Origin of the sequence: Streptomyces sp. NPDC032940 (genome assembly GCF_040636935.1) — a bacterium.
Lineage (GTDB): Bacteria > Actinomycetota > Actinomycetes > Streptomycetales > Streptomycetaceae > Streptomyces.
In genome coordinates this window covers 55,448-111,883 of record NZ_JBEZVJ010000027.1, presented here as the reverse complement: position 1 = coordinate 111,883, position 56,436 = coordinate 55,448, and the positions used below count along the sequence as shown (strand labels likewise).

Genomic DNA, 56,436 nt, shown 5'->3' with positions numbered 1-56,436 from the left:
GGGGGGGGGGGGGGGGGGGGGGGGGGGGGGGGGGGGGGGGGGGGGGGGGGGGGGGTTGGGGGGGGGGGGGGGGGGGGGGGGGGGGGGGGGGGGGCGGGGGGGGGGGGGGCCGCGTGCGGGGGGGGGGGGGGGGCCGGCGCGGGCCCCCCCCCCCCCGCCGTGGGGTCGTGTTCCGGTCAGTACGGCCAGATCGGGGGGTCGGTCACGAAGTGACCGCCGAGGCACGCGTGCGCAGGGTCGTCCGGGTCGAGCTCGCCCTGCTCGGCGACGAGCTTCTCGGCGTACGGCTCGGAGTCGTCCTGCGGCTCGTAGCCGAGCGCCCGCGCGGAGGTGAGGTCCCACCACAGCCGGGTGTTGGCGGAGGAGCCGTGGACGACGGTGTGGCCGACGTTCTCCGCGGTGAGGGCCGCGTGCAGGAGACGGGCGCCGTCGGCGGGGCTCATCCACACCGAGAGCATGCGCACGCTGGTCGGCTCGGGGAAGCAGGACCCGATGCGGACCGAGACGGTCTCCAGGCCGTGCTTGTCCCAGTAGAGCTGGGCGAGGTCCTCGCCGAAGCACTTGGACAGGCCGTAGAAGGTGTCCGGGCGGCGCGGGGTGTCGACCGGGATGAGGGGGTCGTCGCCCTGCGGGCGCGGGGTGTAGCCGACGGCGTGGTTGGAAGAGGCGAAGACGATGCGCCCGACACCCTCCTCGCGGGCGGCCTCGTACAGGTGGTACGTGCCCTCGATGTTCGCCTTGAGGATCTTCTCGAAGGGGGCTTCCAGGGAGATGCCGGCGAGGTGGATGATCGCGTCGACGCCCCGGACCGCCTCGCGCACGGCGTCCCGGTCGGCGAGGTCGGCGACGATCGCGTCCGGCTCGCCCTCGACCGGGCGCAGGTCGAGCAGGCGCAGCTCGTAGCCGTAGCCGGGGAGCAGGTCCCGCATCAGGGTGCCGAGGCCGCCGGCGGCGCCGGTGAGCAGAACGGTGCGGGGAGCGGGCATCCTCGGGGTCTCCTGGGGTCTCCTCGAAGCGGGCGCCATGCGTATGCGCGTATGGCGTTCATATGCGTGGACACGCTAAGGAGAGGAAGGGTGACCCGTCAAGTGTCCCGGCGGAGCGCCACGACGGCGACGCGGAAGCGGCAGGGCAGCGGCAGGGAAGCGGCGCGGAAGTCGCGCGGAAGCGAAGGATCCGCTGGTGCGCCGGGAGGGGGTGCGCTTGACCGGCCTCCGGTGGCGGCTTAGCGTGGAGGCGTTCAGAAATATAGACGCAGATCATACATATGGAACGGGGAGTGCTCGTGACCTCAGCCCCTCTCGCCGCCCGGCTCACCGTCCCCAGCGGGCCGCTGTTCTTCCCCGTCACGGCGTACGGCCCCGGCGGCGACATCGACCTCGACGTCTACCGCGCGCACGTGCGCCGCGGCATCGACGCCGGGGCCGCCGCCGTGTTCGCCTGCTGCGGCACCGGGGAGTTCCACGCGCTCACGCCCGAGGAGTTCCAGGACTGCGTGCGGGCGGCCGTGGAGGAGGCGGCCGGACGCGTGCCCGTCGTCGCCGGCGCGGGCTACGGCACCGCGCTCGCCGTGCGCTACGCCCGGCTCGCCGAGGAAGCGGGGGCCGACGGCCTGCTCGCCATGCCGCCGTACCTGGTCGTCGCCGGGCAGGAGGGGCTGCTGCGGCACTACCGGGAGGTGGCGGCCGCGACCTCCCTGCCGGTGATCGTCTACCAGCGGGACAACGCCGTGTTCACCCCGGAGACGGTGGTCGAACTGGCCCGCACGGACGGGGTGATCGGCCTCAAGGACGGACTCGGCGACCTCGACCTGATGCAGCGCATCGTCAGCGCCATGCGCACGGAGCTGCCCGGCGAGGACTTCCTCTACTGCAACGGACTGCCGACCGCCGAGCAGACCCAGCTCGCCTACCGCGCCCTCGGCATCACCCTCTACTCGTCCGCCGTCTTCTGCTTCGCCCCCGAGGTCGCCCTCGCCTTCCACCGGGCGCTCCACACCGGCGACGAGGCCACCGCGCACCGACTGCTGGACGGCTTCTACCGGCCCTTCGTCGAACTGCGCGACCAGGGCCGCGGATACGCCGTCGCCCTGGTCAAGGCGGGCGTACGGCTGCGCGGCCTGGACGTGGGGGAGGTCCGGGCGCCGCTGCACGAGCCGAGCGAGGACCACGTCAAACAGCTCGCGCAGCTCACCGACCGCGGATACGCGCTGCTCGCAGAGGGGACCGACCAGTGAGGGCATCGGCGTTCGTCTACCCGTGGGACGTCAACGGCGACCCCGGGGCGGCCGGGTTCGTCGCCGGCCTGGGCGTGGACCAGGTGACACTGGCCTCCGCCTACCACTCCACCCGCGCCCTCACCCCCCGCCACCCGCGCCACCGCGTCGTCACCGCCGAGCACGCCGCCGTCCTCTACCCGCCGGACGCCACCCGCTGGGAGGGCCGCGAACTGCGCCCCTACGAGGCCGGCGACTGGGCGCCGGGCGACGCCTGGGGCGAGGCCGCGGAAACCCTCGCGGCGGCGGGCCTGGAGGTGCACACCTGGGTCGTCCTCGCCCACAACTCCCGCCTGGGCGCCGAGCATCCGCACACCTCGGTCGTCAACGCCTACGGCGACCGCTACCCCTGGGCACCCTGCATCGCACAGCCCGCCACGCGCGCGTACCTCACCGACCTGGCCGCGGAGGCGGCGGTACGTCCCGGGGCGCGCGGCACGGAGCTGGAGTCCCTCGGCTGGTACGGGCTGGCCCACCTCCACGCCCACGACAAGACCGCCGGGGTGCCGCTCGGCGACGCCGGCCACTACCTGATGTCGCTCTGCTTCTGCCCGACCTGCCGCTCGGGCTACGACGCCCAGGGCCTCGACCCCGACGCCCTGGCCGCGGCGGTGCGCGCCGCGCTGGAGCCGGTGTGGCAGGGGGCCGCGCCGTCGGACGGGGGCTGGGCGGGCGTGGAGAAACTCCTCGGCGAGACGCGGGCGAACGCGACGCGCACATGGCGGGACATGACCGCGCGCACCCTCCAGGAAGCGGCGGTCACCGCGGTCCGTGCGGCGGCACCCACCGGCTTCCAGGTCCTGCTGCACGCGGACCCGGTGTCGTACCACTGCGGCGCCAACGCGGGCGTGGACCCCGCGCACATCCTCTCCGTCGCGGACGGCGTGGTCGTCCCCTGCACCGGCGGGGCGGGTCTGCTGACGCCGTTCGCGGAGGCGGCCGGTGCCGGCTCCGTCCTCGCCGCCAACCTGACGGTGGTCTCCGGCATGGGCGGCAGCCCCGGCACCCTGGCGACGGACGCGGCCCGGGCACGCGCGCTGGGGGCGACAGAGCTGCGGCTGTATCACGCGGGATTGGCTTCGGACGGGGATCTGGAGGGGGTGCGGGTGGGGTTGGGATGAGAGGCGCGGATCAGTGCCGCAGCCGTCGCCAGCAGTGCCGCGCCCGTGGTGGGGAGCAGCAGGAGCAGGTCCGTGTGTTCCACCAGGGCCGCTCCCGCCGCCAGGCCGAGGACGTTCGGTGCGAAGAGCAGGGAGTTGGCGGTGGCGCTCGTCCGGCCCAGCAGTCGCCCCGGCGTCTCGTGCTGGACCGCGGTCAGTGCCGCGATCAGGGCCGCCGGCATCCCCGCGCCCGCCGTCGCGAAGGACAGCAGGGCCACCGCGTCGTGCGGTACCGCGCGTGCCGTCACCGAGATCGCCAGCAGCGTGATCCCGGCCGCCGCGAACCGTCGCTCGCCCAGGCGTCGCAGCGCCGGCCCCGCCAGCAGGCCGACCGCCACCGACCCGGCGCCCTGGACGGCGTACAGCGCGCCGGCGTACGCGGGGGAGTGGCCGAGGGCGTCGACGACGGCGTACACCGTCGCCCCGCAGACGCCCGCGCACAGCATCATGACGCCGCCCGCGAGGACGAGCGGGCGCAGGCGCGGGTGCCGCCACAGGTACCGGGCACCCTCGGCGGTCTGCCGGCGCCGGCGAGCCGGGGGGTGCTCGGGCGGTGCCTCCCGTACCCGCAGGGCCGCGTACAGGGCCGTGGCCAGGACGAACGTCGCCGCGTCCAGCACCGCCACGCTCGCGCCGCCGTACGCTGCGTAGATGCCCGCGCCCGCCGGCGGCGCCACCAGCTTCATGCCCTCCGTCGCCGTCGTGCGCAGGCCGTTGAAGTCGCCGAGCAGGCCGGGGGCGACCGCCGTAGCGACGAGCGCCGACTCGGCCGCGTCGTGGACGACGCCCACCGCGCCGTACACGAACAGCACCGCGAACAGCAGCCACACCGTGTCCGGAGAGTCCACAGCGAAGAGGGTGGGCAGGAGGCCGGCCAGGAGCAGGCTGCCGGTGATCAGCAGCGGCTTGCGGCGGACGCGGTCGGCCAGTGTGCCCAGCGCCGGGCCCAGGAGGGTCGGTGTCCACAGGGCCAGCACACACAGTGCCGCCAGTCCGTCCGAGCCGGTGAGGTCCTTCACCCACACGCCGGACACCAGCCACAGCGCCGAGGTGCCGAAGCCGGACACCACCACCCCGGAGAGGTACAGACCCGCGTTCCGGTCGCGCAGGGCGCGGAGCGCCGGCCAGGCTCCCCGCGTCGTCTCCCTCGTCCTGCTCGTGTGAGGTGTTCTCGGTGCCGTCATGCCTGGGATGGTGGGCCTAAGGCACGGGGGCGGGCATCGGGCAGGTGCCCTAGGGGCGGGGGTCTCGACCGATGAGTTCCGCGGTCGTCGCCGGTCTACCGACCGAGAGAGCCCGCCGCGCCGCACCGAGGAGCAGCCCATGAGTCCCCAGGACACCCCCGACCGCACCCCCACCCTCGACCTCGGGCCGCAGGCGCGGATCGTGGCGCGTCTCGCCGAGGGGGTCGGCGATGCGGCGCTCGAGGACCCCACGCCGTGTCCCGACATGGCCGTCCGTAATCTGCTCGGGCATCTGACCGGCCTGGCCGCCGCCTTTCGCGACGCCGCGCGCAAGGACCTGGGCGCCACCACCGACACGAGCCCCGACGCGAGCGTGCCGGACATCGGGCCCGGCTGGCGCGAGCAGCTGCCCAAGGTGCTCGACGAGCTAGCCGACGCCTGGCGGGCCCCGGAGGCCTGGACCGGCATGACCCGGGCCGGCGGCCTCGACCTGCCCGGCGCGGTCGCCGGTGCTGTGGCCGCCGACGAGCTGGTGATCCACGGCTGGGACCTCGCCCGTGCCACCGGCCAGGAGTACACGCCCGACCCGGCCGCGCTCCAGGCATCGCACGGCTTCCTCGCCGCCGCCGCGGAGGAGTCCGACGGAGGGGGCGGCATCTTCGGCCCCGTCGTCCCCGTCCCGGACGACGCCCCGCTGCTGGACCGTGCGGTGGGCCTCAGTGGTCGTGACCCGGGCTGGACCCGGCCGGTGCTCTAGGGGAGCACAGGGCCTTCGCCCCGGCGGCGCCGCATAGCCTCCCCGCATGACCCTCACCCTCACCGTCCTCGGCACCGCCTCCCCGCACCCGGCTCCGGACCGGCCCTGCTCCGGTCATCTGCTGCGCGGTGAGGGTGCCGAGGTGTGGGTGGACGCCGGGACCGGGACGTTCGCGGAGTTGCAGCGGCACACCGATCCGGCGCGGTTGAGCGCCATCTGGATATCCCACCTCCACGCGGATCACACCGCTGACCTGCCGGCCGCCTGCTACGCCTTCGCCTACGGGGGAATGACCCCGGCCTCCCCCATCCCCCTCTACGCCCCGCAGGGCTGCGCCGAGCGCCTCGCCGGGTTCTTCGGACGGCCGGACACCCACTTCCTCGGTGACGTCTTCGACGTCAGGACGCTGTACGACGGCCACACCGCCCGGCACGGCGGGGTAACCCTCACCGCCCGCGCGGTCCGGCACGACTGCGAGGCGTACGGGCTGCGGGCCGAGGGCGCAGGCCGGGTCCTCGCCTACTCGGGGGACAGCGGACCGTGCGCCGCGCTCACCGGCCTCGCCCGCGACGCCGACCTCTTCCTGTGCGAGGCGGACATCGACACGCATCGCGAAGGCGAACAAGTGCACCTCACGCCCGAGGACGCGGGTGACACCGCCCGCGAGGCCGGTGCCCGGCGCCTGCTCGTCACGCACGTCGGGCCCACCCTCACCCCCGCGACGGCCACCGCTCGGGCCGCCGCGGCGTTCGGCGGTCCCACCGCCACCGCCCGCGTAGGGCACACCGTCGACGTATGAGCAGGGCCCGACGAGCCCCCGAACTTTCTTTTGTCAGAAGCATTGACGCCGCCCCTCGCCCCTCCTACCTTCAACGCGTCGTACTCCGTACGTCATATATGAGACGCGATATGTGAGATCCGAGAGGCGCGCATGACCTCTGTGCCCACGCCGATCCCCTCCCGCACGCAGTACGTGCTGGAGGAGATCAAACGCCGCATCCTGACCGGACGCCTGACGCCCGGTCAGGCCCTGGTCGAGACCGACCTCGCCGCCCAGTTCGGGGTGTCCAAGACACCCGTGCGCGAAGCGCTCAAGACCCTGGCCGGCACCGGACTGGTCGTGATGAGCCAGTACAAGGGCGTCACCGTGCGCATGGTGGACGCGGACATGGCGCGCGAGGTCTACGACGTGCGGCTGCTCCTGGAGCCGGAGGCGCTCAAGCGCGCGGTGCGCCGCGGTGCCTCCCTGGACGCCGCCCGCGACGCGCTGTCCCGGGCCGACCAGGCCACGGACACGGCCGAACGGTCGCTCGCCAACCGCGAGTTCCACCGCGCCCTGTACCTGCCGTGCGGCAACCCGCTGCTCGGCCGGATGCTCGACGAGGTGCGCGATCAGGCGGCCCTCGTCTCCGCCGTCGCCTGGGCCGCCGACCCCTCCTGGGAGAGGGAGGCCGGCGAGCACCAGGAGATCCTGCGCCTCGCCCTCGCCGGTGACGCGGACGGCGCGGCCCGCGCCCTGCACGCGCACATCGCGTCGTTCGTCGAGCGGGCCTTCCCCGGAGCGGGGACCGAGGCCCAGGAAGAGGTCGGTCAGGCATGACAACGACGTTCGAGACCCAGCGGGCGGCCCTGGCCGACGTGGTGGCGATCCCGGTGACCCCGTTCGCCGAGGACGGCTCCGTCGACCCCGCCGCCTACCGGGCCCTGCTGCGTCGTCTCCTCGACGCCGGCATCACGACCCTCACCCCCAACGGAAACACCGGCGAGTTCTACGCCCTCGATCCGGCCGAGCGCCGCCTCGTCACCGAGCTGACCCTCGAGGAGGCCGGCGAGGGTGCCGCAATCCTGGTCGGCGTCGGCCACGACGTGCCGACCGCGGTGGCCTCCGCGCGGCACGCCCGCGAGCTGGGCGCCCAGATGGTGATGGTCCACCAGCCCGTCCACCCCTACGTCTCCCAGGGCGGCTGGGTCGACTACCACCGCGCGATCGCCGAGGCCGTGCCCGACCTGGGCGTCGTGCCCTACCTGCGCAACCCCCAGCTCCCCGGCGCCCGCCTCGCCGAACTCGCCGACCACTGCCCCAACGTCCTCGGCGTCAAGTACGCCGTCCCGGACGCGGCCCGCTTCGCCGCCTTCGCCCGCGACGCCGGCCTCGAGCGCTTCGTCTGGGTCGCGGGGCTCGCCGAGCCGTACGCCCCCTCGTACTTCTCGGCGGGCGCCACCGGCTTCACCTCGGGGCTCGTGAACGTCGCCCCGGCCGTTTCGCTGAACATGATCGAAGCGCTTCGATCCGGCGACTACGCGGCCGCCATGAAGGTCTGGGAGCAGATCCGCCGCTTCGAGGAACTGCGCGCCGCCAACGGATCCGCCAACAACGTCACCGTGGTCAAGGAGGCCCTTGCCTCGCTGGGCCTGTGCCGTCGCGAGGTCCGTCCGCCGAGCAAGCCGCTGCCCGAGAGCGAGCGCGCCGAGGTCGCCGCCATCGCCGCGGGGTGGTCCATATGACCGGCCGGAAGCCGCCCGAGGAGCTCCGCAGCCACCAGTGGTACGGCACCGACGGCCTGCGCTCCTTCAGCCACCGCGCCCGCACCCGCCAGCTCGGCTACCTGCCCGAGGAGCACCTCGGCAAGCCGGTCATCGCGATCCTCAACACCTGGTCCGACATCAACCCCTGCCACGTCCACCTCCGCGACCGGGCCCAGGCCGTGAAGCGGGGCGTGTGGCAGGCGGGCGGCTTCCCGCTGGAGTTCCCGGTCTCCACGCTCAGCGAGACCTTCCAGAAGCCGACCCCGATGCTCTACCGCAACCTCCTCGCCATGGAGACCGAGGAGCTGCTGCGCTCCTACCCGGTCGACGGCGCCGTGCTGATGGGCGGCTGCGACAAGTCCACGCCCGCCCTGCTCATGGGCGCCGCCAGCGTCGACCTGCCCGCCGTGTTCGTGCCCGCCGGGCCCATGCTCCCCGGGCACTGGCGCGGCCATACCCTCGGCTCCGGCACCGACATGTGGAAGTACTGGGACGACAAGCGGGCCGGTCTCATCGGCGACTGCGAGATGCTGGAGCTGGAGAGCGGCCTGGCCCGCTCGCCCGGCCACTGCATGACGATGGGCACCGCCTCCACGCTGACCGCCGCCGCCGAGGCCCTCGGCGTCACGGTCCCGGGCGCCTCCAGCATCCCCGCCGTCGACTCCGGGCACGACCGGATGGCCGCCGCGGCCGGCATGCGCATCGTCGAACTCGTCCACCGGGACCGCAGGCTGAGCGACATCCTCACCGCGGACGCCTTCGAGGACGCCGTCACCACCGTGCTCGGCCTCGGCGGCTCCACCAACGCCGTGATCCACCTGATCGCCATGGCGGGCCGCGCGGGCGTCACCCTCACCCTCGACGACTTCGACCGCATCGCCCGCACCGTCCCCGTACTGGCCAACGTCCGCCCCGGCGGACAGACGTACCTGATGGAGGACTTCCACTTCGCCGGCGGCCTGCCCGGCTTCCTCTCCCGCATCACCGATCTGCTCCACCTGGACCGGCCCACCGTCTCGCACGACACGATGCGCGAGCAGCTCGACGGTGCCCTCGTCCACGACGACGACGTCATCCGGCCCCGGCACAACCCCGTCGCGGACGAGGGCGGGGTCGCCGTGCTGCGCGGCAACCTCTGCCCCGACGGCGCCGTCATCAAGCACATCGCCGCCGAGCCGCACCTGCTCAAGCACACCGGTCCCGCCGTCGTCTTCGACGACTACCGGACCATGCAGCGCACCATCAACGACCCGGAGCTGGGCATCACCGCCGACAGCGTGCTCGTGCTCCGCAACGCCGGACCCAAGGGCGGTCCCGGCATGCCCGAGTACGGCATGCTGCCCATCCCCGACCACCTGCTCAAGCAGGGTGTGCGGGACATGGTGCGGATCTCCGACGCCCGGATGAGCGGCACGAGCTACGGCGCGTGCGTGCTGCACGTGGCACCCGAGTCGTACGTCGGCGGGCCGCTCGCGCTGGTACGCACCGGCGACCCGATCACCCTCGACGTCGAGGCGCGCTCCCTCCAGCTCCACGTGGACGACGAGGAACTGGAGCGCCGCAGGGCCGCCTGGACGCCGCCGCCCGCCCGCTACGAACGCGGCTACGGCGCCCTCTACGACGAACAGATCACCCAGGCCGACACCGGCTGCGACTTCGAGTTCCTCGCCCGCCCGGGCTCGGTGCAGGACCCGTACGCCGGCTGATCCCCCACCCCCCCCCCGCGGCAGCGGGGCACCGCACACCCACGCACCTCGAGAAAGCGCTTCCCGGCGAGCACCACGCCGCCGCGCCCCCCGCCCCGCGCCGCAGGCGCACCGCACAGGCACCACCCACGCACGACGTACCAGAACGGAGAACTGTCATGGCCCAAGCCGCAGCCGTGGCGAAACCGCCCGCGCCACCCCGGCGGCGCCGTGCCTCCGCCACGCCGCGCAGGCTCCCGTACCTGCTGATCGGTCCCGCCGCCCTGCTGATGCTGGGCTTCATCGCCTACCCGGTCATCAGCGTCTTCTACTACAGCCTGCAGGACTACAACCCCACCAAGCCGTGGCGGAACGGCTTCGCGGGCCTCGACAACTTCGTCAGGATCTTCACCGACGACCCGCAGTTCTGGGACACCCTCGTCTTCAGCGCCAAGTGGGTCTTCGTCGAGGTCGGACTCCAGCTGCTGTTCGGCCTGGCGCTGGCGCTCATCGTCAACCAGACCTTCGTGGGCCGGGGGATCGGGCGTGCCCTCGTCTTCTCCCCCTGGGCCGTCTCCGGCGTGCTGACCTCCGCGATCTGGGTGCTGCTCTACAACTCCCAGACCGGCATCACCCGTTACCTCGCCGACATGGGCATCGGCTCCTACGGCACCAGCTGGCTCTCGGACACCTCGACGGTGTTCTCCGCCGCGGTCGTCGCCGACCTGTGGCGCGGCGTGCCCTTCTTCGCGATCCTCATCCTCGCCGACCTCCAGTCCGTCTCGAAGGACCTCTACGAGGCCGCCGAGGTCGACGGGGCCAGCCGGATCAAGCAGTTCTGGCACATCACCCTGCCCCACCTGAAGGACGCGATCATCCTGTCCACGCTGCTGCGCGCGGTGTGGGAGTTCAACAACGTGGACCTGCTCTACACCCTGACCGGCGGCGGACCCGCGGGCGAGACCACGACCCTGCCCCTCTACATCGCCAACACCAGCGTCGACGCGCACAACTTCGGCTACGCGTCGGCCCTCACCACGGTCGCGTTCGTGATCCTGCTCTTCTGCTCGATCGTCTACCTGCGGCTGAGCAAGTTCGGAGGCGAGAACAAGTGATCACCAAGGAGGCCCCCGCGCCCGCGCCCGCACCCGTGCGGGCCGGCCAGGAACCGCCGCGCCCCACGAAGAAGCGCCCCGCCTGGGACGAGGTCCCCCGCTGGCAGATCTACCTGCCGCTCGGCATCTACCTGGTCTTCACCCTGATCCCGTTCTACTGGATCCTGCTCTTCGCGGTGCGCCCGGCCGGCTCGACCTCGCTCGTGCCCTGGCCCCTCACCTTCGAGCACTTCGAGAAGGTGTGGACCGACCGCGCCTTCGGCACCTTCTTCCAGAACAGCGTGCTGGTCGGCCTCGCCACCCTGGTCATGACGACGCTCGTCGCCCTGGCCGGCGGCTACGCCCTCGCCCGGTTCGACTTCAAGGTCAAGCGGGGCTTCATGCTCGCCCTGCTCTGCTCCCAGTTCGTGCCCGGCGCGCTGCTGCTGGTCCCGCTGTTCGAGATCTTCGCCGAGCTGAAGATGATCAACTCGCTGGGCAGCGTCATCATCGCCGAGACGGTCTTCCAGCTGCCGCTGTCGATGATCCTGATCAGCAACTTCATCAAGAACGTGCCGTACTCCCTGGAGGAGGCCGCCTGGGTCGACGGCTGCGGGCGGTTCCGGGCCTTCCGGATCGTCGTGCTGCCGCTGCTGCGCCCCGGCCTGATCGCCGTCGGCTCCTTCGCCTTCGTGCACTCCTGGAACCACTTCCTGTTCGCCCTGATGTTCCTCAACGACCAGGGCAAGCAGACCATCCCGGTCGGCCTCAACACCCTGATGAGCGCGGACAGCGTCGACCTCGGCGCGCTCGCCGCCGGCGGCATCATCGCCGCCGTGCCCGTCGTGATCGTCTTCGCCTTCATCCAGAAGTGGCTGATCACCGGCTTCAGCGCGGGGGCGGTGAAGGGATGAGCCGGGTTCCCGTCGTCCTCGCCGGCGCCCGCGGCCACGGCCGCTGGCACGTCGCCAACATCCGCCGCCTGGAGCGGGCGGGCCTGGTCCGCCTGGCCGGCATCTGCGAGCTCACCCCGCTGAACGAGGAGGAGGCCGGCGGTGAACTCCCCGAGCAGTCGCCCGACTTCGGTGCCCTGCTCGACTCCACCGGCGCCCGGATCGCCGTGATCTGCACGCCGATCCCCACCCACACCGACCTCGCGCTGACCGCCGCCCGCCGGGGCGTGCACCTGCTGCTCGAGAAGCCCCCGGCACCGTCGTACGCCGAGTTCCGGCGCATGGCCGACGGGGTCGCCGAGGCCGGCGTCGCCTGCCAGGTCGGGTTCCAGTCGCTGGGCTCGCACGCCGTGCCCGCCATCCGGGCGCTGATCGCCGAGGGCGCGGTCGGCGAGGTCGTGGGCGTCGGCGGGGCCGGGGCCTGGGTGCGCGACGAGGCCTACTTCCGCCGTGCGCCCTGGGCCGGCCGGCGGCGGCTGGACGGCGCCGACGTGATCGACGGCGCGCTGACCAACCCCCTCGCGCACGCCGTCGCCACCGCCCTCGCCCTCGGCGGCACCGCCCGCGCCGAGGACGTCGCCGGCATCGAGACCGAGCTGAGCCACGCCAACGACATCGAGGCCGACGACACCTCCTGCGTACGGGTCACCACCACGCGGGGCCACCGGGTCACCGTCGCCGCGACCTTGTGCGCGGAGCGGGCCGGCGAACCGTACGTCCTGGTGCACGGCAGCAGCGGACGGATCACCTTCTGGTACAAGCAGGACCGCGTCCTGCTCCAGCGCGCGGGCCACGGACCCGAGGAGTTCGAGCACGGCCGCACCGACCTGTTGGAGAACCTGGTCGACCACCTCACCACCGGTGCCGCGCTGCTGGTCCCGCCCGCCGGGACCGGCGCCTTCATGCGGGTCGTGGAGGCGATCCGCCGGGCCCCCGACCCGGAGCCGCTGCCCGACGGCGCCTGGCGCCCCGTCCCCGGCGAGCGGCGCCGCGTGGTCCCCGGCATCGACGGCCTCGTGGCCGCCGCCGCCGACACCCTCTCCCTGTACTCCGAACTCGGCGCCCCCTGGGCCGCGCGCACGGAGCACCCGCTGAAAGAGGTGAGCACCCGATGACCGGCCCCGACTCCCCGGTACTGCGCGTGGCCGGCCGCCCCGTCGGCCGGTACGTCACCCGGCCCGAGCTGCCCGTCCGGCTCTCCCCGCGCCCCTATCTGCACCCCGTCACCACCCTGGCCGGCACCGTCGTCACCGAGTTCAACCCCGCCGACCACCTCCATCACCTCGGCGTCGGTGTCGCCGTTCCCGACGTCGAGGGCCACAACTTCTGGGGCGGGCGCACCTACGTCCGCGACCAGGGACCGACCGAGCTGGACAACCACGGCGCCCAGCGGCACACCGCCTTCCAGCTCCGCGACCCCGACGGCTTCGTCGAGGAACTGCGCTGGGTCGCCGCCGGCACCGAGCTGCTGCGCGAACGCCGCACCGTCGCGGCCACCGGACTCACGGACGTCGCCTGGGCGCTGGACTTCACCTTCTCCCTCACCAACGTCACCCCGGACCCCGTCACCATCGGCAGCCCCGCGACCAACGGGCGCCCCGGCGCGGCCTACGGCGGCTTCTTCTGGCGGGCCCGTAAGGAGAGCACGGCCCCGCACGTCTTCACCGCCGACCGCGCGGGCGAGCAGGCCGTGCACGGCCGCACCGCCGACTGGCTCGCCCTCACCGGCGCCACCTGGTCCCTGGTCTTCGCCGGCGCCACCGAACGCACCCGGCGCGACCCGTGGTTCGTGCGCACCGAGGAGTACCCGGGCGTCGGCTCCTCCCTGGCCCACGGCGAGCGGCTGCCGCTCGCCCCCGGCGACACCCTCGTCCGCCGCGTCGTCACCGTCGTCGCCGACGGCCGTCTCGACGCGGAGGGCGCGGCGGCCCTCGTACGGAAGGCGGTGGCGCCGTGACCGCTGAGCGCATGGAAGGCGGTGGCGCCGTGACCGCTGAGCGCGCGGAAGGCGGTGGCGCCGTGACCGCCGGAATCCCCGAGACCGCGGACACCTACACCAACCCGATCCTGAACGCCGACTGGTCCGACCCGGACGTCCTCCGCGTCGGCGACGACTTCTACCTGACCGCCTCCAGCTTCGGCCGCGCCCCCGGCCTGCCGCTGCTGCACTCGCGGGACCTGGTCAACTGGACTCTGGCCGGCCACGCGCTGGAGCGCCTCGAACCTGCGGACGCCTTCGCCGCGCCCCGGCACGACTGCGGCGTCTGGGCCCCGTCCCTGCGCCACCACGCCGGCCGCTTCTGGATCTTCTGGGGCGACCCCGACCAGGGCGTCTTCCAGGTCAACGCCCCCGAGATCCGGGGCCCGTGGACCGCGCCGCACCTGGTGAAGGCCGGCAAGGGCCTGATCGACGCCTGCCCCCTGTGGGACGAGGAGACCGGCGAGGCCTACCTGGTGCACGCCTGGGCCCGCTCCCGCTCCGGCGTCAAGAACCGCCTCACCGGGCACCGCATGCACCCCGACGGCACCGGGCTCCTCGACGAGGGCAAGGTGATCGTGGACGCCGACCGCATCCCGGGCTGGTTCACCCTGGAGGGCCCCAAGCTCTACCGGCACGACGGCTGGTTCTGGATCCTGGCGCCCGCCGGGGGAGTGGAGACCGGCTGGCAGGGAGCCTTCCGCTCCCGTGACTTCTTCGGCCCGTACGAGGAGAAGGTCGTCCTGGAGCAGAAGGACACCGACGTCAACGGCCCCCACCAGGGCGGCTGGGTGCGGACCGCGGCCGGCGAGGACTGGTTCCTGCACTTCCAGCAGCGCGGCGCGTACGGCAGGGTGGTCCACCTCCAGCCGATGACCTGGGGCGCGGACGGCTGGCCGGTCCTCGGCGACGACGGCGCGCCGGTGACCGCCCACCGGCGCCCCGCGCTGCCGCCGCAGCCGCCCGCCGCGCCCGCGACCGACGACGCCTTCCCCGGCGGACGGTACGGACGCCAGTGGTCCTGGACGGCCAACCCCGGCGACGGCTGGGCCATCGCGCACTCCGGGGACGCGCTCCGGCTCGCCTGCCTGCGCACGGCCGACGCGCACGACCTGCGCAGACTGCCGAACGTCCTCACCCAGCGCCTGCCCGGCCTGCCGTCGACGGTGGAGGTGGAGCTGCGGCTGGACAGCACGGAGCCGGGCGCCCGGGCCGGGCTCGCGGTGCTCGGCGACGCCTACCGGTGGATCGGGCTCCAGCGGGGAGCGGACGGGGCGGTGCACCTGGTGCACCGGTTCGCCGAGACCGTGGCCGAGGCCGAACGCGACGCCGACCACCCCCGCCTCGCGCCCGGGGGACGGGTGCGGCTGCGGATCGAGACGGCGCCCGGGGCGCGCTGCCGCTTCTCCTACGACCTCGGCGGCGGCCCCCGGCCCACCGGCCAGGTCTTCGCCGCCACCCCGTGGCGCTGGGTCGGCGCCCTGCTCGGCCTGTTCGCGCTCGCGCCCGAGGGGGCGGGGCCCGCCGGGGCCGCCGAGTTCACCCGGTTCCGGATCCGCCCCCAGTGACCAACCCACCCGTACGCCTGTCGGGAGCCGCCATGACACACCTCCGCAGCAAGCGCTTGCCGCAGAAGCGGTCCGGCACCCACTGAGTCACCCGCAGCACCCATCCACAGACCCCCCACGTTGTTCAGCACCGCACCGTTGGATCCAGAAGAAGAAGAGAGCCGACCAATGAAGATCAGCATGCGCAGCAGCAGAAGCACCGGCAGGCGCCGGACGACCGCCGCCGTCGCCCTGGGGGCCGTGCTCGCGCTGACCGCCACCGCCTGCGGTGACGACGGCAGCGGGGCGGGCGGCGACAAGGGCGCCGAGGGCAGCGGCAAGGGGAAGATCGTCTTCTGGGACAACAACGGCGGCATCCGCACGGCCGTGTGGAAGGAGATCATCGCCGACTTCGAGAAGGCCAACCCGGACATCGACGTCGAGTACGTGGGCATCGCCGCCACCGAGTACCAGTCCAAGGTCGACACCGCCATCCAGGGCGGCGGCCTGCCCGACGTCGGCGGCGTCGGCGCGGCGATGCTCGCCGGGTTCTCCGCCCAGAACGCGCTGGAGCCGCTGGACAACCGGCTCACCGGCTCGTCCCTCAACGGCAGGGTCAACAAGGACATGATCGAGTCGCTGCGGGCCGCCGGCGGCGGCGACGGCCGGCTCTACTCGGTGCCGACCTCGGCCAACAACGGCGTCCTCTACTACCGCACCGACCTGTTCGACAAGGCGGGCCTCGAGGCGCCGACGACCTGGGACGCCTTCTACACGGCCGCCGAGAAGCTGACCGCCGCGGGCAAGAACGAGTTCGGCTACACCATCCGCGGCGGCTCCGGCTCCATCGCCCAGGCCCTCGACGCGATGTACGGGCAGTCCGGCATCACCTCCTTCTGGGACGCGGACAAGAAGAAGACCACGGTCAACGACCCGAAGAACGTGGAGGCGCTGGAGAAGTACGCGGCGCTCTACAAGAAGGTCACGCCGGCCGCGGACGTCAACAACGACTTCGCCAAGATGGTCGCCCAGTGGGACTCCGGCACGATCGGCATGCTCAACCACAACCTGGGCTCCTACCAGGACCATGTGAAGGCGCTCGGCGTCGACAAGTTCCGCGGCATCCCGCAGCCGGTGGGCGCCTCCGGCAAGCGGGTCCAGGTCTCCAACCCGGTCGACGGGCTCGGGCTGTTCAAGAGCTCCAAGAACAAGGAGGCCGCCTGGAAGTTCATCGAGTTCGCCACCTCGAAGGAGCAGAACTCGAAGTTCAACGAGTCGGCCGGGCAGGTGCCGTCGAACACGGACGCGGCGAAGGACGCGTGGATCTCCGAGGCCGAGCCGACGAAGCTGGCCGCCGAGGCGCTGAACGACGGCTCCACGACCATCGTCCAGCTGCCGTACTACCTGCCGGACTGGAACACCATCTCCAAGGCCGACAACGAGCCGAACTTCCAGAAGGTGCTGCTCGGCAAGATGAGCGCCAAGGACTTCCTCGACACGATGGCGGAGCAGCTGAACGAGGCGCAGGCCGAGTGGAACGAGCAGATGGGCTGACCGCCCCGAGCCGGACATCGCCGTGGGGCGGTCTGCGGACGGCGCAGGCTGCGGGCCGCCCCTGTCCCCTTCCCCCGTCTCCCTTTCCCTCGTCATGAAAGGCCCCCCACGTGTCACTCAGCCGAAGGCAGGTCACCGCGGCCGCGGTCGCCGCCGTCCCCCTCGCGTTCGCCGCGGGCACCGCACAGGCCGGCGCGCGCCGCCCCCGCACCCTCTACCTCGCCGGCGACTCCACCGCCGCCCAGAAGTACGCCGACGCCGCGCCCGAGACCGGGTGGGGCATGGCGCTGCCGTTCTTCCTCCACCGGCAACTGCTCGTCGCCGACCACGCCGTGAACGGGCGGAGTTCCAAGAGCTTCGTCGACGAGGGGCGGCTCGACGCGATCCTCGCGCTGATCCGGCCCGGCGATCTGCTCCTCGTCCAGTTCGCGCACAACGACGAGAAGGCCGAGGACCCCACCCGCCACACCGATCCCTGGACCACGTACCAGGAGCACCTGCGTCTGTACGTCGACGGCGCCCGGGCCCGCGGGGCGCGGCCCGTGCTGGCCACGCCCGTCGAGCGACGCCGCTTCGACGCGGCCGGCGACGCGGTCCCCACCCACGGTGAGTACCCGGCCGCGATGCGGGCGCTGGCCGCCGAGGAGGGCGTGGCGCTGCTCGACACGCAGGCGCTGTCGCTGGCCCTGTGGCAGCGGCTCGGCGCCGAGGAGACCAAGACGTACTTCAACTGGACCGCCACCGAGCAGGACAACACCCACTTCAACCCGCCGGGCGCGATCGAGGTGGCCCGGCTGGTCGCGCGGGAGCTGCTGCGCACGCGGGTGCTCGCGCACCGGGACGTGCGCCGACTGGACGAGGACGTTCCCGCGTCCTGGATCACCTGGCCGCAGCCCGCGTAGGAACCATCGACCCGAAACGGAGAGCCGCACCATGAGCACACAGAGATGGCATGGGCATGCCACAGCAAGAGTGGCCGCGCTGGCCGGCTGCACGGCCCTCGCGCTGAGCCTGACCGCCGCCGGAGCCGAGGCCCGCCCCGGCCACCACCACTCCACCGACCTCGCCCGCCAGACGCTGCCGGCGAAGGACGGCTGGGCCTCCCAGGGCACGGGCACCACCGGCGGTGCCGCCGCCGACGCAGCGCACGTGTACACGGTCACCACCTGGGCCGAGTTCAAGGCCGCCCTCGCCGCCGGCGGCGACGCGCCGCGGATCATCAAGGTGAAGGGCACCATCGACGCCGTCTCCGAGGGCTGCGACGCCTTCGCCGCCCCCGGCTACGACTTCGACGCCTACCTGAAGACGTACGCGCCCGAGACATGGGGCCTGGACACCGACCTGAGCGCCGAGCCCGACGACAGCCCCGAGGGACTGCGCCGCGCCTCCGCCGCCCGGCAGGACCAGTCGATCAAGGCGAACGTCCCGGCCGACACCACCATCATCGGCATCGGCAAGAACGCCGGCCTCAAGGGCGCCAGCCTGCAGATCAAGGGCGTGGACAACGTCATCGTCCGCAACCTCACCTTCGAGAGCCCCGTCGACTGCTTCCCGCAGTGGGACCCCACGGACGGCGACCGGGGCAACTGGAACTCCGAGTACGACAGCGCGGTCGTGTACGGCTCCACCCACGTCTGGCTGGACCACAACACCTTCACCGACGGCGAGCACCCCGACAGCGCGGCGCCCACCTACTTCGGCATGCTCTACCAGCAGCACGACGGACAGCTGGACGTCGTCAAGGGCGCCGACTACGTCACGGCCTCCTGGAACGTCTTCACCGAGCACGACAAGACGATCCTGATCGGCAACAGCGACAGCGAGTCCACCGCCGTCGGCGACCGCGGCCACCTCAAGGTCACCTTCCACCACAACCTGTTCGAGAACCTCGTCGAGCGCGCGCCCCGCGTCCGCTTCGGCCAGGTCGACGTCTACAACAACCACTTCGTGGCCTCGGACGACTACGCCTACAGCTTCGGCGTCGGCAAGGAGTCCGCACTCGTCGCCGAGCACAACGCCTTCACTCTCCCGGCCGGGGTCAGCGCCGCGAAGGTCCTCAAGAAGTGGAGCGAGGCACCGGTCACCGCCGCCCACAACCAGGTCAACGGCCGCACCGTCGACCTGATCGCCGTGCACAACGCGGAGATCCCGGGCGAGACCCTCCAGCGGGGCTCGGGCTGGACGCCCACCCTGCGCACCACGGTCCTCCCGGCGAAGGCCGTCCCCGCGGTCGTCGACCACGGCGCGGGCGCCGGCCGCCTGCGCTGACGCATCCCCGAACAGGGCCGGGGCGACCGCACCGCCCCGGCCCACCCCGGCACCGTCCCGCCCGAAGGAGTACACGCATGCACCGCACCGCCCCCTCCCGCAGAGGCTTCCTGTTCGCGACCGCCGGCGCCGGCGCCGCCCTCGGCCTCGCCGCCGGCCCGGCCCGGGCCGGCGGACGCCACCGCCCGTTCGGACGCCACGGCTCGCCGTCCGCCCGCCGCACCCCGAAGACCCTGTACGTCGACCCGCACGGCCGCGGCGACTTCACCTCCGTCCAGGCCGCCGTGACCGCCGCCGCCGGCAGCGGCTGGACGCTCGTCCTCGCGCCCGGCACCTACCGTGAGACCGTGACCGTCGACGCCACCCGCACCGACGCCACCTGGATCGGTGCCTCCGAGGACCCGCGCGACACCGTCATCGTCTTCGACAACGCGGCCGGCACCCCCAGGCCCGACGGTTCCGGCACCTACGGCACCAGCGGCTCGGCCACCACCACCGTGCAGGCCGACGGTTTCACCGCCCACCGGATCACCTTCGCCAACGACTGGCTGCGCGCCGACCACCCCGACTGGACCGGCACCCAGGCCGTCGCCCTCAAGGCCCAGGGCGACCGCACGGCGTTCCACCACTGCCGCTTCCTCGGCCACCAGGACACCCTCTACGCCGACACCCGCGCCCTCGGCCACTTCGCCCGCCAGTACTACGCCCACTGCCATGTCGAGGGCGACGTCGACTTCGTCTTCGGCCGGGCGACCGCCGTGTACGAGGACTGCCACTTCCGCACCCTCGACCGCACCGACCTCGCCGCCGCCCCCTACGGTTTCGTGTTCGCGCCGTCCACCGCGGGCGCCAACCCGCGCGGCTACCTCGTCACCCGAAGCCGTGTCAGCAGCGAGGCCCCCGACGGCCACTACAAGCTGGCCCGCCCCTGGGTGCCCAGCTCCGACACCACCGCCCGCCCCATGCTCACCGTGCGCGAGACCCACCTCGGCACGGGCATCGACGCGGCCGCGCCCTACGCCGACATGCGCGCCGACCACCCATGGCAGGAGCAGCGGTTCCGCGAGTACCGCAACACCGGCCCCGGCGCGGCAGTCACCGTCCCGGAGAACCGGCCCCAGCTGAGCCGCGCCGAGGCCGCGGCGCACACCAGGGCGGCGTACCTCGGCGACTGGCGTCCGTAGTCCCCGGCGCACTTGACGCGATTTTTGCCAGGTAAAGGGGTACCGATCCGGCCACAGCTCTCGCGCAGCAGGGGGTGACGCGCGTAGGACCGTGTCTCATGCAAAAGTCATCGCGCATCGCCGCCGTCACCGCCGCCTGCGCCGTCGCCGGTGCCGCCCTCTACGGCACGGGTGCGGCCACCGCCGGCCAGTCCACGGCCAACTCCACGCACGAGCCCTACAACATCGGGCAGTTGACCAAGGACATCGACGCCTACTACGGCACCACGGCCGACGCCGACGGTGTCTACCAGGCGTCCCCGGACAGCCAGTACGCCAAGGACCTGGCGAGCATCGACGCCGCGGCCAGGAAGCAGATCGACAAGGCGGCCCGCACGGCGGCGCACCACCGGGGCGAGCGGCCGGCGGTCGTCTTCGACATCGACGACACGCTGCTGCTCAGCCTCGACTACGAGAAGAAGAACAACTACGGCTACGACAGCGCCACCTGGGCCGCCTACGTCAACAAGGCAGACCGCCCCGCCGTGTTCGGCAGCCCGGGCCTGGTGCGCTACGCGGAGGAGAAGGGCGTCGAGGTCTTCTACAACTCCGGCCTGAGCGAGGCCCAGCGCGCCGCCGCCGTCGAGAACCTGAAGAAGGTGGGCGCGGACGTCAATCTCGACGCCGGCCACATGTTCCTCAAGGACAAGGCGAACCCGCCGTCCTACCTCGCCCACTGCGCCACCCCGGGCACCTGGACCTGCACCACCGTGCAGTTCAAGGCGGGCACCCGCCGCCACATCGAGCGGGACCTCGGGTACGACATCGTCGCCAACTTCGGCGACCAGTACTCCGACCTCCAGGGCGGATACGCCGACCGGACCTACAAGCTGCCCAACCCGACGTACTTCGTCGAGTGACCTGACGCGGTCGGGGAGCGCCCCCGCCGGCGACCGGCCGGCGGAGGCGCTCGCGCGGAGGGTCACTCGTAACTGATGTCCGCCGCGGTGAAGTTGCACGTCGTGCCGTAGGGGCCGGCCGGGGAGAGCTCCTTGGGCTCCTTGCCGGTGTTGTTGCCCTCGAAGCGGACGCAGGTCTCGATCTTCTTCTTGCTGTCGCCGTGGATGCGGATGTTGCGCAGCGCCGCGGTGTCGCCGTAGTTCTGGTTGACGCCGACGACGGACTTGCCGGGCGCGGTGACGTCCACGTCGTTGATGATGATCGTGCGCTGGTACTGCGTCTTGCAGTTGCCGCAGGAGCGCACCAGCTTGCCGAAGTTCTCGACCTGGAACTTGGTGACGACGAGCTTGCCCGCACCGTTGAACTGGAACACCTTGTCCTCGGCGTTCTTCGCGCCGCCCCCGTACACGGTGTACACGGCCGACGGGGAGGCGCCCTTGAAGCTGGCGGCGTCCTCGCCGACGTCCAGCCACCAGACGTTCTGCAGCGTGCAGGAGCCCTTGCAGTGCACGCCGTCCGCGGCCGGGGTGCCGATGATCACGTTCTTCAGCACGGCGCCGTCCGCCAGCTCGAAGATCGGGCCCTGGTCCTCGTCCTGGCCGGAGGTGCCGAGGTCGCCGGTGCCGTAGAACCTCTGCAGCTTGCCGTCGTAGGTGCCGGAGACCGGGATCGTGGACGAGACGGCCTTGCTGCCGGTCTCCGTCGGCCAGGACGTCGCGGCGCCGGCGGTGGACAGCATCGTCGTCGTGACGATCGCCGCGCCGGTGAGGCCCAGCGCGGCCGCCGAGGCGATCACCGCCCGTCGCCTGGAGACCCGGCGGCGGTGGCGGACGCGCTGTTCGGTAGGTGCAGTCATGCCCATGTCCTTGTGTGGAGGGGGAGTTGTCGCTCCCTGGTCGCCACGGACGGGCAAAGGGTTGCCGGTGGCGCGGAGTTTCCTCACGCGCCGTCGTCGTGCGGCGCGAAGTCGCCCCGCACCGACAGCCGTCCGGTCTGCGCGGTGGCCGTCGCCGAGTAGCGGTCGCCGTTAGCGTCCCGGCCGCCCAGCGCGTGGTCGTACTGGCCCGCGAACATCCACTCGCCCGCCGGGACCGTACGGCCCTGCTTGAGCGTCCACCGGTGGACGAGGAAACCGTCCCGCTCCTCCACCGTGAACGTGAAGTCGTCCTCGGGCAGCGACCGCCACGCGCCGGTGGAGGCGACCCCGCCGGTCTGCGCCACCCTCAGCTCGACGGTGAGCGCGGTCAGCGGGGTGCTCGTCCTCAGGGTGATGTTGCTCTGCGCCCAGTAGTCGTTGCTGTGCGGGTCGACCGAGCCGTCCGACCACAGCGGGCCGTCCTCGGTCCCGGCGGCCGGTGGGCGGGCGGCGCCGGTGGCCGTGCCGGACGGAGACCCGGCAGGTGTCCCGTCCGGCGTTCCGGAGGACGACGGCCGGTCCGGCCCCCGCGTCCCGGCCGAGGTCCCCGGCGTCGGTGCGACGGACGACGACGGCCGGGGCGCGGGGCTCGTGGGGGCGGCCGGCGACGGGGAAGCCGTCGGGGAGGCGGCGACCGAGCGCCGGGCGGGCGCCTCGTCCTTCACCGCGGACGCGACCGCGTACCCGCCGACCACGAGGACACCCGCCACCGCGGCCGTCGCACCGGCCACCCGGGCCCAGCCCAGCGCCGGCGGGCGGGCCGCCCGGCGCCCGGCAAGGTCCCGGCCCGCCATGCCGCGCTCGATCCGGGCCAGCATGCGCGCGCGGTCGGGCTCGTGCGCCCCGGCCGCCTCGTGCAGCCGGGCGCGCAGCTCCTCGTCCACGTCCCGCCGCCCGGTCATCGTTTCCTTCCCGCGGCCTCACCGGTGCGTGCGATCGCCGCGTGCACCTGCTGCGCCGCCCCCCGGGTGCCGAGCACCCGCTGCAGTTCGGCCACCGCCTTCGACGTCTGGCTCTTCACCGTACCCACCGAGACGCCCAGGGCGAGGGCGGTGTCCTTCTCGGAGAGGTCGAACGCGTGCCGCAGCACCACGCACGCCCGCTTGCGGAACGGCAGGGCGCGCAACGCCTCCTGTACGTCCACCACACCCGCGACGTCCGGGTTCTCCGTCCCCTCCTCGCGCTGCGGCCAGAACAGGGCGACGCGCCGGCGCTCGCGCACAGCGCTGCGGATCCGGCTGCGGGCGAGATTGGCGACCACGCCGCGCGCGTACGCCACCGGATGGTCGGCCGCGCGCACCCGGTCCCAGCGGTGCCACAGCGCGAGCAGGGCGTCCGCCGCCAGGTCGTCGGCGGCGTCCGGCTCGCCCGTCAGCAGATGGGCGAGCCGGGACAGTTCGGCGTAGTGGCGCTCGAAGAAGGCGTGGAACTCCACGGAGGCGGCGTCGTCGACGACTGTGCCCACGGGCGGACTCTCCTCGCAGCGGCTTCCCCGGCGTCGAACAGCCGTGCGCCGGGCCGGGATCCGGCACTGTAGCAGCGTCGGCCGGTCCGGCCGTACGGTGCGCCGAACACCGTATGGCACCCCGAACCGATGTGAGGAGGTCCCTTCCGGCCTTCGGAAGGCCTAGTCCTTCAGCGCCGCCTGCATCATCGCCCTGGCCACCGGGGCCGCCAGTCCGTTGCCGCTGACCTCGGAGCGCGCCGCGTCGGACTGCTCGACCAGGACGGCCACGGCGACCTGCCGGTCCGACGAGTCGGACTTGGCGTAGGACGTGAACCAGGCGTACGGCGTCTTGCTGTTGTTCTCGCCGTGCTGGGCCGTGCCCGTCTTGCCGCCCACGGTCGCGCCGGCGATCTGCGCGTTCGACCCCGTGCCCTCGTCGACCACCGTCCGCATGGCCGACTGGAGCTGCCGGGCGGTGTCGGAGCTGACGATCCGCTCGGTCCCGGCCGAGTCGTCGTAGTCCTCCAGCACGTCGCCGTCGCCGCCGGTGATCTGCGACACCATGTGCGGCGAGACCAGCTTGCCGTCGTTGGCGAGGGCCGCGGACACCATGGCCATCTGGAGCGGGGTCGCCGTCACGTCGAACTGGCCGATGCCCGTCAGGGCGGTCGACGGCCGGTTCATGTCCTTCGGGTACACGCTCGTGTACGCCCGCACCGGCACGTCCTGCGTCGCGTCGTTGAACCCGAACTTCTCGGCCATGGCCCGCAGCTTGTCCTGACCCAGGTCCACGGCCATCTTCGCGAACACGTTGTTGCACGAGTACTGCAGCGCCGTGCGGATCGTGGCGTTCTCGCAGGGGGCGTTCGGGTTCTCGTTCGACAGATCGGTGTTCGTGTCCGGCAGCTGGTACGGGTCCGGGCTGTCGGTCCTCTCGTCGACCGATCCGTACAGCCCGTCCTCCAGCGCTGCCGCCGCCACCACGAGCTTGAACGTCGAGCCCGGTGGCAGCGGCTGGCGCAGCGCACGGTTGGTCAGCGGCTTGTCCGGGTCGCTCGTGAGCGTCTGCCACGCCTCACCGGCGGTGTTGGCGTCGGTCAGCGACGACGGGTCGTACGACGGGGTGGAGACGACCGAGAGGATCCTGCCCGTCTTCGGGTCGATCGCGACGGCGGCGCCCTTCTTGTCGCCCAGCGCCTCGAGCCCGGCCTTCTGCACGTCCGGGTCGATCGTCGTGATCACGTTGCCCGGGTCGGACCGCCGGCCGGTGACCGTGTCCATGAGGGTGTGCAGCCGCGGGTCGGTGCCGTTGAGCAGGTCCTGGTAGATGCCCTCCAGCTGGGTCGGCGCGTACGCCTGCGAGGCGTAGCCCGTCACCGCCGCGTACAGCTCGCCGTCCGTGTACGTGCGCTTGTACGTGAGGTCGCCGCCCTTCGTCGGCGTGGATCCGGTGACCGAGCGTCCGGCCACGATGATGTTCCCGAGCGGCTCCGCGTACGTCTCGATCGCGTTGCGCCGGTTGCCCTTGTCGTCCGCGAGCGCCTGGCCGTCGTAGAACTGCACCCAGGTCGCCCGCACCAGCAGAGCGAACACCAGGAGCAGCGTGAAGACCGAGGCGCGCCTGATCGTCTTGTTCATCCCGCCCACAGGACGAACGGGCGGGAGCGGATCGTTCCCATGCGCCCCGTTTTCTCATCATCCGTTCATGAAACCCCGGGCAGGCGGCGCTCAGTGGGCGAGGTGGAGGACGACCTCGTCGATGACCTCGCCGCGCGCCGGCGCGAAGCCCCGTGCCCGGGCGCTCGTCTCGAAGCCGCACTTCTCCAGCACCCGCCGCGACCCGGCGTTGTCCGCGGCGGCCCGGGCGTACAGCGGGCGGTCCTCGACCTCGGCGAGCAGGGCCCGCAGGGCGGCCGTGGCCACGCCCCGACCCCAGTAGGCCCGGTCCACCCAGTACGTCACCTCGCGCTCGCCGGGCTCCCCGTACACCGCGGTGCTGCCGATGACGTCGCCGTCGCCCAGGATGGTCCGCACGACGTCCCGCGAGGCCCGAATCTTCCGCCAGTGCGCCGTGAACGCGTCCCAGTCGGCGGGGTCCGGCGGGGTGAAGGCCGCCATGCGCAGGGCCTCCGGATCGTTCATCTGCCGGAAGAAGACGGGCAGATCGCTGTCGTGGACCTCGCGCAGTGCGATGAGCATGGCTCAGAGCCTACGCGTCGCCAGCGTCAGCCGGTCACGCGCGTCGAACAGCGCGTCCTTCACCGTCTGCTCGTGCGCCGGCGTCAGCCGCGCCACCGGAACCGAGCAGCTGATCGCGTCCCGCGCGGGGGTGCGGTAGGGGATCGCCACGCCGAAGCAGCGCAGCCCCAGGGTGTTCTCCTCGCGGTCCACCGCGAAACCCTGCTCCCGCACCTGGTGCAGCTCCTCGATGAGCCTCTCCCGGTCGGTGATGGTGTGTTCGGTCAACGCCGGCAGGGTCTCCGGGAGCATCTTGCGGACCTGCTCGTCGCTGTACGTGCTCAGCAGCGCCTTGCCCAGCGACGTGGAGTGCGCGGGCAGCCGGCGGCCGACCCGGGTGAAGGGGCGCAGGTAGTGCTGGGACTGGCGGGTGGCCAGATAGACGACGTTCGTGCCGTCCAGCCGGGCGAGGTGGATCGTCTCCGTGGTGTCGTCCGAGAGCCGGTCCAGCGTCGGCCGCGCCGCCGCGACCACCTCGTCGCCGTCGATGTACGACGTGCCGACCAGCAGCGCCCGTACGCCGATGCCGTACCGCGTGCCCGTCGCGTCCGTCTCCACCCAGCCCAGCTCGACCAGCGTGCGCAGCAGCATGTACAGGCTCGACTTGGGGTAGCCCACGGCCTCCTGGACCGACGCGAGGGAGTGCATGCCGGGGCGTCCGGCGAAGTACTCGAGCAGTTCCACCGTCCGCACGGCGGACTTGACCTGCGCTCCGCCCCCCGTCTCGCCAGCCGACATCGCCCTTGACCCCTTCGTTCGACGGGAAATAGTGTCCACCGTATTCATCATCGGAGACAACGTTCAGTATATCGAACGACTTCGTTGCAGAGAACGCAGAGCACGTGGAGGGACCCGCGGTGGCAGCAGCACCAGTCTGGAGTGTCGACCCCCGTACCGGGAAGCAGCGTGAACAGGTCGCGGTGGAGGCCACGGCCCAGGAGGTGGACGCCGCCGTCCGTGCCGCCCACGCGGCACGCGAGGCCCTCGCCGACCGCGCCGTCCGCGCGGCGTTCCTGCGCACCGCCGCCGACGAGCTGAAGGCGGCCGAGAACACCCTCGTGGAGGTGGCCGACGCCGAGACCGCGCTCGGCCCGGTCCGGCTCACCGGCGAGCTCGCCCGCACCTGCTACCAGCTGCGGGCCTTCGCCGACATCGTCGACGAGGGGGAGTTCCTCGGCGTCGTCATCAACCACCCCGACGACACCGCCACCCCGCCCATCCCCGACCTGCGCCGCTACAAGGTGCCGCTCGGCGTCGTGGCCGTCTACTCCGCCTCCAACTTCCCCTTCGCCTTCTCCGTCCCCGGCGGCGACACCGCGAGCGCCCTCGCGGCCGGCTGCCCGGTCGTCGTCAAGGCCCACCCCGACCACCCGGCCCTGTCCGAGCTGGTCGCGAGCGTGCTGCGCCGGGCCGCCGCCCGGCACGACCTCCCCGAGGGCGTCCTCGGCCTCGTGCACGGCTTCGACGCCGGTCTCGAGCTGATCAGGCACCCGCTGGTGACCGCGGCCGGCTTCACCGGCTCCGTACGCGGTGGCCGCGCCCTCTTCGACGCGGCGGCGGCCCGCCCCGTGCCCATCCCCTTCCACGGCGAGCTGGGCTCCCTGAACCCGGTCGTCGTCACCGAGGCCGCGGCGGCCGAACGGGCGGAGGCCATCGGCGCCGGCCTCGCCGGTTCGATGACGCTGGGCGTCGGCCAGTTCTGCGTCAAGCCCGGCCTGGTCCTCGTGCCGTCCGGCGCCGCCGGTGACGGCCTGGTCAAGACCCTCACGGACGCCGTCAGCGCCACCGACGCCGGGGTGCTGCTCGACCACCGCATGCGGGACAACTTCGTCGCCGGCGTCACCGAGCGCGCGGCGCTGCCCGACGTGGAGTCCCCGGTGACGCCGGGCTCGGGCGGCGAGCACAGCGTCAGCCCCGGCTTCCTGACCGTGCCGGCCGCGCGGCTGGCCGCCGAGGGCGAGCACGACCTGCTCCTCGAGGAGTGCTTCGGGCCGGTCACCGTGGTGGCCCGCTACGAGGACGAGGCCGAGGTCCGGGGGGTGCTGTCGCGGCTGCCGGGGAATCTGACGGCGACGGTGCAGCTCTCCGCCGGAGAGGCCGCGGGGGAGGGAGGCGGCGCCGAGCTTCTCGGTGCGGTGACGCCCCTCGCGGGGCGGGTGCTGGTGAACGGGTGGCCCACGGGGGTCGCGGTGGCCGCGGCCCAGCATCACGGGGGGCCGTATCCGGCGACGACGTCGACGTCCACGTCGGTGGGCGGTACCGCTATTGAGCGGTGGCTGCGGCCGGTGGCCTACCAGGGAGTGCCGGAGGCGCTGCTGCCGGTGGAGTTGCGGGACGGGAATCCGCTGGGGCTGCCTCGGAGGTTCGACGGGGTGCTTGAGCGGTAGCGCCGTGGGGGTGCGGGTTGTTCTGCGGGTGCGGCGGCGTCGTGGCCGGTCGCGCCCACGCGGCGGAGCCGCATGTCGATACCGCCCCGCGCCCCTGAGGCCCGTATCCCCGACCGGATGGAATCAGTACATGGACATCGCACTTCCCGAACTGCCCTTTTCCCTCTGCCCCTATGGGCCCGACGGCAGTTGGGCATACGAGGACGGTGTGCTCACCGGTGTTGCCGGGGCTCGGCAGGATCGGTTCGTGCCGCCCACCGGCGAGGCGCTGGAGTCCGTTTCCGACGCGCCCCGGCTGCTGGGGGCTCCCGTCGGAGATTTCCAGCTGATCGCCCGGGTCACCGTCGGCTTCCGGGCCGCCTTCGATGCCGGGGTGCTGTACATCCACGTCGGGGAGCGGGCCTGGGCCAAGTTGTGCCTGGAGTACTCGCCGGACGTGGCCACCGTCTGCACGGTGGTCACCCGGGGGCACTCCGACGACTGCAACTCCTTCCCGGTGGAGGGCGATTCCGTGTGGCTGCGGGTCAGCCGCAGCGGGCGGGCCTTCGCCTTCCACGCCTCCCCCGACGGCGAGCGCTGGACCTTCGTCCGGCTCTTCACCCTGGGCGACGAGCGGGAGACGGGCTCGGCGCTGGTCGGCTTCCTCGCCCAGGCGCCCACGGGGGAGGGGTGCACCGTGACCTACGACCACCTGGAGTTCCGGCCGCACTGGCCGGCCGGGCTGCGCGACGGAAGCTGACGCAACCGGAAGGGGCGGCTCACGCGTCCTGCGGTGCATGATCCACGAACGCGTGACCGGAAACCGGGTGATCCGCACCGTCCTGCCCGCCGAGACGGAGACGGTGGCCGCCCTGCACGTCCGCGCCCGGGCGACGTACTACCCGGACGGGCTCCCCGACGACGGCTACGACTGGGCCACCGCCTGGCGCACCGCCGTCGAGCGGCCCGACGGCCACGTGCTGTGCGTCGTGGAGCACGGGCGCATGGTCGCCGTCGCTTCGTTCCGCGCCCCGGAGGACGCCCCGTCCGGACTGGTCAAGCTGTACCAGTTCCACGTCGACCCCGACCACTGGCGCTCCGGCATCGGCACCGCCCTGCACGCCGCCTGCGTCGAGCAGTGGCGGGCCGACGGCCTGCGGACCGCCGTCCTCGACGTCCACACCGGCAACCGGCGCGCCCAGGCCTTCTACGCCCGCCGGGGCTGGTTCCCCGACCCGGAGCACCCGCACGCCGAGGACGACCACCACCTCTTCCTGCGCTTCGACGTGCCCGGGGAATGAGACCCGGCGCTTGAACGTTCACGTACGTGGCGGAGGGGAGGCCTCCGCACCGTACGACCTGGAGAAGAGCCGAGACATGCGCGTCGAGATCTGGAGCGACATCGCCTGCCCCTGGTGCTACGTGGGCAAGGCCCGCTTCGAGAAGGCGCTGGCGGCCTTCGAGCACCGGGACGGCGTCGAGGTGGTGCACCGGTCCTTCGAGCTGGACCCCGGGCGGGCCAAGGACGACGTGCAGCCCGTGCTGACGATGCTCACCGCGAAGTACGGCATGAGCGAGGCGCAGGCACAGGCCGGTGAGGACAACCTCGGCGCGCAGGCCGCCGCCGAGGGCCTGGACTACCGCACCCGGGGCCGCGACCACGGCAGCACCTTCGACATGCACCGGCTGCTCCACCTGGCCAAGGAGCACGGCCGTCAGGAGGTGCTGCTGGACGCGCTCTACCGGGGCAACTTCGCCGAGGAGCGCTCCGTCTTCGACGACGACGAACGGCTCGTGGAGCTGGCCGTCGCCGCCGGGCTGGCGGAGGACGCCGTCCGTACGGTGCTCTCCGACCCCACCGCCTACGCCGACGAGGTGCGCGCCGACGAACGCGAGGCCGCGCAGCTCGGGGCGACCGGGGTGCCGTTCTTCGTGCTCGACCGCACGTACGGCGTCTCCGGCGCCCAGCCCGCCGAGGTCTTCGCCCAGGCACTGACGCAGGCCTGGGGCGAGCGCCCGCCGCTGAAGCTCGTCGACGCCGGGGACGGGACGGCCGAGGCCTGTGGTCCGGACGGCTGTGCGGTGCCGCAGAACTGAAACGCGCAGGTCAACGGGTTCGCATAAGCGTTCCTTGGGGATATCGCGCAGAAATACGCAATGGACGGGGAGGTCCCGGGGCCGCACAGTGGTGACATGGAGAGCTTCGAGACCCTCGTCCGTGCCGAGTTCGATCCGAAGACGACGTACCTGAACACCGCCAGCACCGGCCTGCTGCCCGCCCGGACCCTCGCCGCGATGCGGGACGCGGCACAGTCCGCGGCGGACGGGCAGCCCCTCGACATGTTCGCCGACGTCGAGGCGAGCCGGGCCGCCTTCGCCCGTCTCCTCGGGGTGCCCGCCTCCCGGGTGGCGACCGGGGCGTCGGTCGCCACCTTCAGCGGGCTCGTCGCGTCCTCGCTGCCCGCGGGCGCCGAAGTCCTCACCGCGGAGGCCGACTTCAGCTCCCTGGTGAACCCCCTCCACCTGCGCCGCGACCTCAAGGTCCGCAGCGTGCCGCTGGAACGGATCGCCGAGTCGGTGGGCCCGGACACCGCGCTGGTCGCGGTCAGCTCCGTGCAGTCGGCCGACGGACGGATCGCCGACCTCGCGGGACTGCGGGACGCCGCCCGGGCGCACGGCGCGCGGACGCTGATCGACGCCTCCCAGTCGAACGGGTGGCTGCCGCTGGCCGCCGACGACTTCGACTACGTGGCCGCCGTCGGCTACAAGTGGGTGTTCTGCCCGCGCGGCGTCGCCTTCCTCGTCGTCCCGGAGGACCTCGGCGAATCCGCCGGACTGACGCCGCTGTTCGCCGGGTGGGCGTCGGGCGAGCACCCCTGGGACAGCTGCTACGGCCCCGTCGAGGAACTCGCGCACTCCGCGCGGCGCTTCGACGAGAGCCCCGCCCTCTTCTCCTACACCGGCGCCCGGCACTCCCTCGCGCTCGTCGAGGAACTCGGCGTGAAGGCCGTGCACGCACACGACACCGCCCTCGCCGACCGGTTCCGCGCGGGCCTGGGCTCCCTGGGGCACGAGCCGGTCCCCGCACCCGGGTCGGCGATCGTCTCCGTGCCCGGACTCGGCCACCGTCAGGGCGACCTGGGGCGGGCGGGCGTGCAGGTCTCGGACCGGGCGGGCAATCTGCGGGCCGCGTTCCACCTCTACAACACGGAGGCGGACGTCGACCGGCTCCTCGACGTCCTGGCGGGCTGAGCCGCCCGGCCGTGCGACGGCGCGTACCGGGCAGGGGCCTCCCGTCCCACACGAGGAGGCCCCTGCCCGAGTCTTGTGCGCGGTTCACCGCACGGGCGTCACCGCACCGGCGTGAAGTCCCGCGCCCCGATGAACTCCGGACGCCGGATCGGTGCCGCGAAGGGCTCGACCGCCGTGTTCTCCACGCTGTTGAACACGATGAACACGTTGCTGCGCGGGAACGGCGTGATGTTGTCGCCCGACCCGTGCATGCAGTTGCAGTCGAACCAGGTCGCCGAGCCGGCCTTGCCGGTGAACAGCTTGATGCCGTACTCCGAGGCCATCTTCGTCAGCGCCTCGTCGGACGGCGTTCCCGCGTCCTGCATCTGCAGGGACTTCTTGTAGTTGTCCTTCGGCGTGGCCCCCGCGCACCCGAGGAACGTCTTGTGCGACCCCGGCATGATCATGAGACCGCCGTTGGTGTCGTAGTTCTCGGTGAGCGCGATGGAGACGGAGATCGTGCGCATGTTCGGCAGGCCGTCCTCGGCGTGCCAGGTCTCGAAGTCCGAGTGCCAGTAGAAGCCACTGGCCCCGAAGCCCGGCTTGACGTTGATCCGCGACTGGTGGACGTAGACGTCCGAGCCGAGGATCTGCCGGGCCCGGCCGACCACGCGCTCGTCGCGCACCAGATTCGCGAAGACCTCGCTGATCTTGTGCACTTCGAAGACGGACCGGATCTCCTTGGACCGCGGCTCCACGATCGAGCGCTCGTCCGCGCGGATCGCCGGGTCGCTCGTCAGCCGCTCCAGTTCCCGCTGGTAGACGGCGACCTCGTCCGGCCCGATGAGCTGGTCGATGGCGAGGAAGCCGTCGCGGTCCAGTGCCTGGAGGTCACCGGCCGAGACGGGGCCGGGCGCGCCGGGGTCGCCCCAGACCACCGGGTCCTGCCGGGGCGTGGCCACCTCGGTGGCACCGCGGGTGGGATAGAGATCGGTGATGTTCGTGGTCGTGATGGTCACGATGACTCACACCTCCTCGGTGAGCAGCGGGTAGACGCCGTTCTCGTCGTGGTCCTCCCGTCCGGTCACGGGCGGGTTGAAGACACAGATGCAGTGGAAGTCCTCCTTGACCTTGAGCGTGTGCCGCTCGTGGCCGTCCAGGAGGTACATCGTGCCCGGGGTGATGTGGTACGTCTTCCCCGTCTCGCGGTCGGTGAGCTCGGCATCGCCCTTGGTGCAGACGACGGCCTCGATGTGGTTCGCGTACCACATGTCCGTCTCCGTGCCCGCGTACAGGATCGTCTCGTGGACGGAGAAGCCGACCTTCTCCTTGGCGAGGACGATGCGCTTGCTCTCCCAGGTGCCGGACGCCGACTTCACGTGCCGGTCGGTGCCTTCGATCTCCTTGAACGAACGGACGATCACGGTGTTGCGATGCCTCCTAGGTGAGGGTGTGCAGGGATCCCCGGCGCCCACGGTCGCGCGGGCCGAAGGCGCCGGAAGCGCGTGGTGCGGTGTCAGGCGGTCTCGCGCACGGCGCGGGCGAGGGTCTTCATGCCCTCGTCCACCTCGTCGGGCGTGACGGTGAGCGCCGGCAGGAGTTTGACGACCTCGCTCTCGGGGCCGGACGTCTCGATGAGCAGCCCGAGCTCGAAGGCGCGCCTGGCGACGCGGCCCGCGCGCTCCTTGTCGTGGAACTCCAGGCCCCAGACCAGGCCGCGGCCCCGGTACTCCTTGACGTCGGCGAGGTTCTCCTCGGTGATGGCGATCATGTGCTGCTCGACCTGCTCGCCGCGCTTGCGGGTCTGCTTCTCCATCGCCGAGCCGTCCGTCCAGTACGCCTCCAGCGTGGCGGTCGCCGTGACGAAGGCCGGGTTGTTGCCGCGGAAGGTGCCGTTGTGCTCGCCCGGCTCCCACACGTCCAGCTCCGGCTTGAACAGGCACAGCGACATGGGCAGCCCGTAGCCGCTGATCGACTTGGAGACGGTCACGATGTCCGGCGTGATGCCCGCCTCCTCGAAGGAGAAGAAGGCGCCGGTCCGGCCGCAGCCCATCTGGATGTCGTCGACGATGAGCAGCATGTCCTGGCGGGCGCACAGCTCGGACAGGGCGCGCAGCCACTCGGGCCGGGCCACGTTGATGCCGCCCTCGCCCTGCACCGTCTCGACGATCACGGCGGCCGGCTTGTTGAGGCCGGAGCCCTGGTCCTCGAGCAGCCGCTCGAACCAGAGGAAGTCCTCGACGGTGCCGTCGAAGTAGTTGTCGAACGGCATGGGCGTGCCGTGCACCAGCGGGATGCCGGCGCCGGCCCGCTTGAAGGCGTTGCCGGTCACGGCGAGCGAGCCCAGCGACATGCCGTGGAAGGCGTTGGTGAACGACACGATCGACTCGCGTCCCTTCACCTTGCGCGCCAGCTTCAGCGCGGACTCCACGGCGTTGGTGCCCGTCGGGCCCGGGAACATGACCTTGTAGGGCAGGTCGCGCGGCCGCAGGACGATGTTCTGGAAGGTCTCCAGGAAGCGGCGCTTGGCGGTCGTCGACATGTCCAGCCCGTGCGTGACGCCGTCCCGCTCCAGGTAGTCGATCAACGCCCGTTTCAGGACGGGGTTGTTGTGCCCGTAGTTGAGCGAGCCCGCGCCGGCGAAGAAGTCGAGGTACTCGTGGCCGTCCTCGTCGTACATCCGGCTGCCGTGGGCGCGGTCGAAGACGGTGGGCCAGCCGCGGCAGTAGCTGCGCACCTCGGATTCGACGGTCTCGAAAACGCTGAGGTCGGGCTGGGTGATGGTCACGACGAATCGCTCCTCGTGGGGTGAGGTGGGAGAGGAAGGTCGTACGGATCCGGGGGACGACCCGGGCGGTCGCTGCCGGGAAGTGCGAGGGGCCGGAGGTCCGGGGCGCCCGGACGTCCGGGGGCCGGGCCGGTCAGCCGCGGGCCGCGGTGGTCAGGGGGCCGATGCGGTACAGCACTTCGGGCTCGTGCGGTCCGTCGGGGAAGAGGTCCGTGTCGAACAGCACCTCGCGCTCAAGCCGGGCTCCGTGCCGCTCGGCGAACGAGGTGAACAACCGCTGGGACGCGGTGTTGTCGGGGGAGATGGTGGTCTCCACGGTCTCCGTCCCGAACTCCGCGGCGGTCCGGGCGGCCAGCTCGTCCAGCAGTGAAGCGGCGAGCTTTCGTCCACGGTAAGCCTCGTCCACCGCCACCTGCCACACGAGCAGTGTGTCCGGCCGGTCGGGCCGCAGGTAGCCGGTGACGAAGCCGACCGGCACGCCGTGCCCGTCACGGGCCACGGCCGAGGTGGCGGCGAAGTCACGGCACCAGAGCAGATAGCTGTAGGACGAGTTCAGGTCGAGGACCTTGGAATCCCTCGCTATCCGCCACAGGGCGGCCCCGTCGGCCACTTCCGGGCGATCGATTCGCAGGTCTGCTTGCACGGCGGTCATGCAAATTGAATTTACCCAGTGGAATTAAAAAATGCATCGCCGGATGGGGTTACGGATGAGCGCCTCATGTGTTATCGCGCGGGCGCGTGCTTCCGCGCGAGAGGGCGGCGATTTGGGGGTAAATGACCTGTACATAAGTAGCAAAACGGTCACCATGTGCAACGGGTCACAATCATGTAACCCGTCGCGAGGTGCTCCGGATCCGATCTCCTGGCTTCATGAAATCAGGGGGTTTAGGCCCACGAAAACCGGGCAGGAGAATACCGGGAGCCTATCGAGGTAATTATCTGAATTCACTTTCTGTGGACTTCGGTAATTACCTCGAATTCATGCTCCCGCAAAGCCGGTGGCGGACGGCCGGTCCCAGGCGTCCTCGGCGGCCCTGCGTGCCGCCTCCACATCGGTCCGGCGGCCCTTGCCGGCCAGCGCGGCACCCAGTGCCGCCAGGCAGCCCCGCACCGTCTCGCGCGTCGCGTCCGGCCCGTAGTGGTTGACGCGGATCATCTCCTTGGCCAGCGCGCCGCCGCCCGCCGCCAGCGGCAGCGCCGGGTCGGCCGCCAGCGCCAGGGCCACCAGCTCCGAGGCGTCCAGCTCCGGCGCCACGCGCAGGGTCGTCGCCACCGGCGCCGCCCCCCGCGCGTCGTACACGTAAGGCTCCAGACCGCCGCCCAGCGCGAGCGCCCCGGCCCGGGTGGCCGCCGCGGCCGACGCGTGCCGCGCCATCACCGTCTCCGGGCCCTGCGCCTCGATGCGCTCGACGCAGGCCTCCAGCGCCAGCATCTCCAGCTGCGCCGGAGCGTGCAGCAACGCCTTGCGGCCGCCGTCGATCCAGCGCTCCTTCCAGTCCAGCAGCGACAGGTACGACCGGCGCGGCGCCCCGGGGTTGGCCGCCATCCGCGCCCACGCCCGCTCGCTCACCGACACCGCCGACACCCCGGCCGGGCCGCCCATCGCCTTCTGCGCGCCGATGACGCACAGGTCCACGCCCCACGCGTCCGGCAGCACCGGCTCGGCGCCCACCGAGGCCACCGCGTCCAGGTAGAACAGAGCCCCGTGCGCCCGCACCACCTCGCCGATCTCCGCGACCGGGTTGGTGTTGCCGGTCGCCGCCTCCGCGTGCACCAGGGACACGAAGTCGATCTCCGGGTGCTCGGCGAAGGCCTGCCGCACCAGGTCGGCCGTCACGGCGGTGTGGAAGGGCACGGCGAGGTCGTGCACGGTCGCGCCGCAGTCCCGCAGCCAGTCGCCGAACGTCTGCCCGTACGGCCCGGTGACCACGTTCAGCGCCACGGTGTCCGGGCCGGCGCACCCGCGGATCGCGCCCTCCAGCGGCAGCAGCGCCTCGCCCTGCGTGATCACGACGTCCTGCCGCGTGCCGAGCAGTCGCGCCACCCGGTCCTCGATCGCGGCGAAACGGGCGGCGCTCAGCGGGGCGAGGTCCAGGAAGGGGTGGCTCACGGCGGTGCTCTCTTCGGTGACGGCAAGTGACGGCAGATGTGCGACGCGGGTACGCGCGTACGCAGTCGAGAGTAACCGCGGCCCCCGCCGCCACTCGCGCCGGAGGGCCTCCGTTGCGACACCCCCACGCCCGGAATCATGGCTTCCGTCATAGCCGTGGCGGCCGCCGTCTGATGAACTGGCCGTGTGTTCCTCGCCCTTCTGCTGGTCGTCGTGGTCGTCGTGGTCACGGTCGTCGGCCTGACCGGCCACGGCGCGAGCGTGCTCGCCGCCCGCCGCGCCCGGGGCGGCGGCGCGGCACCGGCCCTGCACGCCCTGGCCGCGTTCGCCGGTGCCGCCGCCCTCGCCGCGTACGCCTGGGGGCTGCTGCACGTCACCGGTGCCGTGATGGAGTCGGGCGGCGGCGCGGGCTCCGCACCGGCGCCGCCCTGCCGCATGCCCGGATACGAGGCGCGGGCCCTCCATGTCATCGACCAGTCGGTCTCCTTCCTGCCCCTGGGCTTCGTCTGCGAGACCACCGACGGCGACGACTACACCAGCGACGACGTCCCCGGGTACGTCAACCCCGCCGTCGCCGTCCTGGCCCTGACCGGTGCAGCGAGCGCGGTCGCGGCCGGATACGCCACCGAGCTGCGCGCCCGCGCGCGGCGGCGTCCGGTGGCCGGCCACTCGAACGGCCCCGGCGGCCCCGTCTAAGGTGCGGGCATGAGCGATCGCACGGTGCTGCACGTGAAGGGACGGGTGCTCGTCGGACCCGAGGAGGTCCGCGACGAGCTGTGGGTCGTCGACGGCCGGATCTCGTACGACCGTCCCGCCGGGGCGGCCGACGTCCGCACCGTCGAGGGCTGGGTGCTGCCCGGCCTGGTCGACGCGCACTGCCACGTCGGCCTCGACCAGCACGGCGCCGTGCCCGAGGACGTCGCCGAGAAGCAGGCGCTGACCGACCGGGACGCGGGCACCCTCCTCATCCGCGACGCCGGATCGCCCTCCGACACCCGCTGGATCGACGACCGCGAGGACCTCCCGAAGATCATCCGCGCGGGCCGGCACATCGCCCGCACGCGCCGCTACATCCGCAACTACGCCTGGGAGATCGAGCCCGACGACCTCGTCGCCCTCGTCGCCCAGGAGGCCCGGCGCGGCGACGGCTGGGTCAAGCTGGTCGGCGACTGGATCGACCGCGACCTCGGCGACCTGTCCGCCTGCTGGCCCCGCGGCGCCGTCGAGGCGGCCATCGCCGAGGCCCACCGCCTCGGCGCCCGCGTCACCGCGCACTGCTTCGCCGAGGACTCCCTGCGCGACCTCGTCGAGGCCGGCATCGACTGCGTCGAGCACGCGACCGGCCTGACCGACGACACCATCCCGCTCTTCGCCGAGCGCGGCGTCGCCATCGTGCCCACCCTGGTCAACATCGCCACCTTCCCCGCCCTCGCCAAGGGCGGGGAGAGCCGGTTCCCGCGCTGGTCGGACCACATGCGCCGGCTGCACGCCCGCCGCTACGACACCGTCCGCAACGCCTACGACGCCGGCATCCCGGTCTTCGTCGGCACCGACGCGGGCGGCGCCCTCGCCCACGGCCTGGCCGGGGCGGAGGTCGCCGAACTGGTCACCGCCGGCATCCCGCCGCTCGACGCCCTCGCCGCGACGACCTGGGCCGCCCGGCGCTGGCTCGGCCGGCCCGGCCTCGACGAGGGCGCGCCGGCCGACCTGGTGGTGTACGACGAGGACCCGCGCGCGGACGTGCGCGTGCTCGGCGCTCCGCGCCGGGTGGTGCTCAACGGACGGGTCGTCGGGTAGCCGACACGGGTGAGGCCGGGGAACGGACGTGCCCGAGGATTCGAAAGGGCGCGCGGAAACCCCACGAAGGGGTGAAGTGACCCTGGATCGCTGACGGTTGGGTCCGGCCGGGGACATCCTTTCCGGGTCCCAAGCATGTCGCTCATGCGTGTTCCGCACGCATGTCTCTCTGGGGGTCCCACCACCTTGAACGGCAACACCTTCCGCATGCCCGCACGCCGCCTCGTCACCGTCACGGCGGCCACGGCGCTGGCCGCAGGACCCGCGGTCCTGGCCGGCGCGGGCACCGCCCACGCGACCGACGACCACGGCCGTGCGAGCGCCTCCGTCCTGCGCACCGACCTCGACGTGTCCCTGCTCAAGAAGACCGTGGACGTCCCGCTCACGGTCACCCTCAACGAGGTGCAGGCGCCCGAGAGCGCCCGGAAGACCGCGCTGACCGCACGGCTGGACGGCGTCGAGGGCGGAAAGCCCTTCAGCGTCCTGCGCGCCGACGTGGCCGACGCCGAGGCGACGACGACCGCGGAGAAGGCGGAGGGCCGCACGGAGCTGGCCCGGGCCCGGGTCCACGTGCCCGGTCTGCCGCTGCTGTCGGTCATCGAGGTCGGGCAGGTCACCTCCACGGCGACCTGCGAGGCGGGGAAGAAGCCCGTCGCCTCCTCGAACCTGCTGGGTGCGGTCACGGTCCTCGGCAAGAAGGTCACGCTGACCACGGGCGGGACGACGGAGGTGAAGGTGCCCGGCGTCGGCGAGGTGCGGCTCGACCTGTCGAAGACGGAGACCACGTCGCGTACGGCCGCCGCGACGGCGCTCGCGCTGACGGTGCATGTCGATCCGCTCGACCTGGGGGTGGCGCGGGTCGACGGCACGCTGACGCTGGCGAGCGCCAGTTGCGAGGCGCCGGCGGCTCCGGCGGCGGTGGCGGCGGAGCCGCCGGTGGAGGCCAAGGAGGAGCCCGCTGAGGTGGCGGAGGTGAAGCCGCAGGGGGCTCCCGCGAAGGAGGCGACGGCCGACCTGGCCGAGACGGGGGGTAGCTCGACGACTCCCTATCTCGCTGCCGGTGCGGGGGTGTTGGTGCTGACGGGCGCGGGAGCGCTGGCCGTGGCGCGGCGCAAGCGGGGCTGACAGCGGGACGGGCGGCGCCTGGGCGGGCCGGCGCGGGGTGGGTGCGCTTACCGGCGCTGACAGGGTGCCTCCCCCAGAGGGGGGACCCCCAGCGCCCACCCGTGCCGCCCCTGGGGGCACCTCCCAGGCCGTTCAGGCACTGGGGAAGGCACGACTGCCCGCAGGCTAGGTGGGCATGGGGCGGCCGGCGCGACTGCCCGCAGGCTGGGTGGGCGGGGGCGGCCGGTGCGACTGCATGAGGGCTGGGTGGGCCTGGGGGGCGCGAGTGCCCGCGGGCTGGGGGGCCTGGGGCGCGAGTGCCTGCGGACTGGGTGGGTAGGGGGCGGGTGGCGCGCGGCTGCCCGCGGGCCATGGCGTCAGGGGGTCAGCGCCCGTTCCAGGGCCTTCAGGAAGCCGTCCGTCGTCGTTCGGCTTCGTACCGCCAGGCGGAGCCAGTCCGGGCCCAGGCCCGGGAAGGTGTCGCCGCGTCGCACCGCGTACCCGAGGGCGCGCAGCCGGTGGCGTACGGCCGTGGCGTCCGGCAGGCGGATCAGGACGAAGGGGCCCTCGGCGGGCTCGGTGATCCGGAGGCCGGCCGGGGCGATGCGCCGTAGCCCGGCGAGGAGATGGGCGCGGTCCGCGGCGATGCGGTGGGCGGCGTGGGCCGCCTCCGCCAGCGCGCGCGGCGCCACACACGCCTCGGCCGCCGCCAGCGCGGGCGTGGACACGGGCCACAGGGGCTGGGCGCGTTCCAGGTCCGCGACGGTGTCCGGGGCGGCCAGGACGTACCCGATGCGCAGCCCGGCCAGTCCCCACGTCTTGGTCAGGCTGCGCAGGACCACCAGCCCGGGCACGTCCGTGCGCCCGGCCAGCGCCTCCCGCTCACCCGGCACCGCGTCCAGGAACGCCTCGTCCACGACCAGCGTCCGCCCAGGACGGGCGAGGGACGCGATCACGTCCGCCGGGTGCAGCACCGACGTCGGGTTGGTCGGGTTGCCGATCACCACCAGGTCGGCGTCCTCCGGCACCGCCGCCGGGTCCAGCCGGAAGCCGTCCGCCTCCCGCAGCAGCACCCGGCCGACCGTGTGCCCGGCGTCCCGCAGCGCCGCCTCCGGCTCCGTGAACTGCGGGTGCACCACCACCGGCCGGCGCACCTTCAGCGCCCGCGCCAGCAGCACGAACGCCTCCGCCGCGCCCGCCGTCAGCAGCACCCGCTCCACCGGCAGCCCGTGCCGCGCCGCCACCGCCGCCCGCGCGGCCCGCCCGTCCGGGTAGGCCGCGAGGGAGCCGAGCGAGCCGGCCACATGATCGCGCAGCCACGCGGGGGGCGTGTCCGCGCGGACGTTCACCGCGAGGTCCACCAGCGCCGAACCGTCGTCCCGGACCTCGGCGTCCCCGTGGTGCCGCAGGTCAGGGCCGCCGGGGTCAGTGCGCATGGGAGTGTGCGTGTCCATGCCCGTGATGGTGCCCGTGGTGGTGATGGCCGTCGTCGTCGGGGTGGAAGTGCGGTTGCTGCGGCAGACCCACCTTGTCCTCGAAGCCGGGCAGCGCGATCCGGTACACACAGCTGTCGCAGTTCATCCGCAGATCGCCCTTCACCGCCTCCTCGTACCGCTCCCACACCAGGTCGAGCAGCTCCGGCTCCGGGCCGATGACGTCCGCCGACCGCACCTCGGTCTCCGGGTGCGCGGCGGCCCACTTCTCCGTCTGGTGCCGCACCCGGTCCGGGAGGATGCCGGTGAACAGGAAGTACGGCAGGACCACGATCCGCCGCGCGCCCAGCCGCGCGCACCGGTCCAGGCCGCCCGGCACGTCCGGCTGCGCCAGCGACACGAACGCCGTCTCCACGGCCGCGTAGTCCCGGCCCTCCCACAGCAGCCGCGCCGCCTTGAACACCTCGGCGTTCGCGTCCGGGTCCGTCGAACCGCGCCCCACCAGGAGCACGGTCACCTCGGCGGGGTCCCAGGACGGGTCGACGGCCTCCGCGAGCCGCCGCTCCAGCACCCGCAGCAGCGACGGGTGCGGGCCCAGCGGACGCCCGTACGTGTACGAGATGCCCGGGTGCCGTTCCCTCTCGCGGGACAGCGCCGCCGGGATGTCGCCCTTGGCATGCCCGGCGGACACCAGCATCAGCGGCACCGCCGCGAACCGGCGCACGCCCCGTTCCACCAGCTCGGTGACCGCCTCGCCCAGCGGCGGCGGGGACAGCTCGATGAAGCCGCCCGCGACGGGCAGTTCGGGATGGCGGCGGCCGAGCTCGCGCACGAAGTCGCGGAACGCCTCGGCTCCGGCCTCGTCCCGGGTGCCGTGGCCGGCGATGAGCAGGGCGGGCGGGGTGGTCACAGTTTCTCCTCGGAAATCGGGTGGTACAGCAGGGCGTTGAGCGCGGCGGCGGCCACCGCCGACCCGCCCTTCTCGGACACGTTGCTCACGGCGGGCAGCCCGCTCTCGCGCAGCGCGGCCTTCGACTCGGCCGCCCCGACGAAACCGACGGGCAGCCCGATGACGAGCGCGGGGGAGGCGTCCAGGACCAGCAGCTCCTCCAGCGCGGTGGGCGCGTTGCCGATCACCCACAGGGCGCCGGGCCCGACCTGCTCGAACGCCAGCCGCATGCCGTGCGCCGAGCGGGTCAGCCCCGGACCGGCGACGCCGTCCCGCACCCGGCAGACGGTCTCCCGCCGGGTGATGCCCGCGCCGACCATCTCGACGTCCACGACGACGGGCGCCCCGGCGTGCAGCGCAGCGTGCGCCGTCGCCAGCTCGCCCTCGTCCATCACGAGGTCGGTCGCGTACTCCAGGTCGGCGGCGGAGTGGACGACCCGCTCCACCACCGCCCGGGTCAGCGGCGGGAAGTGCGAGGTGTCCAGGCGGGCGCGCAGCCGCCGGTAGGACTCCTCCTCGATGGGGTGGACCACACGCGTCACCGGGAGGCCTCCTGCCAGCGGTAGCCGCGCGGGGTGACCATGCGCCCCGCGATCTCACGGGTCGCCGTGTTGCCCACCGTCACGACCGTCATCATGTCGACGCTCGCCGGGTCCAGCGCCGCCAGCGTGGTCAGGCGGGCGGACTCGTCGGCGCGGGAAGCGTTGCGGACGACACCGACCGGCGTCGCCGGCTCCCGGTGCTCCGCGAGGATCGCCAGCGCCTTCGGGAGCTGCCAGTCCCGGCCCCGGCTGCGCGGGTTGTAGAACGTCACGACCAGGTCCGACTCGGCCGCCGCCCGCACCCGCCGCTCGATGACCTCCCACGGCGTGTGCAGGTCGGACAGGCTGATCGACACGTGATCGTGGCCCAGCGGCGCGCCCAGGACCGCCCCGGCCGCCAGTGCCGCCGTCACACCCGGCACCCCGACCACGTCGATGTCGTCGGACGCCTCGGCCAGCGCCGGCGACGCCATGGCGTACACGCCCGCGTCCCCGCTGCCGATCAGCGCCACCGCCTGCCCGCGCCGGGCCTCGGCCACGGCCGTCCGCGCCCGCTCCTCCTCCGCGCCGAGCCCCGACTCCAGGATCCGGGTGCCGGGCCGCAGCAGATCGCGGATCTGGTCCACGTACTGGTCCAGGCCGACCAGCACGGACGCCCGCCGCAGCTCCGCCAGCGCCCGCGGCGTCAGCAGGTCCCGGGCACCGGGACCGAGCCCCACCACCGCGAGCCGCCCCCGCCCCGGACGCCGTACGACGGCACACGTGGCCATGGCCGGCGAGCCGTCCGCGCGCTCCGACTTCCGCTTCGGCACGAGGAGTTCACCCCCGCCCGCCAGCGCCGCGGCCTCCGCGACCGACGGGGTGCCGACGGCGGCGAGCGGCGCGTCGGACGGGTTGGGCACCTCGACGCCCGCCAGCTCGTCGGCCGGATACGTCAGCAGCGGCACGCCCAGCCGCCCGGCCGCCCCGACGATGCCGGGCTCCCCGGCCTTGGCGTCCACGGTGGCCAGGGCGGCGACCGACGCGGCCGACAGCCCGGCGTCCCGCAACGCCGCCTCCACCAGGCCGAGCACCTCGTCCACCGGCGCCCCCTTCGAGGCGCCGACACCGACGACCAGCGACGGCGGACGCAGCACGGCCTCACGCCCGGCCGGCTCCACCAGACGGTCCGTCAGCCGTACCGTGTACGCGCCCTCCTCGGCGAGCGGCAGCGGCGGCAGCGGCCAGGCCACCTCGGCCCGCAGCGCCACCGGCTCCCCGTCCAGCAGGGCCCGTGACACCCCGGCGACGTCGCCCTCGACGGGCAGGCCCAGCGTGTCCAGGCCCGGCAGGCCCGCCGCGTCCGTCGCCGTCGTCACCACCGGTTCGGCGTCCAGCACGTCGCCCACCGCGCGGGCGAGTTCGTTGGCGCCGCCGCCGTGCCCGCCGACCAGCGACACGGCGAACCGCCCGCCCTCGTCGACGCACACCACACCCGGGTCCGTCCGCTTGTCGTCCAGCAGGGGCGCCACGAGCCGGACCACGGCACCCGTGGCCAGGAAGCACACGAGCTGCTCGCACTCGGCGAACGCGGCCCGTACGGCGTCCGCGACGGGACCCCCGTACACGCGCGTGCGGTCCGGCCACGCCGCGGCCAGCCGGTCCCGCGCCGCCGCACCCGCCGCGGTGGCGGAAATGAGGCCGATCACTGGGCCCCTCCTTCGTCGGTTTCTTCGCTACGGCTGCCGGGCCTCACACCCCACAGCAGGAAAACGGGATTGGTCGCCGCAAGCCGCGTCACGTCCCCCGGCAGCGGCGCGAGCCGGGACGACTGGAGCAGCACCCCGTCGCACTCCAGCCCGGCCTCCAGCAGCGCCTCGCGCGCCGCCGGCACCCGGTCGAGGGCGGCCATCGCGACGACCACGCACCGCCGGGCGCGCCGCGCGCACGCCGAGACGATCGCCGGCAGCTCGCGCCCGCCGCCGCCGACGAACACCGCGTCCGGATCGTCCAGAGCCGACAGCACCGCGGGCGCCGCGCCGTGCACCACGCGCACGTCGACCCCGTGCGCGGCGGCGTTGGCGCGCACGCGCTCCACCCCGTCCGGCGTCTTCTCCACGGCGGTGACGGCGGCACCGAGCCGCGCGCACTCCACGGCCACGGACCCCGAGCCCGCGCCGACGTCCCACATCAGGTCGCCGGGGCGCGGACCGAGCCGGGCCAGTGCCAGCGCCCGCACCTCGAACTTGGTGATCATCGAGTCGCGGTGGGCGAACGCGGCCTCGTCCAGCGCCCACCCGGCGGGCCCCGGCCGCGGCCCGGCCACCGAGCGCACCGGGCCCAGCGACCGCGCCGCGTCCAGGCACAGCACCACGCTCACCGCCGTACCCCAGTCCCGGGCGGCGGCCTCGGCCGGCGTCACCCGCTCCACCCGCTCCGCGTCGGACCCGAGCGCCGAGGCCACGACCAGCACCCGCCGGTCGCCCGCCAGCGCGGCCCCCAGCTCCGCCGGACCCGCCCCGGGCCCGGTCAGCACGGCCACCTTCGGATGTGCGCGGCACAGGTTCACCGCCGTCCGCAGCTCCCGCCCGTGCGCGGAGGCCACCACCGCGTCGTCCCACGGCAGCCCGGCCCGCGCGAACGCGGCGGCCACCGACGACACCCCGGGCCGCACCTCGAGCAGCTCCGGCCCGAACCGCTCGGCCAGCGCCCGCACGATCCCGAAGAACCCCGGGTCGCCCGAGGCCAGCACCAGCACCGGCCGCTCCTTCGCCACATACTCGGCGACCGTGTCCAGGGCGGGCGCCAGCGCCCCGAGGACGATCCGCTCGGCCCCCACCGGCAGCCGCACGGCATCCAGATGGCGCCGCCCGCCGACGACCAGCTCCGCGCCGTCCGCCACGTCCGCGGGCAGCGGGGAACCGGTCCCCGCCCCGACCACCCTGATCACGTGCTCGCACCCCGCGCGCGCAGCTCCCTGCGGGCCTCCGGGTCGGCCTTGCGGTACCCGTGGAAGTGCCCCGGGTGATACAGGTGCGAACGGGTGCCGTGCGCGTCGAGCGCCGGGCCGACCAGGAAGAGCGTGTGCTTCCAGAGCTTGTGCTCCTTGACGGTCTCCTCCAGCGTGCCGATCGTGCACTTCACGACCAGCTCCTCCGGCCAGGTCGCCTGATAGGCGACGACGACCGGCGTGTCGGTCGGATAACCGCCCTCCAGCAGCTCCCGCACCAGCTGGCCGCTGCGCGCCGCCGACAGGAAGACCGCCATGGTCGTGCCGTGCTTCGCGAACTCGCGGACCTCCTCGCCGGGCGGCATCGGTGTCTTGCCGCCGCCGAGCCGGGTCAGCACCACGGACTGCGCGACCTCCGGGATCGTGAGCTCCCGCCGCGCGAGCGCCGCCACCGCCGAGAACGCGGAGACACCGGGCACGACCTCGGTCGCGATGCCGATCTCCGCGCACCGGTCCAGCTGCTCCTGCGTACCGCCCCACAGCGCCGGGTCACCGGAGTGGATACGGGCCACCCGCAGCCCCTCCTCCCGGGCCCGCCGGTACACGGCGACGACGTCCTCCAGCGACATCGTCGCCGAGTCCAGGACCTCCGCGCCCTCCCGCGCGTGCTGGAGGACCTCCGCCTGGACCAGACTCGCCGCCCAGATCACGACGTCGGCCTCGGCGATGGCACGGGCGGCGCGGAACGTCAGCAGATCGGCGGCACCGGGACCGGCACCGACGAACGTCACCTTGCCGGCACCGGCACCGGCGGTGGAAGCCACGGGCTCCATGGAATTCGGTCCTCTCCTACGCATATTTACTGCGGTTGCTGCTGTCGGACGCGCGTGAACGCGGGCCGATCGGATACCAAGGGCGCATGGCGGTCTTCGTCGCGCTCGGCGCGTTCCTGATGACGCTGGCCGGCGGCTGGACGGCACAGCGCGTGACCGACCGGCGCCACCTGGTCCTGGGTCTGGCCGGCGGCCTGATGCTGGGCGTGGTCGGCCTCGACCTGCTGCCCGAGGCCCTGGAGGCGGCGGGCGACGAGGTGTTCGGCGTGCCCGCGGCCCTGCTGCTCTTCGTCGCCGGCTTCCTCCTCGCCCACCTGGTGGAACGCCTGCTGGCCGCCCGCCGCGCCGCGCACGGCGCCGACGAGCACGGCCACCGCACGCCCGAGGTGGGCCTGACGGCCGCCGCCGCGATGGTCGGGCACAGCGCGATGGACGGCGTGGCGATCGGCGCGGCGTTCCAGGTCGGCGGCGGCATGGGCGCGGCGGTCGCGATGGCCGTGGTCGCCCACGACTTCGCGGACGGCTTCAACACCTACACGCTCACCAGCCTGTACGGGAACGCCCGCCGCCGCGCCGTCGCGATGCTCGTCGCCGACGCGGTCGCCCCGGTCGTCGGCGCGGCGTCCACGCTCTTCTTCACGATCCCCGAGACCGCGCTCGGCGCGTATCTCGGCCTCTTCGGCGGTGTGCTGCTCTATCTCGCCGCCGCCGAGATCCTGCCCGAGGCCCACCACGAGCACCCCGCCCGCTCGACCCTGCTGTGCACGATCGCGGGCGCCGCCTTCATCTGGCTGGTGGTGGGCATCGCCGAATGAGGCGTCCCCGCTCACAGTTTGCCGCCCCGCCCGCCCTCGCGCCGGGCCGGCGAGATGAGCGTCGACAGATAGGGCAGCGGCGCCCCGTCCAGCTCGGCGGCCGCCCGCACCGACTCCTCCGGCAGCCCCAGCGCCGAACCCCACACCGCGTCACCGAGCCGCCCGGTCTCCCGCAGCGCCTCGACGACCTCGGCCGCCTGCCGCCCGAACTTGTAGGCGACGACCGTCCCCGGCCCGTTCAGCGCGTCCTTGAGCACCGCGGCCCCGGCGGTCACCGGCACCAGCGTCAACGGCTCGGTGCCCTCCGTCAGCACGGCTCCCGACCGCGCCGCCAGATCCTGCATGGCGGTGATCCCGGGCACCGTCTCCACGACCGTCCCCGGCACGAGCTCGCCGACGGTCTGCGCGAGATAGGTGAACGTCGAGTACACGTTGGGATCACCGATGGTCGCGAAGGCGACGGACCCGTGCTCCCGCAGCAGCCCCGCCACCCGCTCCCCGGCCGCGTCCCACGCCGCCTCCCGCCGCGCCCGGTCGGTGCGCTCGTTCAGCGCGAACACGACCCGGACGACCTTCTCGGCCCCCACATGGTGCAGCACCGTCGCCTCCGCCCGCCCCCGCTCCCCGGTGTCCATCACCGGTACGACGACGACGTCGGCGGCCCGCAGCGCGTTGACGCCCTTCACGGTCACCAGCTCGGGGTCCCCGGGCCCGACCCCCACCCCGACCAGCCTGCTGCTCATGACGTCCGGCACCTCTCCACGAACCGACGGGCGACACCGGGCTCGGCCGCCCAGTGCGTGTGCAGATAGCTCGCGTGCACACCGCGCTCCACAAAACCCTCGACGCGCCGCTCGGGCGCCCGCATCCCCCACGCCGGCGCCGCACCGGCCCCCGGCTCCACGACCGTCCGGTGGAACTCGTGCCCCCGCATCCGCGTCCCCGCGACGGCCAGCGCACTGTCGCTCACCGCCACGGCGTCCCGGTACCCCAGCGTCAACCGCTCCGACATCCGCGCGGAGGCGTCCAGCACCCCGCACATGGGCAGCCCGTCCAGCTCCCGGCACAGATACAGCAGCCCCGCACACTCGGCGGCCACGGGAGCCCCGCTGAGAGCCAGTTCGGCGACGGACTTCCGCAGCGCCTCGTTGGCGGACAGCTCGGAGGCGTACACCTCGGGAAAACCGCCCCCGATCACGAGCCCGTCCGTCCCCTCGGGCAACTCCTCGTCCCGCAACGGATCAACGGACACGACCTCGGCCCCGGCAGCGGCAAGCAGCTCGGAATGCTCGGCGTAGGAGAACGTGAACGCGGCCCCACCGGCAACGGCGACGCGCTTCAGCCCGTCCGGCGCTTGAGGACGAGGCCGTCCAGTCCGAAGCGGGGGCCCGGGGGCGGCAGCCCCCGAGGTCGGGACGGGAAGGGGCGGCGGGGGCGAAGGAGCCAAGACCTCAGCCGCATCCCAAGCCGCACACGACAACGGACCCGCACCCCGCGCCAGCCCGACCAGCGCCTCCAGGTCACACCCGTCCGCCACCTGCGCCGCCATCGCGGCAACAGCCTCCACCGCCGAAGCCCGCCGCTCGGCGACCGGCACGAGCCCCAGATGCCGCGACGGCACGTCGACCCGCGCGGCCCGCCGCAGCACCCCCAGCACCGGCACCCCGACGGAGTCCACCGCCTCCCGCAACAACGCCTCGTGCCGATCGGACGCGACCTTGTTGAGGATCACGCCCCCGACCCGGACCTCCGGATCGAACGACACGAACCCGTGCACCAGCGCCGCCACCGACCGCGACTGCGACGACGCGTCCACGACCAGCACCACCGGTGCCCGCAACAGCTTCGCGACCTGCGCGGTGGAGGCCAGCTCACCTTCCCCCGCCGCCCCGTCGTACAGCCCCATCACACCCTCGACCACGGCGATGTCACACCCGCGCGCACCATGCAGGAACAGCGGCCCGACCAGCTCGGGCCCGCACAGATACGCGTCGAGATTCCGCCCCACCCGTCCGGTGGCGAGCGCGTGGTACCCGGGGTCGATGTAGTCGGGCCCGACCTTGTGCGGGGACACGGCGAGACCCCGCGCGGCGAGCGCGGCCATGAGCCCGGTGGCGACGGTGGTCTTGCCACTGCCCGACGAGGGCGCGGCGATGACCAGCCGGGGAACGGCAGGGGAGATCACCACTCGATGCCCCTCTGCCCCTTCTGCCCAGCATCCATCGGATGCTTGACCTTGGACATGTCGGTGACGAGATCGGCGAGGTCCACGAGGGCGTCGGGCGCGTTCCTGCCGGTGATCACGACGTGCTGCGTCCCCGGCCGCTCCCGCAGCACGGACACGACCTCCTCGGTGTCGACCCAGCCCCAGTGCATCGGGTAGGCGAACTCGTCCAGCACGTACAGCCTGTACGTCTCGGCGGCGAGGTCCCGCTTGACCTGCTCCCAGCCCTCCCGGGCCTTCTCCTCGTTGTCCATCTGGGCGTCCCGCTGGACCCAGGACCAGCCCTCGCCCATCTTGTGCCAGTCGACGGACCCGCCCTCACCGCTCGCGCCGAGCACCCGCAGGGCGTTCTCCTCGCCGACCTTCCACTTCGCCGACTTGACGAACTGGAACACCCCGATCGGCCACCCCTGGTTCCAGGCCCGCAGCGCCAGCCCGAAGGCGGCGGTCGACTTGCCCTTCCCGATGCCCGTGTGCACGACGACCAGCGGACGATTACGTCGCTGACGGGTCGTCAGACCGTCGTCCGGCACGACACTCGGCTGCCCCTTCGGCATTACGCGGCCCTCCTCTGTACGTCCCTGACCAGCCCCGCGATGGAGTCCGCCCGCAACTCGTCCAGCGTCACCGCCGTACCGCCCAGCTCACCCGCGAGCCGCCCGGCCAGCCCCAGCCGCACCGGCCCCGACTCGCAGTCCACGACCACGGACGCGGTGCCCTCGGCCGCGAACAGCCGCGCGGCACGCCCCGCCAGCGCGACCGGCTCGGGGCCACCGGTGGCCCGCCCGTCCGTCACCACGACCATCAACGGCCGACGCGCAGGGTCCCGCAACCGCTCCACCCGCACCACCTCGTGGGCACGCAGCAGCCCGGCCGCCAGCGGCGTACGCCCACCCGTCGGCAGCGACTCCAGCCGGGCCGCCGCCGCGTCCACGGAGGACGTCGGCGGCAGGGCGACCTCGGCGGCCGTGCCCCGGAAGGTCACCAGCCCCACCTTGTCCCGCCGCTGATAGGCGTCCAGCAGCAGCGACAGCACGGCACCCTTGACGGCACTCATCCGCTGCCGCGCGGCCATCGAACCGGAGGCGTCCACAACGAAGAGGACGAGGTTCGACTCCCGCCCCTCCCGCGTCGCCTGCCGCAGATCGTCCCGCCGCACCACCAGCCCCGGCCCGCTGCGCCCCCGCGCCCGCTGGTGCGGAGCGGCGGCCTGCACGGTCGCCGCGAGGTGCAGCTTGGTCAGCGCACCCTGCGGACGCCGGGCCCCGGTGGTCCGCCCGTGCTCGGTCCGCGCCCGTGAACGCCGCCCGGCGGCACCCTCGCCCAGCCCGGGCACGCTCAGCACCTTCGTGCGGAAAGGCTCGGCGGCCCGCACGGGCGACTGCTCACCGGCACCGCCTCCGGACGCCTGCGGCTCCCCGCCCTCACCGGCCTCGGGCCGCGCGGCGGTGTCACCGTCGCCCTGCGGGGTGTCATCGGGCTCGGGCTGCCGGTCGCCGGGACCACCGCCGGGACCCGGGTCCGGATCGTCGTCGTCCCCGTCCTCGCCCTGCCCGCCGAACTCCTCCAGCGTCTCGTCCAGCTTGTCCTCGTCGAGCCCCGGCGCGTCGAAGGGATTCCGCCGCCGCCGATGAGGCAGCGCCAGCAAGGCGGCCTGCCGCACATCCTCGGCCAGTACGTCGGTCCGCCCGGCCCACGCGGCCAGCGCGGTCGCCGTCCGCGCCATCACGATGTCGGCCCGCATGCCGTCCACCTCGAAGGCCGCACAAGTCGCCGCGATCTGCCGCAACGCCCCGTCGCTCAGCCGCACCGACGGCAGAAGCTCCCGCGCCGCCACGATCCGCGCCCGTACGGCGGCCTCCTCGTCGGCCCAGCGCGCGGCGAAGGCGGCCGGATCGTCGTCGTACGCCAGCCGGCGCCGCACGACCTCCACCCGCTGATCCGGCTCGCGGGAGGCGGCGACCTCGACGGTGAGCCCGAACCGGTCCAACAGCTGGGGCCGCAATTCGCCTTCCTCGGGATTCATGGTCCCGACCAGCAGGAATCGAGCGGCGTGCCGCACGGACACACCCTCACGCTCGACGTAGGAGGCGCCCATGGCGGCGGCGTCGAGCAGGAGGTCGACCAAGTGGTCGTGCAGGAGATTGACCTCGTCGACGTACAGGATCCCGCGGTGCGCTTGAGCCAGAAGACCCGGCTCGAAGCTCTTCACGCCCTCGGTGAGAACTCGCTCGATGTCAAGGGCTCCGACGAGCCGGTCCTCGGAGGCGCCGACGGGCAGCTCGACCATTCGAGCGGGCCGCGACTCGAACCCACCAGGCCGGTGCGGTCCGTCGGGGCATGCGGGGTCAGGGGAGTCGGGGGCGCAGGAGAACCGGCACCTGGAGACGATGTCTACTTCGGGAAGCAGCGAAGACAGGGCGCGTACGGCGGTGCTCTTCGCGGTGCCCTTCTCACCTCGTACAAGGACACCGCCGATCGATGGACTCACCGCGTTGAGAAGAAGCGCCAAGCTCAAGTTCTCCTGGCCGACCACGGCGGTGAAGGGGTAGGGCGTGCTCATGCGTTGCTCACTCCTCCGGGTGTTTCCTGCCAGAACAACTCGGTCTCCATGCGCAGACTTGCGAGAATCGCGACATGCTCCCCGGCGTCGCGGGGATGTTCCGGCCTTGGAGCCTGGCCTTCTGGCGGACGCGCATTGCTCCCCGCACTCGCGGGGATATCGGGGAGCGTCACTCCTCTCCCTCCAGATCTCCCTCAAGCTCGAGGTAGGTCGCCCGGAGCCGGTCCAGGGTTTCCTGGTCAGGCTCCGCCCACAGCCCGCGGTCTGCCGCTTCCAGCAGCCGCTCCGTGATGCCCCTCAACGCCCACGGGTTGGACTTCCTCATGAATTCCTGGTTCTCCGGCGAGAACACGTACTCGGCGGACAACTTCTCGTACATCCAGTCGTCCACCACCCCGGCTGTGGCGTCGTAGCCGAAGAGATAGTCCACGGTGGCAGCCATCTCGAAGGCGCCCTTATAGCCGTGCCTTCTCATGGCGCTCATCCAGCGCGGGTTGACCACCCGCGCCCGGAAGACGCGGTGGGTCTCTTCGCTCAGCGTCCTGGTCTTGACCTGGTCCGGTGTCGCCGAGTCGCCGACGTACGCCTCGGGCGACTCGCCCGTCAGATGCCGCACCATCGCCACCATGCCGCCGTGGTACTGGAAGTAGTCGTCCGCATCGGCGATGTCATGCTCACGCGTATCGACATTCTTCGCCGCCACCGCGATCCGCCGGAACGCCGTCTCCATGTCCCCGCGCGCCGCCCGCCCGTCGAGCCCGCGGCCGTAGGCGTAGCCGCCCCACACCGCGTACACCTCGGCCAGGTCCGCGTCGCTGCGCCAGTTCCGTGCGTCGATCAGCGGCAGCAGACCCGCGCCGTACGCGCCCGGCTTGGAGCCGAAGATACGCGCCGTCGCGCGCCGTCGGTCGCCGTGCTCCGCGGTGTCCTCGTCGGCGTGGGCGCGGACGAAGTTCTGCGAGGCGGGCTCGTCCAGCTCCGCCACCGCCCGCACCGCGTCGTCGATCAGCCCCACGACGTGCGGGAACGCGTCCCGGAAGAAGCCCGAGATGCGCACCGTGACGTCCACGCGCGGCCGACCCAATTCCGCCAACGGCACCACCTCGAAGCCCGTCACCCGGCGCGACGCGTCGTCCCACACCGGACGGCAGCCCAGCAGCGCCAGGATCTCGGCGATGTCGTCGCCCTGGGTGCGCATCGCGGATGTGCCCCACACCGTCAGGCCGACGGACTTCGGGTACTCACCCGTGTCCTGCACGTACCGCTGCACCAGCGAGTCCGCCAGCGACTGACCGACCTCCCAGCTCAGCCGGGACGGGATCGCCTTGGGGTCGACGGAGTAGAAGTTCCGGCCGGTCGGCAGCACGTTGACCAGGCCGCGGGTCGGTGAACCGGACGGCCCGGCCGGGACGTAACCGCCGTCCAGGGCCCGCAGGATGTGCCCGATCTCGTCCGTCGTCCGGGCGAGCCGCGGCACGACCTCGGTGCAGGCGAACTCCAGCACCGCGACCGCGTCGGGCAGTTCGGCGCCGACCACCTCCCGCACCAGCCCCGGCACCGCCGCGGTGTCCCAGTCCCGGGACTCCATGCCCTCCGCGAACCGTCGGCACAGCTGCTCCAGCAGGTCGATCGCGTCGGCGGCCGACCGCGCCGGTCCGTCCACCAGGTCCGTCAGCTCCACCGGCACCTTGACCGGGGCGCCCGGCTCGGCCAGCAGTTCCTTCTCGACCAGGCCGAAATGCGCAGCCAGCGTCGCGCGCAGCCCCGGCAGGGCGTTCGCCTGCCCGCCCCAGACCTGCGAGGCGCGCAGCACAGCCAGCACCAGATTCACCCGCGGCTCGCCCACCGGGCCGCCACCGAGGATGTGCAGGCCGTCCCTGATCTGCACGTCCTTGATCTCGCACAGATAGCCGTCGATGTGCATGACGAACTCGTCGAAGTCGTCGTCGTCCGGCTGGTCGTCCACGTGCAGGTCGTGGTGGAGCTCGGCGGCCTTGACCAGCGTCCAGATCTGCGCGCGGACCGCCGGGGCCTTCGTCGGGTCCAGGTCGGAGACGAGCGCGTACTCGTCGAGCAGCTGCTCCAGCTTGGCCAGGTCGCCGTAGGTGTCGGCGCGCGCCATCGGCGGCACGAGGTGGTCGACCACGGTCGCGTGTCCGCGCCGCTTGGCCTGGGTGCCCTCGCCGGGGTCGTTGACGATGAACGGGTAGATCAGCGGCAGGTCGCCGAGCACGGCGTCCGGCGCGCACCCCGCGCTCAGGCCCAGTCCCTTGCCCGGCAGCCACTCCATCGTGCCGTGCTTGCCCATGTGCACGATCGCGTCGGCGCCGAAACTGTTCTCCAGCCACCGGTACGCCGCCATGTAGTGGTGCGACGGCGGCATGTCCGGGTCGTGGTAGATCGCGATCGGGTTCTCGCCGAAGCCGCGCGGCGGCTGGATCATGACCACGACGTTCCCGAACTGCAGCGACGCGAGCACGATGTCGTCCCCGTCGACGTACAGCGAACCCGGCGGCTCGCCCCACGCTTCCCGCATCCCGTCCCGCAGCTCCGGGTCCAGCTTCTCGAACCACGCCCGGTAGTCGGCGAGCGGCACCCGCGCGGGCGCCGCGGCCAGCTGGTCCTCCGTCAGCCACTCGACGTCGTGACCGCCGGCCTCGATCAGACGGTGGATCAGCTCGTCGCCGCCGGAGGGGTACCCGGTGACCCCGTACCCCGCGTCCCGCAGCGCGTCGAGGACCCGGACGGCGGACGCCGGGGTGTCGAGCCCCACCGCGTTGCCGACGCGGGAGTGCTTCGTCGGATACGCGGTGAAGACCAGCGCGAGCTTCTTGTCGGCGTTCGCCTTGTGCCCCAGCACCGCGTGCCGTACGGCGATACCGGCGACCCGTCCGGCGCGCTCGGGGTCGGCGACGTACACCGGCACCTCGTCCGGACCCTTCTCCTTGAAGGAGAACGGCACCGTGACCAGACGCCCGTCGAACTCCGGGATCGCTACCTGCATCGCCGCGTCCATGGGGGACAGCGCCGCGTCGGACTCCTCCCACGCGGCGCGGGAGGAGGTGAGGCAGAGTCCCTGCAGCACCGGCACGTTCAGGTCGGCGAGCGCGCCGATGTCCCAGGCTTCCTGGTCGCCGCCCGCGGACGCCTGCGAGGCGTGGGTGCCGCCCGCCGCGAGGACGGTGGCGATCAGGGCGTCGGCCCGGCCCAGCAGCTCGTACAGCCCGGCGTCCGCGCCGCGCAGCGAACCGCAGTACACCGGCAGCGCGTTGGCGCCGTGCGCCTCGATCGCGTCGCACAGGGTGTCCACGAAGGCGGTGTTGCCGCTCAGTTGGTGGGCGCGGTAGAAGAGCACGCCGACCGTCGGGCGGCCCTCGGTGAACCGCCGTTCGCCGTGGAGCCCGTACTCCGGCATCCTCCGCGGCTCGTCGAAGCCCTCGCCGGTCAGCAGCACCGTGTCGGAGAGGAAGCGCGCGAGCTGGGTGAGGTTGTCCGGCCCGCCCTCGACGAGGTAGCGCAGCGCCTCCGCCACGACGCCGGCCGGCACCGACGACTCGGCCATCAGCTCCGCGTCCGGCACGCTCTCGCCGCCGAGCAGCACGGTCGGGATCCCGGCCGCCTTCAGCGCGGCGAGCCCGTCCTCCCAGGCGCGCTTGCCGCCGAGCAGGCGGACGACGGCGACGTCCGCGCCCTCGACCAGGCCCGGCAGGTCCTCCCGTACGTCGACCCGGGTCGGGTTGCCGATCCGGTAGGCGGCGTCCGACGCGCGGGCCGCCAGCAGGTCCGTGTCGGCGGTCGACAACAACAACACTGTGCTCATGCGGGCGCTCCCGGTGGAATGAAGGGCAGTCCTTGTGGCGCGCCGGACTCGATGAGCCGCCACAGCGCGTCGGTGTCCGCGTGCTGTTCGATCAGGTCGCCGAGCCGGTCGAGCTGCTCCTCGCGCAGCGCGGCGAACGAGGTGTCGGGGGCCGGCACGAAGCGACGGCCCGCGGCGGCGGCCACCTCGCGCAGGAACGCCCGCCGGAAGCCGTCCGACTCCAGCGAGCCGTGCCAGTGCGTTCCCCAGGTCTGGCCGACCCGGCAGCCGTCCAGGAAGGCGTCCCCGCCGGTCACTTCAGCGACCCCGTGGTGGATCTCGTACCCCTCGACCGGCTCGCCGAGGGCCTCGCCGACGGGCCGCGTGAGGGTCTTCTCGCGGGCGAACCGCACCCGCACGGGCAGCAGTCCGAGCCCGTCGACGTGCCCGGCGCGGGACTCGACGTCGTCCTCGATGTGCTCGCCGAGGAGCTGGAAGCCGCCGCAGATGCCGAGCACGGGGCGGCCCTCGGCGGCCCTGCGGGCGAGCGCGTCGGCGAGGCCGCGCTCCCGCAGCCACTCCAGCGCCCGGACGGTGCCGCGCGTCCCCGGGACGATGACGAGGTCCGCGTCGGCCAGCTCCTCCGGCCGGTCCACGAACCGCACCACGACACCGGGTTCGGCGGCGAGCGCGTCCACGTCCGTGAAGTTGGACATCAGCGGGACCGCGCACACGGCGATCCGCAGGACGTCCTCGCCGACGGGGGGCGCGACGACCGACTCCCGCACGGTCCCGCGCAGGGACACGCGCAGGCCGTCCTCCTCGTCGATGCCGAGCCCGTGCCGGAACGGCAGCACACCGTACGTCCGCCGTCCGGTGAGGCCGTGCAGCATCTCCAGACCCGGCTCCAGCAGCGACACGTCGCCCCGGAACTTGTTCACGAGGAACCCGGCGACCAGCGCCTGGTCCTCGGGGGAGAGCAGCGCCACCGTGCCGAAGAAGGACGCGAAGACGCCCCCGCGGTCGATGTCGCCGACGACCAGGACGGGGAGCCCGGCGCCCCGGGCGATCCCCATGTTCACGATGTCGGTCCGGCGCAGGTTGATCTCGGCCGGGCTGCCCGCCCCCTCGCAGATCACCGCGTCGTACGCGCCCCGCAGCTCGGCCAGGCAGCCGAGCACCGTGCCGAGCAGCCGCTGCTGGCGTCCGCCGTGGTAGCCGCGGGCGCTCATCTCGCCGACCGGTCTG

51 protein-coding genes (1 of these 51 running past the window's edge) are annotated in these 56,436 nt (G+C 73.0%); 26 read left to right on the top strand and 25 right to left on the bottom strand.

The features are described from left to right. Positions 1–176: 176 nt before the first annotated feature. Positions 177–986 (bottom strand): NAD(P)-dependent oxidoreductase, encoded by an 810-nt coding sequence (locus tag AB0E77_RS27165; protein WP_361575215.1) that lies wholly within the window; start codon positions 984–986, stop codon positions 177–179. A gap of 299 nt (positions 987–1,285) precedes the next feature. Here AB0E77_RS27165 and AB0E77_RS27160 point away from each other — a divergent pair, with 299 nt between their 5' ends. Both AB0E77_RS27160 and AB0E77_RS27155 read left to right on the top strand, forming a co-directional pair. Beyond that, positions 1,286–2,236 carry a 5-dehydro-4-deoxyglucarate dehydratase gene (locus tag AB0E77_RS27160; RefSeq protein WP_361575212.1) on the top strand — a complete coding sequence of 317 codons (951 nt, stop codon included), beginning with the start codon at positions 1,286–1,288 and terminating at the stop codon, positions 2,234–2,236. Continuing rightward, a complete protein-coding gene (locus tag AB0E77_RS27155) occupies positions 2,233–3,396 on the top strand; it encodes a hypothetical protein (RefSeq protein ID WP_361575209.1) in 1,164 nt (387 codons plus the stop codon). Before AB0E77_RS27160 ends, AB0E77_RS27155 begins: the two co-directional genes overlap by 4 nt. Here the strand turns inward: AB0E77_RS27155 and AB0E77_RS27150 are convergent. Next, on the bottom strand, positions 3,339–4,619 hold the full coding sequence (locus tag AB0E77_RS27150; RefSeq protein ID WP_361575206.1) for an MFS transporter: 1,281 nt from the start codon (positions 4,617–4,619) through the stop codon (positions 3,339–3,341). The two genes, AB0E77_RS27155 and AB0E77_RS27150, sit on opposite strands and share 58 nt — an antisense overlap. 139 nt (positions 4,620–4,758) lie before the next feature. Between AB0E77_RS27150 and AB0E77_RS27145 the strand changes: the two genes are divergently transcribed. The 15 genes from AB0E77_RS27145 to AB0E77_RS27075 all read left to right on the top strand — a co-directional run bounded on the left by AB0E77_RS27145 (position 4,759) and on the right by AB0E77_RS27075 (position 21,064). Beyond that, positions 4,759–5,376 carry a TIGR03086 family metal-binding protein gene (locus AB0E77_RS27145; RefSeq protein ID WP_361575203.1) on the top strand — a complete coding sequence of 206 codons (618 nt, stop codon included), beginning with the start codon at positions 4,759–4,761 and terminating at the stop codon, positions 5,374–5,376. A gap of 46 nt (positions 5,377–5,422) precedes the next feature. Next, positions 5,423–6,175: an MBL fold metallo-hydrolase gene (locus AB0E77_RS27140; RefSeq protein WP_361575200.1), complete on the top strand. Its 753-nt coding sequence runs from the start codon at positions 5,423–5,425 to the stop codon at positions 6,173–6,175. A 132-nt stretch (positions 6,176–6,307) separates the two neighbouring features. Further along, complete coding sequence (locus tag AB0E77_RS27135) at positions 6,308–6,976, top strand: GntR family transcriptional regulator (RefSeq protein ID WP_361575198.1); 669 nt, start codon at positions 6,308–6,310, stop codon at positions 6,974–6,976. After that, positions 6,973–7,881 carry a dihydrodipicolinate synthase family protein gene (locus tag AB0E77_RS27130; RefSeq protein WP_361575195.1) on the top strand — a complete coding sequence of 303 codons (909 nt, stop codon included), beginning with the start codon at positions 6,973–6,975 and terminating at the stop codon, positions 7,879–7,881. Before AB0E77_RS27135 ends, AB0E77_RS27130 begins: the two co-directional genes overlap by 4 nt. Then, complete coding sequence (gene araD, locus AB0E77_RS27125; RefSeq protein ID WP_361575192.1) at positions 7,878–9,608, top strand: L-arabinonate dehydratase; 1,731 nt, start codon at positions 7,878–7,880, stop codon at positions 9,606–9,608. The genes AB0E77_RS27130 and araD overlap by 4 nt, the downstream gene beginning before the upstream one ends. 158 nt (positions 9,609–9,766) lie before the next feature. Continuing rightward, positions 9,767–10,702 (top strand): sugar ABC transporter permease, encoded by a 936-nt coding sequence (locus AB0E77_RS27120; RefSeq protein ID WP_361575189.1) that lies wholly within the window; start codon positions 9,767–9,769, stop codon positions 10,700–10,702. Next, positions 10,699–11,595 (top strand): carbohydrate ABC transporter permease, encoded by an 897-nt coding sequence (locus tag AB0E77_RS27115; protein WP_225638650.1) that lies wholly within the window; start codon positions 10,699–10,701, stop codon positions 11,593–11,595. Before AB0E77_RS27120 ends, AB0E77_RS27115 begins: the two co-directional genes overlap by 4 nt. Further along, positions 11,592–12,749, top strand: coding sequence for a Gfo/Idh/MocA family oxidoreductase (locus AB0E77_RS27110; RefSeq protein WP_361575186.1), 1,158 nt, complete (start codon positions 11,592–11,594; stop codon positions 12,747–12,749). Before AB0E77_RS27115 ends, AB0E77_RS27110 begins: the two co-directional genes overlap by 4 nt. Beyond that, positions 12,746–13,591, top strand: coding sequence for a PmoA family protein (locus tag AB0E77_RS27105; protein WP_361575183.1), 846 nt, complete (start codon positions 12,746–12,748; stop codon positions 13,589–13,591). The genes AB0E77_RS27110 and AB0E77_RS27105 overlap by 4 nt, the downstream gene beginning before the upstream one ends. Positions 13,592–13,653: 62 nt before the next feature. Further along, the gene (locus tag AB0E77_RS27100) at positions 13,654–15,180 is read left to right on the top strand and encodes a family 43 glycosylhydrolase (RefSeq protein ID WP_361575180.1); all 1,527 of its coding nucleotides are present in this window, start codon (positions 13,654–13,656) and stop codon (positions 15,178–15,180) included. A 168-nt stretch (positions 15,181–15,348) separates the two neighbouring features. Continuing rightward, positions 15,349–16,713, top strand: a complete 1,365-nt coding sequence (locus tag AB0E77_RS27095; RefSeq protein WP_361575177.1) for a sugar ABC transporter substrate-binding protein — start codon at positions 15,349–15,351, stop codon at positions 16,711–16,713. 110 nt (positions 16,714–16,823) lie between these two features. Further along, positions 16,824–17,615, top strand: coding sequence for a rhamnogalacturonan acetylesterase (locus tag AB0E77_RS27090; RefSeq protein ID WP_361575174.1), 792 nt, complete (start codon positions 16,824–16,826; stop codon positions 17,613–17,615). 31 nt (positions 17,616–17,646) lie between these two features. Then, positions 17,647–18,981, top strand: a complete 1,335-nt coding sequence (locus AB0E77_RS27085) for a polysaccharide lyase family 1 protein (protein ID WP_361575171.1) — start codon at positions 17,647–17,649, stop codon at positions 18,979–18,981. Between the two features lie 77 nt (positions 18,982–19,058). Continuing rightward, a complete protein-coding gene (locus AB0E77_RS27080; RefSeq protein ID WP_361575168.1) occupies positions 19,059–20,165 on the top strand; it encodes a pectinesterase family protein in 1,107 nt (368 codons plus the stop codon). Between the two features lie 98 nt (positions 20,166–20,263). Beyond that, positions 20,264–21,064, top strand: coding sequence for an HAD family acid phosphatase (locus tag AB0E77_RS27075; RefSeq protein WP_361575165.1), 801 nt, complete (start codon positions 20,264–20,266; stop codon positions 21,062–21,064). Positions 21,065–21,126: 62 nt separating this feature from the next. Here AB0E77_RS27075 and AB0E77_RS27070 read toward each other — a convergent pair whose 3' ends face one another. From AB0E77_RS27070 to AB0E77_RS27045, 6 genes are all read right to left on the bottom strand, one after another. Beyond that, entirely contained in the window at positions 21,127–21,960 is an 834-nt protein-coding gene (locus AB0E77_RS27070) for a pectate lyase (protein ID WP_361575163.1), read from the bottom strand. 83 nt (positions 21,961–22,043) lie between these two features. Next, positions 22,044–22,922: a hypothetical protein gene (locus AB0E77_RS27065; protein ID WP_361575160.1), complete on the bottom strand. Its 879-nt coding sequence runs from the start codon at positions 22,920–22,922 to the stop codon at positions 22,044–22,046. Next, positions 22,919–23,485 (bottom strand): SigE family RNA polymerase sigma factor, encoded by a 567-nt coding sequence (locus tag AB0E77_RS27060; RefSeq protein ID WP_361575157.1) that lies wholly within the window; start codon positions 23,483–23,485, stop codon positions 22,919–22,921. The genes AB0E77_RS27065 and AB0E77_RS27060 overlap by 4 nt, the downstream gene beginning before the upstream one ends. A gap of 162 nt (positions 23,486–23,647) precedes the next feature. Next, a complete protein-coding gene (locus tag AB0E77_RS27055) occupies positions 23,648–25,105 on the bottom strand; it encodes a penicillin-binding transpeptidase domain-containing protein (RefSeq protein WP_361575154.1) in 1,458 nt (485 codons plus the stop codon). Positions 25,106–25,195: 90 nt separating this feature from the next. Then, on the bottom strand, positions 25,196–25,666 hold the full coding sequence (locus AB0E77_RS27050; protein ID WP_361575151.1) for a GNAT family N-acetyltransferase: 471 nt from the start codon (positions 25,664–25,666) through the stop codon (positions 25,196–25,198). A 3-nt stretch (positions 25,667–25,669) separates the two neighbouring features. Beyond that, positions 25,670–26,443: an IclR family transcriptional regulator gene (locus tag AB0E77_RS27045; RefSeq protein ID WP_356555075.1), complete on the bottom strand. Its 774-nt coding sequence runs from the start codon at positions 26,441–26,443 to the stop codon at positions 25,670–25,672. 119 nt (positions 26,444–26,562) lie between these two features. On the opposite strand from AB0E77_RS27045, the gene AB0E77_RS27040 reads away from it, so the two are divergent. The 5 genes from AB0E77_RS27040 to AB0E77_RS27020 all read left to right on the top strand — a co-directional run bounded on the left by AB0E77_RS27040 (position 26,563) and on the right by AB0E77_RS27020 (position 31,323). Continuing rightward, complete coding sequence (locus tag AB0E77_RS27040) at positions 26,563–28,092, top strand: aldehyde dehydrogenase (NADP(+)) (protein ID WP_361575148.1); 1,530 nt, start codon at positions 26,563–26,565, stop codon at positions 28,090–28,092. Positions 28,093–28,222: 130 nt separating this feature from the next. Then, on the top strand, positions 28,223–28,831 hold the full coding sequence (locus AB0E77_RS27035; protein WP_361575145.1) for a DUF1349 domain-containing protein: 609 nt from the start codon (positions 28,223–28,225) through the stop codon (positions 28,829–28,831). Between the two features lie 37 nt (positions 28,832–28,868). Then, positions 28,869–29,372: a GNAT family N-acetyltransferase gene (locus tag AB0E77_RS27030; RefSeq protein WP_361575142.1), complete on the top strand. Its 504-nt coding sequence runs from the start codon at positions 28,869–28,871 to the stop codon at positions 29,370–29,372. 76 nt (positions 29,373–29,448) lie between these two features. Further along, a complete protein-coding gene (locus tag AB0E77_RS27025; RefSeq protein ID WP_361575140.1) occupies positions 29,449–30,168 on the top strand; it encodes a DsbA family oxidoreductase in 720 nt (239 codons plus the stop codon). A 60-nt stretch (positions 30,169–30,228) separates the two neighbouring features. Further along, complete coding sequence (locus AB0E77_RS27020) at positions 30,229–31,323, top strand: aminotransferase class V-fold PLP-dependent enzyme (RefSeq protein WP_361575137.1); 1,095 nt, start codon at positions 30,229–30,231, stop codon at positions 31,321–31,323. 98 nt (positions 31,324–31,421) lie between these two features. Here the strand turns inward: AB0E77_RS27020 and thpD are convergent, their stop codons facing one another. The 5 genes from thpD to AB0E77_RS26995 form a co-directional block, all read right to left on the bottom strand. Continuing rightward, entirely contained in the window at positions 31,422–32,321 is a 900-nt protein-coding gene (thpD, locus tag AB0E77_RS27015) for an ectoine hydroxylase (protein ID WP_361575134.1), read from the bottom strand. A 6-nt stretch (positions 32,322–32,327) separates the two neighbouring features. Continuing rightward, positions 32,328–32,726 (bottom strand): ectoine synthase, encoded by a 399-nt coding sequence (locus tag AB0E77_RS27010; RefSeq protein ID WP_004932953.1) that lies wholly within the window; start codon positions 32,724–32,726, stop codon positions 32,328–32,330. 92 nt (positions 32,727–32,818) lie between these two features. Then, entirely contained in the window at positions 32,819–34,090 is a 1,272-nt protein-coding gene (gene ectB, locus AB0E77_RS27005; protein ID WP_361575131.1) for a diaminobutyrate--2-oxoglutarate transaminase, read from the bottom strand. 133 nt (positions 34,091–34,223) lie between these two features. Continuing rightward, the gene (gene ectA, locus AB0E77_RS27000; RefSeq protein ID WP_361575129.1) at positions 34,224–34,742 is read right to left on the bottom strand and encodes a diaminobutyrate acetyltransferase; all 519 of its coding nucleotides are present in this window, start codon (positions 34,740–34,742) and stop codon (positions 34,224–34,226) included. A 327-nt stretch (positions 34,743–35,069) separates the two neighbouring features. Next, on the bottom strand, positions 35,070–36,200 hold the full coding sequence (locus AB0E77_RS26995) for an aminotransferase class V-fold PLP-dependent enzyme (protein WP_361575126.1): 1,131 nt from the start codon (positions 36,198–36,200) through the stop codon (positions 35,070–35,072). 186 nt (positions 36,201–36,386) lie between these two features. Here AB0E77_RS26995 and AB0E77_RS26990 point away from each other — a divergent pair, with 186 nt between their 5' ends. From AB0E77_RS26990 to AB0E77_RS26980, 3 genes are all read left to right on the top strand, one after another. After that, positions 36,387–36,896 carry a hypothetical protein gene (locus AB0E77_RS26990; protein ID WP_361575124.1) on the top strand — a complete coding sequence of 170 codons (510 nt, stop codon included), beginning with the start codon at positions 36,387–36,389 and terminating at the stop codon, positions 36,894–36,896. Between the two features lie 9 nt (positions 36,897–36,905). Beyond that, positions 36,906–37,997, top strand: a complete 1,092-nt coding sequence (locus AB0E77_RS26985) for an amidohydrolase family protein (RefSeq protein WP_361575121.1) — start codon at positions 36,906–36,908, stop codon at positions 37,995–37,997. A 186-nt stretch (positions 37,998–38,183) separates the two neighbouring features. Further along, on the top strand, positions 38,184–39,122 hold the full coding sequence (locus AB0E77_RS26980) for an SCO1860 family LAETG-anchored protein (protein WP_361575118.1): 939 nt from the start codon (positions 38,184–38,186) through the stop codon (positions 39,120–39,122). A 356-nt stretch (positions 39,123–39,478) separates the two neighbouring features. Here AB0E77_RS26980 and cobC read toward each other — a convergent pair whose 3' ends face one another. Genes cobC through cobM form a run of 6 tightly spaced genes read right to left on the bottom strand, consistent with a single transcriptional unit; the run spans position 39,479 to position 45,778 of the window. Beyond that, positions 39,479–40,537 carry an Rv2231c family pyridoxal phosphate-dependent protein CobC gene (gene cobC, locus AB0E77_RS26975; protein WP_361575115.1) on the bottom strand — a complete coding sequence of 353 codons (1,059 nt, stop codon included), beginning with the start codon at positions 40,535–40,537 and terminating at the stop codon, positions 39,479–39,481. Continuing rightward, complete coding sequence (locus AB0E77_RS26970) at positions 40,527–41,444, bottom strand: sirohydrochlorin chelatase (protein WP_361575112.1); 918 nt, start codon at positions 41,442–41,444, stop codon at positions 40,527–40,529. The genes cobC and AB0E77_RS26970 overlap by 11 nt, the downstream gene beginning before the upstream one ends. Next, positions 41,441–42,025: a precorrin-8X methylmutase gene (locus tag AB0E77_RS26965; RefSeq protein WP_361575109.1), complete on the bottom strand. Its 585-nt coding sequence runs from the start codon at positions 42,023–42,025 to the stop codon at positions 41,441–41,443. The genes AB0E77_RS26970 and AB0E77_RS26965 overlap by 4 nt, the downstream gene beginning before the upstream one ends. Then, positions 42,022–43,713, bottom strand: coding sequence for a precorrin-3B C(17)-methyltransferase (cobJ, locus tag AB0E77_RS26960; RefSeq protein ID WP_361575106.1), 1,692 nt, complete (start codon positions 43,711–43,713; stop codon positions 42,022–42,024). Before cobJ ends, AB0E77_RS26965 begins: the two co-directional genes overlap by 4 nt. Then, positions 43,710–44,954 (bottom strand): precorrin-6y C5,15-methyltransferase (decarboxylating) subunit CbiE, encoded by a 1,245-nt coding sequence (gene cbiE / locus AB0E77_RS26955; RefSeq protein WP_361575103.1) that lies wholly within the window; start codon positions 44,952–44,954, stop codon positions 43,710–43,712. Before cbiE ends, cobJ begins: the two co-directional genes overlap by 4 nt. After that, complete coding sequence (cobM, locus tag AB0E77_RS26950) at positions 44,951–45,778, bottom strand: precorrin-4 C(11)-methyltransferase (RefSeq protein WP_361575100.1); 828 nt, start codon at positions 45,776–45,778, stop codon at positions 44,951–44,953. Before cobM ends, cbiE begins: the two co-directional genes overlap by 4 nt. A gap of 95 nt (positions 45,779–45,873) precedes the next feature. On the opposite strand from cobM, the gene AB0E77_RS26945 reads away from it, so the two are divergent. After that, the gene (locus AB0E77_RS26945; protein ID WP_361575098.1) at positions 45,874–46,602 is read left to right on the top strand and encodes a ZIP family metal transporter; all 729 of its coding nucleotides are present in this window, start codon (positions 45,874–45,876) and stop codon (positions 46,600–46,602) included. 11 nt (positions 46,603–46,613) lie between these two features. Here the strand turns inward: AB0E77_RS26945 and cobI are convergent, their stop codons facing one another. The 6 genes from cobI to AB0E77_RS26915 all read right to left on the bottom strand — a co-directional run. Further along, on the bottom strand, positions 46,614–47,345 hold the full coding sequence (gene cobI / locus AB0E77_RS26940) for a precorrin-2 C(20)-methyltransferase (RefSeq protein WP_361575095.1): 732 nt from the start codon (positions 47,343–47,345) through the stop codon (positions 46,614–46,616). Then, positions 47,342–48,790 carry a cobyrinate a,c-diamide synthase gene (locus AB0E77_RS26935; protein WP_361575092.1) on the bottom strand — a complete coding sequence of 483 codons (1,449 nt, stop codon included), beginning with the start codon at positions 48,788–48,790 and terminating at the stop codon, positions 47,342–47,344. The genes cobI and AB0E77_RS26935 overlap by 4 nt, the downstream gene beginning before the upstream one ends. Continuing rightward, entirely contained in the window at positions 48,784–49,383 is a 600-nt protein-coding gene (gene cobO / locus AB0E77_RS26930) for a cob(I)yrinic acid a,c-diamide adenosyltransferase (protein WP_361575089.1), read from the bottom strand. Before cobO ends, AB0E77_RS26935 begins: the two co-directional genes overlap by 7 nt. Beyond that, complete coding sequence (locus tag AB0E77_RS26925; protein WP_361575086.1) at positions 49,383–51,389, bottom strand: putative cobaltochelatase; 2,007 nt, start codon at positions 51,387–51,389, stop codon at positions 49,383–49,385. The genes cobO and AB0E77_RS26925 overlap by 1 nt, the downstream gene beginning before the upstream one ends. Before the next feature lie 169 nt (positions 51,390–51,558). Next, positions 51,559–55,209 (bottom strand): cobaltochelatase subunit CobN, encoded by a 3,651-nt coding sequence (gene cobN / locus AB0E77_RS26920; RefSeq protein ID WP_361575083.1) that lies wholly within the window; start codon positions 55,207–55,209, stop codon positions 51,559–51,561. Continuing rightward, positions 55,206–56,436: the 3' portion of a cobyric acid synthase gene (locus AB0E77_RS26915; protein WP_361575080.1), read on the bottom strand. Its footprint extends 278 nt past the window's final position; 1,231 of the gene's 1,509 nt are visible here — the last part of the coding sequence; the start codon falls outside the window, past its right edge — the gene reads right to left on this strand; it ends in the stop codon at positions 55,206–55,208. The genes cobN and AB0E77_RS26915 overlap by 4 nt, the downstream gene beginning before the upstream one ends.

Excerpts from the sequence above, each read along its gene's own strand:
- cobN (WP_361575083.1), bottom strand. The coding sequence starts at position 55,209 with ATGAGCACAGTGTTGTTGTTGTCGACCGCCGACACGGACCTGCTGGCG.
- AB0E77_RS27110 (WP_361575186.1), top strand. The coding sequence starts at position 11,592 with ATGAGCCGGGTTCCCGTCGTCCTCGCCGGCGCCCGCGGCCACGGCCGC.
- AB0E77_RS27145 (WP_361575203.1), top strand. The coding sequence starts at position 4,759 with ATGAGTCCCCAGGACACCCCCGACCGCACCCCCACCCTCGACCTCGGG.
- AB0E77_RS27030 (WP_361575142.1), top strand. The coding sequence starts at position 28,869 with ATGATCCACGAACGCGTGACCGGAAACCGGGTGATCCGCACCGTCCTG.
- cobI (WP_361575095.1), bottom strand. The coding sequence starts at position 47,345 with ATGAGCAGCAGGCTGGTCGGGGTGGGGGTCGGGCCCGGGGACCCCGAG.
- AB0E77_RS27165 (WP_361575215.1), bottom strand. The coding sequence starts at position 986 with ATGCCCGCTCCCCGCACCGTTCTGCTCACCGGCGCCGCCGGCGGCCTC.
- AB0E77_RS27085 (WP_361575171.1), top strand. The coding sequence starts at position 17,647 with ATGAGCACACAGAGATGGCATGGGCATGCCACAGCAAGAGTGGCCGCG.
- AB0E77_RS27075 (WP_361575165.1), top strand. The coding sequence starts at position 20,264 with ATGCAAAAGTCATCGCGCATCGCCGCCGTCACCGCCGCCTGCGCCGTC.
- AB0E77_RS27020 (WP_361575137.1), top strand. The coding sequence starts at position 30,229 with ATGGACGGGGAGGTCCCGGGGCCGCACAGTGGTGACATGGAGAGCTTC.
- cobC (WP_361575115.1), bottom strand. The coding sequence starts at position 40,537 with ATGCGCACTGACCCCGGCGGCCCTGACCTGCGGCACCACGGGGACGCC.
- AB0E77_RS27065 (WP_361575160.1), bottom strand. The coding sequence starts at position 22,922 with ATGACCGGGCGGCGGGACGTGGACGAGGAGCTGCGCGCCCGGCTGCAC.
- ectA (WP_361575129.1), bottom strand. The coding sequence starts at position 34,742 with ATGACCGCCGTGCAAGCAGACCTGCGAATCGATCGCCCGGAAGTGGCC.
- AB0E77_RS26985 (WP_361575121.1), top strand. The coding sequence starts at position 36,906 with ATGAGCGATCGCACGGTGCTGCACGTGAAGGGACGGGTGCTCGTCGGA.
- AB0E77_RS27035 (WP_361575145.1), top strand. The coding sequence starts at position 28,223 with ATGGACATCGCACTTCCCGAACTGCCCTTTTCCCTCTGCCCCTATGGG.
- AB0E77_RS27130 (WP_361575195.1), top strand. The coding sequence starts at position 6,973 with ATGACAACGACGTTCGAGACCCAGCGGGCGGCCCTGGCCGACGTGGTG.
- AB0E77_RS27150 (WP_361575206.1), bottom strand. The coding sequence starts at position 4,619 with ATGACGGCACCGAGAACACCTCACACGAGCAGGACGAGGGAGACGACG.
- AB0E77_RS27140 (WP_361575200.1), top strand. The coding sequence starts at position 5,423 with ATGACCCTCACCCTCACCGTCCTCGGCACCGCCTCCCCGCACCCGGCT.
- AB0E77_RS27050 (WP_361575151.1), bottom strand. The coding sequence starts at position 25,666 with ATGCTCATCGCACTGCGCGAGGTCCACGACAGCGATCTGCCCGTCTTC.
- cobO (WP_361575089.1), bottom strand. The coding sequence starts at position 49,383 with ATGCCGAAGGGGCAGCCGAGTGTCGTGCCGGACGACGGTCTGACGACC.
- AB0E77_RS27080 (WP_361575168.1), top strand. The coding sequence starts at position 19,059 with ATGCACCGCACCGCCCCCTCCCGCAGAGGCTTCCTGTTCGCGACCGCC.
- AB0E77_RS27070 (WP_361575163.1), bottom strand. The coding sequence starts at position 21,960 with ATGACTGCACCTACCGAACAGCGCGTCCGCCACCGCCGCCGGGTCTCC.
- AB0E77_RS27135 (WP_361575198.1), top strand. The coding sequence starts at position 6,308 with ATGACCTCTGTGCCCACGCCGATCCCCTCCCGCACGCAGTACGTGCTG.
- AB0E77_RS26945 (WP_361575098.1), top strand. The coding sequence starts at position 45,874 with ATGGCGGTCTTCGTCGCGCTCGGCGCGTTCCTGATGACGCTGGCCGGC.
- AB0E77_RS27025 (WP_361575140.1), top strand. The coding sequence starts at position 29,449 with ATGCGCGTCGAGATCTGGAGCGACATCGCCTGCCCCTGGTGCTACGTG.
- AB0E77_RS27045 (WP_356555075.1), bottom strand. The coding sequence starts at position 26,443 with ATGTCGGCTGGCGAGACGGGGGGCGGAGCGCAGGTCAAGTCCGCCGTG.
- AB0E77_RS27055 (WP_361575154.1), bottom strand. The coding sequence starts at position 25,105 with ATGAACAAGACGATCAGGCGCGCCTCGGTCTTCACGCTGCTCCTGGTG.
- AB0E77_RS27095 (WP_361575177.1), top strand. The coding sequence starts at position 15,349 with ATGAAGATCAGCATGCGCAGCAGCAGAAGCACCGGCAGGCGCCGGACG.
- AB0E77_RS26925 (WP_361575086.1), bottom strand. The coding sequence starts at position 51,389 with ATGAGCACGCCCTACCCCTTCACCGCCGTGGTCGGCCAGGAGAACTTG.
- araD (WP_361575192.1), top strand. The coding sequence starts at position 7,878 with ATGACCGGCCGGAAGCCGCCCGAGGAGCTCCGCAGCCACCAGTGGTAC.
- AB0E77_RS27105 (WP_361575183.1), top strand. The coding sequence starts at position 12,746 with ATGACCGGCCCCGACTCCCCGGTACTGCGCGTGGCCGGCCGCCCCGTC.
- AB0E77_RS27120 (WP_361575189.1), top strand. The coding sequence starts at position 9,767 with ATGGCCCAAGCCGCAGCCGTGGCGAAACCGCCCGCGCCACCCCGGCGG.